Consider the following 56,330-nt stretch of genomic DNA (forward strand, 5'->3'; position numbering starts at 1 on the left):
CGTGCCGCTGGTCCGGGGCTCCGCGCTGGACGGCGGCCTGCTCAAGCGGGTGCTGGCCGAGCACGCGGTGACGGGTGTGGTGCATCTCGCGGCGCGCAAGCAGGTCGCCGAGTCGGTGGCGCAGCCGATCCGCTACTACCAGGAGAACGTCGGTGGGCTCGCGACGCTGCTGGAGGCGGTCGCGGAAGCCGGTGTGGAACGATTCCTCTTCTCCTCGTCGGCGGCCGTCTACGGCAACCCCGATGTGGGACTGATCACGGAGGAGACGCCCTGCGCCCCCGTCAACCCCTACGGCGAGACCAAGCTCGCCGGGGAGTGGCTGGTGCGGGCCGCCGGACAGGCGCACGGGATCTCCACCGTGTGCCTGCGCTATTTCAACGTCGCCGGGGCCGCGGCGCCGGAGCTCGCGGACACCGGAGTCTTCAACATCGTGCCCATGGTCTTCGACCGCCTCACCCGCGACGAGGCCCCGCGGATCTTCGGCGACGACTACCCGACGCCGGACGGCACCTGCGTCCGTGACTACATCCATGTGTCCGACCTTGCCGAGGCGCATCTCGCGGCGGCCCGGCGGCTGTCCGAGGGCGACCTGAGCGGTGACCTGACGGTCAACATCGGTCGCGGTGAGGGCGTGTCCGTGCGCGAGATGGTCACGGTGATCGGCGAGGTGACCGGAGACCGACGGCCCGCGATCGTGGAGCCCCGGCGCCCCGGGGACGCGCCCGTGTCGGTGGCCTCGGCCGCCCGGGCCGCCGAGACGCTCGGCTGGAGCGCACGGCGAGGGGTACGCGAGATGATCGAGTCCGCCTGGCACGGCTGGCTGCTGCACCGCACCTGAGCATGCCCTGACCTGCGCTTCGTTTCCGCAGGTCAGGAGACATGACAACGGTGTTCAGTGCCGCGTTGCCGGATACCCCCCGCCCGTAGTTCACTGTGATCCCGGACGGGCTGTTCGGCTGTTCCGGGCCAACGCGTAGGAGGCGGCTTCGATGGGGGCAGGGCACGATCACGGGCACGCGCACGCGCACGCCGGCGGTACGGCGACCGCGGCGTACGTCGGCACGCTGCGGGTGGCGTTGTCGATCACGCTCACCGTCATGGTGGTCGAGATCGTCGGCGGCGTCGTCGCGGACTCCCTGGCCCTGGTAGCGGACGCGGCGCACATGGCGACGGACGCGCTGGGCCTCGGCATGGCCCTCCTCGCGATCCACTTCGCGAACCGCCCGCCGACCGGCAACCGCACCTTCGGGTACGCCCGCGCGGAGATCCTCGCCGCCCTCGCGAACTGTCTGCTGCTGCTCGGCGTCGGCGGCTACGTCCTGTACGAGGCGATCCAGCGGTTCGTCACACCGGCCGACACCGAGGGCGGGCTGACCATCGTCTTCGGCGCGATCGGTCTGGTCGCGAACATGATCTCGCTGACCCTGCTGATGCGCGGCCAGAAGGAGAGCCTCAACGTGCGCGGGGCGTTCCTGGAGGTCGCGGCGGACGCGCTGGGCTCGTTCGCGGTGATCGTCTCGGCAGCGGTGATCCTGACCACGGGCTGGCAGGCCGCCGACCCGATCGCCTCGCTCGTCATCGGCGTGATGATCGTGCCGCGCACCTTCAAGCTGCTGCGCGAGACGCTGGACGTCCTGCTGGAGTCGGCGCCCAAGGACGTCGACATGACGGAGGTGCGGAACCACATTCTGGCCCTGGACGGCGTGGAGGACGTCCACGACCTGCACGCCTGGACGATCACCTCGGGCATGCCGGTGCTGTCCGCGCACGTGGTGGTGAGTTCCGAGGTGCTGAGCGCGATCGGCCACGAGAAGATGCTGCACGAACTCCAGAACTGCCTCGGCGACCACTTCGACGTGGAGCACTGCACCTTCCAGCTGGAGCCGGGCGGGCACGCGGAGCACGAGGCGCACCTGTGCCACTGATCTTCTGCTCCACTGACACACGTGTACGGTGCATGAAACGCCCGTTCTGACGGAATGCAGCGATCCGGCGCACCTTTGCGTCCTCCACCCCACAGGCCCGCTCCGAGCGGTTCCCCGCCCGCCGCGCCGGGCACGATCAACTGCCGGGAGTGCCGGACCGGTGCGGCACACTTGGGGCGCGAAGACCGATGTGAAGGATGGGTATGCCGACCACACCTGCCACCACGACGCACACTCCGTCGAACGGCGCCGCGAACGCGATCCTGCTGGAACTGGTCGACGAGCACGGTGTGACGATCGGCACCGCGGAGAAGCTCGCCGCCCACCAGCCGCCGGGACAGCTGCACCGTGCCTTCTCGGTGTTCCTCTTCGACGAGCGGGGCCGGCTGCTCCTCCAGCAGCGGGCGCTGGGCAAGTACCACTCCCCCGGTGTGTGGTCCAACACCTGCTGCGGCCATCCCTACCCGGGCGAGGCGCCCTTCGCTGCGGCCGCCCGGCGGACGTACGAGGAGCTGGGCGTCTCCCCGTCGCTGCTCGCCGAGGCGGGCACGGTTCGCTACAACCACCCGGACCCGGACTCGGGCCTGGTCGAGCAGGAGTACAACCACCTGTTCGTCGGCATGGTGCAGTCCCCGCTCGGCCCGGACCCGGAGGAGGTCGGCGCGACCGCCTTCGTGACCCCGGCCGAGCTGGCGGAGCGGCACGCGAAGGACACCTTCTCCGCATGGTTCATGACGGTGCTGGACGCGGCCCGTCCCGCGGTCAGGGAGCTGACGGGCCCGTCCGCCGGCTGGTGAGGGGCTTCTCGGGCCGTCAGGACGCGCGCACGGCCTTGAGGGGCAGGGCGGCCCAGATCACCTTGCCGCCGCTGGAGGTGTGCTCGACGTCGCAGACCCCGCCCGCCTCCCGGGTGATCTCGCGGACCAGGAGCAGTCCCCGGCCGCCCTCGCCGCTGTGGTCGGTCTCCAGGGCGGTCGGCCGGTAGGGGTGGTTGTCCTCCACGGACACCCGCACCCACTCCGCGCCCACGGCCACCTCCACGGCGAGCATCGGCGAGAGCAGGGCGGCGTGCCGTACGGCGTTCGTCACCAGCTCGGACACGATCAGCAGGAGGCCCTGGACGAGATCGTCCGAGACGGGCACTCCCTGGCGGTACAGCAGGTCCCGTACCGCGTGCCGCGCCTGCGGGACCGACGCGTCGACAGCGGGGGCGGTGAACCGCCACACACCCTCGTACGGCAGGGGGTCCGGTGTGCCGGGGTCGAGGGGGTCCATGTCGAGGGGGTCTGGTCCGAGAGGGTCTGGTCCGAGAGGATCCTCTCCGCTGTCCGCCGGGCGAGGGCCGGACCCGCGCCCATGGTCGTCCATTCTTCGGTCGCCACCCTTGCGCTCGATTGTCACCACATGTCGAGTGTTGGCAGCGCGTCGGTCCACTCCGGATACCTGAACAGAAGTCAGCGCATATCGAATGCCCCTGACCGATTCCGTGCGGAATCATTCGGATGGTGTTGATCTGGTGGCGGGCTCCTGCTGTTCGGTGACCGTACCGGGGATCTTGCGCACAGTACGGTCGAGGCGTACGGCTAGCATCCGACGCATGGAGCTCTCGGAGCCGCTGCTGCTGCACACCGTCGTCGACTCGGTCGCCACCGTCGTCATCCACCATCCGGCCAAGCGCAACGCCATGACGGCCGCGATGTGGCAGGCGCTGCCGCCGCTGCTGGACACGCTGGCCGCCGATCCGGACGTACGGGCGCTCGTGCTGACCGGGGAGGGCGGGACGTTCTGCGCGGGCGCCGACATCTCCACGCTGCGCCGGTCGCCCGAGGAGGCCCAGGGGCTCGCGGTGCGGGCCGAGGAGGCCCTCGCCGCGTTTCCGAAGCCGACGCTGGCGGCGATCCGGGGGCACTGTGTGGGGGGCGGGTCGCAGCTCGCGGCGGCGTGTGATCTCCGGTTCGCCGAGGAGGGCGCGCTGTTCGGGGTGACACCGGCGAAGCTCGGGATCGTGTATCCGGCCTCCTCCACCCGGCGGTTGGTGTCGCTGGTCGGGCCGGCCGCCGCCAAGTACCTGCTGTTCTCAGGCGAGTTGATCGACGCACAGCGGGCACTGCGCACGGGTCTGATCGACGAGGTGCTGCCGGAGGGCGAACTCGACAAGCGGGTCGGGGAGTTCACCCGGATCCTGACGTCCCGCTCGCAGCTCACGCAGGCCGCGGCGAAGGAGTTCGCGAACGGCCGCACGGACCGGCACGCTTACTGGACCGGGCAGGCGCGCGGCAGCGGCGACACCGCGGAGGGGGTCGCCGCGTTCCTGGAGCGCAGGACACCGCGCTTCACCTGGACTACGTCAGGATGAAGCGGCTGCCGGAGCGGAGCCTGTCGACGAGCTGCGCGGGCGCCTTCTCGGGCGAGCCGGCGTCGTAGGGCGGTCGCGGGTCGTACTCGATCCCCAGCTGCACGGCCTGGGCGTGTTCGTCGCCCGCGATCCTGCCGAGCAGGGCCAGCCCCATGTCGATCCCGGAGGAGACGCCCGCGGCGGTGACGTACTTGCCGTCGAACACGACCCGCTGCCCCGTGGGCGCTACGCCGAACCGCTCCAGGAAGTCCAGAGCCAGCCAGTGGGAGGTCGCCCGGCGGCCTTCGAGGAGCCCGGCGGCGGCCAGCAGCAGGGAACCGGTGCACACGGATGTCGTCCAGGTGCTGGTGGCGTCGGCCGAGCGCAGCCAGTCGAGCAGCACCGGGTTCTCCATCTGCGGGGTCTGCCCGGGACCGCCCGGCACGATCACGATGTCGGGGTGCGGCACCTCGGCGAACGTCCTGTCGGCGGTGAGGGCGAGCATCCCGGTGTCGGTGCGCACCGGGCCTGTCCGCTCGGCGACGAACACGGTCTCCGCGTCGGGGAGGCGGCCGAGGGTCTCGTACGGTCCTACGGCGTCCAGGGCGGTGAAGCGGTCGTAGAGGACGATGGCGATCTGCACAGGGAGTCCCTTCAGTGTGCCGGGGTGGGGTGGAAGCGGCGGCGGTACTCGGAGGGGGCCGTGCCGAGGGCCCTGACGAAGGCGCGGCGCATTCCCTCGGGGGTGCCGTAGCCGCTGGCGCGGGAGATCTCCTCGATGCCGTCGGAGGTGTCCTCCAGGAGACGGCGGGCGTGCTCCAGCCGGACCCGGTCCACGTACCGGCCCGGTGTCATGCCGGTCTCGGCCTGGAAGGCACGGGCGAAGTGGCGGGGCGAGAGGCGGGCCCGGGAGGCGAGGCTGTCGACGCTCAGGTCGTCGGCGGGGTGCTCCGTGATCCACAGCTGGACCTCGCGCAGCGGCTCTCGCCGGGCGGTCTGGGCGGCGAGCTGGGCGCTGAACTGGGCCTGGTTGCCGGGGCGACGCAGGAAGACGACCAGGTGGCGGGCGATGGCGAGGGCCGTGTCCCGGCCCAGGTCCTCCTCGACCAGGGTGAGCGCGAGGTCGATGCCCGAGGTGACGCCGGCGGAGGTCGACACCGGTCCGTCGCGCACATAGATCGGATCGGGGTCCACCTCGACGGCCGGGTGGTCGCGGGCGAGCTTGTCGCAGTACGCCCAGTGCGTGGTGACCCGGCGGCCGTCCAGGAGCCCTGCCTCGGCGAGCCGGATGGCGCCGGTGCACACCGAGACCAGGCGGTCGGCCCGGGGTCCGTGCTCGCGCAGCCAGTCGGTGAGGCGGGCATCGGGGCGGCGGGTGCCCTGGCCACCGGGCACCAGGAGGGTGTGCGGGGCGTCGGCCCGCGCGAGGGCTTCGTCCGGTACGACGGTCAGGCCGCTGGAGGTGCGTACGGCAGCGCCGTCCAGCGAGGCCGTGCGGATGCGGTAGGTGCCCGGAGTGTGTTGTTCGGCCCCGGCGAAGACCTCCAGCGGTCCGGTGACGTCGAGGCTCTGCACGCCGTCGAAGAGGACGAAGAGAACGGTTCGCTGCGCCATGTCCTCGATTCTTGGGCCGGGGCGCGATGGCGGCAATGACGAGTTCCCCACCTTTCCTGCCATGGGTAACCTCCCCGTCGAGGGGATACCAAGCGGTCGGTAACCTGCTGGCCATGACTACTGCCGCCCTGGAACCGCGCGTCGGCCGCCGCTGTCACAACCCCCTCAACTCCCTGCACGCCGCGCACTACTTCTCCCCCGACCTGGGCAGGGAGCTGGCCGCGATCGGCGTCACGCACCCGCGGGCCGTCAACTTCGCGGTGCGGGCCGCCGCACTGGGCCCGGTCGGCCCGGGGGCGGTGACGGCCGCGTTCTACAACTACAAGCACGAGCTGGTGGCCGAGCACGTGCCCGCCGTGTGGCGGACCGCCACGCCCGAGCAGGTTCTGGCGGCACGCGTGCGTGCCGTCGACGCGACCCTGCGCCGCCTGCTCGGCGACGAGGCCGTGACGTCGGACGGGATGGCCGAGGCCGCGCGGCTCGCGCTGCGGGCCGCGGAGGGCTGTTCGCGTGCCGCCCGCCCGCTGTACTCCGCGCACGCCGACCTGCCGGTGCCCGAGGAGCCCCACCTGGCGTTCTGGCACGCCGCGACGCTGCTGCGCGAGCACCGGGGCGACGGTCATCTCGCCGCCCTGATGTCCGCGGAGCTGGACGGTCTGGAGGCTCTGGTGACCCACACCGCGACGGGCCGGGGCATGACACCGTCCTGGGTGTTCACCACGCGCGGATGGTCGCGGGAGGAGTGGGACGCCGCCGTCGGACGGCTGCGCGGGCGCGGACTGCTGGACGCCGACGGTGAGCTGACCGAGCGGGGTACCGCCCTGCGGGAGGAGATCGAGGCGCAGACGGACCGGCTGGACCGGGCCCCGTACGAGCACCTCGGCTCCGAGGGCGTACGACGGCTGACGGAGCTCGCGGTGGGGTTCGCGCGGGCGGCCGCGGCCGCGGGGGCCTATCCCGCGGACCTGATCGGCAAGCGCTGATCTTTCCGGGCCGCGAAGATTGCCCGGCCGTCTCGGAGGTACCCGTTCCTCTCCCGGTCGACCTGGCCGGGAGAGGAAAGGGGATTCACATGTTCCGCGCGATCGCAGACGTCCTGCGCCAGATCGGTGGCGCCATCGCCACCGTGGTGACCCTGCCCTTCCGGGCCGTTGCCCGGCTCTTCGGCGGTGCGTCCAGCTCCACCAGGAGCCGCAGGGCCTGATGAGAACGGCCGGATGACCGCGCCCTGATCCCCGACTGTCGGTGCCGCCTGCCACAATTGCCGCGCAACCTCAGTGAGAAGGCGGTACGGGATCGTGACGACACCCGGGTCCAGCGGGTCCAGCAGCGCAGGGTCGATCGAAGGCAGGATCGCCGAGGAACTCGGCGTACGGGAGCGGCAGGTGAAGGCTGCCGTGGAGCTGCTCGACGGCGGTTCCACGGTTCCCTTCATCGCCCGCTACCGCAAGGAAGCGACCGAGATGCTCGACGACGCGCAGCTGCGCACGCTCGAGGAGCGGTTGCGGTATCTGCGGGAGCTGGAGGAGCGGCGGGCGGCGATCCTCGACTCGGTGCGTGAGCAGGGCAAACTCACCGAGGAGCTCGAGGCGCGGATCCGGGGCGCGGAGACCAAGGCGCGCCTGGAGGACATCTACCTGCCGTTCAAGCCGAAGCGCCGCACCAAGGCACAGATCGCTCGCGAGGCCGGTCTCGAGCCGCTCGCCGAGGGCCTGCTCGGGGACCCGGGTGTCGCTCCGCTCGCCGCGGCCGCCGCGTTCGTCGACGCCGACAAGGGCGTACCCGACGCACAGGCCGCGCTGGACGGCGCCCGGTCGATCCTCACCGAGCGTTTCTCGGAGGACGCGGACCTGATCGGCGAGCTCCGCGAGCGCATGTGGGCGCGCGGACGGCTGGCCGCCAAGGTGCGGGAGGGCAAGGAGGAGACGGGCGCCAAGTTCGCCGACTACTTCGACTTCGCCGAGCCCTTCACGAACCTGCCCTCGCACCGGATCCTGGCGATGCTGCGCGGCGAGAAGGAGGAGGTCCTCGACCTCGTCCTGGAACCCGAGGAGGCCACGGAGGGACCCTCGTCCTACGAGGGGATGGTGGCCCACAGGTTCGGGATCGCCGACCGCGGCCGCCCGGGCGACAAGTGGCTGACGGACACCGTCCGCTGGGCCTGGCGGACCCGCATCCTCGTGCACCTCGGCATCGACCTCAGGCTGCGGCTGCGGACGGCCGCCGAGGACGAGGCGGTCAATGTGTTCGCGGCCAACCTCCGCGACCTGCTGCTCGCCGCCCCGGCCGGCACGCGCGCGACGCTGGGCCTGGACCCCGGGTTCCGCACGGGTGTGAAGGTCGCCGTGATCGACGCGACCGGCAAGGTCGTCGCCACCGACGTCATCCACCCGCACGTCCCGGCCAACCGGTGGGACGAGGCGATCGCCAAGCTGGCCCGCCTCGCCAAGGAGCACGCGGTCGAGCTGATCGCGATCGGCAACGGCACGGCGTCCCGGGAGACCGACAAACTCGCCGGTGAACTGATCACCAAACACCCGGAGCTGAAGCTCACCAAGGTGATGGTGTCCGAGGCGGGCGCCTCCGTGTACTCGGCCTCCGCGTTCGCCTCGCAGGAGCTGCCGGACATGGACGTGTCGCTGCGCGGCGCCGTCTCCATCGCGCGCCGCCTCCAGGACCCGCTGGCCGAGCTGGTGAAGATCGACCCGAAGTCGATCGGCGTCGGCCAGTACCAGCACGACCTGTCCGAGGTGAAGCTGTCGCGCTCCCTGGACGCGGTCGTGGAGGACTGTGTGAACGGCGTGGGGGTCGACGTCAACACCGCGTCCGCTCCGCTGCTCGCCCGGGTCTCCGGAATCACCTCCGGGCTGGCGGAGAACATCGTGTCGCACCGCGACGCGAACGGCCCGTTCAAGTCCCGCACCGAGCTGAAGAAGGTGGCCCGGCTGGGCCCCAAGGCGTACGAGCAGTGCGCGGGCTTCCTGCGGATCCGTGGCGGCGACGACCCGCTGGACTCCTCCAGCGTCCACCCGGAGGCGTATCCGGTGGTGCGGCGGATGGTGAAGACCGCGGGGCAGGAGGTCGCCTCCCTCATCGGCAACACCGGGGTGCTGCGGTCGCTGAGGCCGCAGGACTTCGTGGACGAGACCTTCGGTCTGCCCACGGTCACCGACATCCTCAAGGAGCTGGAGAAGCCGGGGCGCGACCCTCGGCCCGCCTTCAAGACGGCGACCTTCAAGGAGGGCGTCGAGAAGATCTCCGACCTGTCCTCCGGGATGGTGCTGGAGGGGGTCGTGACCAACGTGGCGGCGTTCGGGGCGTTCATCGACATCGGCGTCCACCAGGACGGTCTGGCGCATGTCTCCGCGCTGTCGAAGACGTTCGTCAAGGATCCGCGGGATGTGGTCAAGCCCGGCGACATCGTCAAGGTGAAGGTGCTGGACGTCGACATTCCGCGCAAGCGGATCTCGCTGACGCTGCGGCTGGATGACGAGGCGGAGACCTCCGGTGGGGAGCGGCGACAGCAGCGGGGTGGGCGGCCTCCTCAGCAGCGGCAGCGGCAGCAACCGCGTCAGCAGCAGGCGCCTGCTCCGGGCAACAGTGCGATGGCCGATGCTCTGCGGAAGGCCGGGCTGCTCGACTCCAAGAAGAAGGGGCGCTAGCGGCCGTAGGGGCTGCGGGGCTGTTGTGGCTGGTCGCGCCCACGCGGCGGAGCCGCACATCGATACAGCCCCGCGCCCCTTCAGGGCGCTTCAGTCACCTTGCCCGATGAGAGCTCCAGTCGGCGGTTCACCCTCACCGCGTCCAGCATTCTGCGGTCGTGGGTGACCAGGAGCAGGGTGCCCTCGTAGGCGTCCAGCGCTGATTCCAGCTGCTCGATCGCCGGGAGGTCCAGGTGGTTCGTCGGTTCGTCCAGGACCAGGAGGTTGACGCCCCTGCCCTGGAGCAGCGCCAGGGCCGCCCTCGTCCGCTCCCCCGGTGACAGCGTCGCCGCCGAGCGGGTGACGTGGTCGGCCTTCAGGCCGAACTTGGCCAGGAGGGTGCGGACCTCCGCCGGTTCCGTGTCGGGGACCGCCGCGCAGAAGGCGTCCAGCAGGGCCTCCTGGCCGTGGAACAGCTCGCGGGCCTGGTCGACCTCGCCGATCAGGACACCGGAGCCCAGGGAGGACTGGCCGGAGGTCAGCGGCACCCGGCCCAGGAGGGCGCCGAGCAGGGTGGACTTGCCTGCGCCGTTCGCGCCCGTGACCGCGACCCGGTCCGCCCAGTCGATCTGGAGGGAGACCGGGCCCAGGACGAAGTCACCCTGGCGGACCTCGGCGTCCCGCAGTGTCGCGACGACCGCACCCGAGCGGGGGGCCGAGGCGATCTCCATACGCAGTTCCCACTCCTTGCGCGGCTCGTCGACGACGTCGAGGCGTTCGATCATGCGCTGGGTCTGGCGGGCCTTGGCGGCCTGCTTCTCGCTGGCCTCGCTGCGGAACTTGCGGCCGATCTTGTCGTTGTCGTTGCTCGCCTTGCGGCGGGCGTTCTTCACGCCCTTGTCCATCCACGAGCGCTGCATCTGCGCCCGGTCCTGGAGCGCGGACCGCTTGTCGGCGTACTCCTCGTAGTCGTCCCGGGCGTGCCGGCGGGCGACCTCGCGCTCCTCCAGGTATGCCTCGTAGCCGCCGCCGTAGAGGGTGATCTGCTGCTGGGCAAGGTCGAGTTCGAGGACCTTGGTGACGGTGCGGGTGAGGAACTCGCGGTCGTGGCTGACCACCACCGTGCCGGCGCGCAGGCCCTTCACGAACCGCTCCAGGCGCTCCAGGCCGTCCAGGTCGAGGTCGTTGGTCGGCTCGTCGAGGAGGAAGACGTCGTAGCGGGAGAGCAGGAGGGAGGCGAGGCCGGCGCGGGCCGCCTGGCCGCCGGACAGGGAGGTCATCGGCTGGTCCAGGTCGACCGCCAGGCCCAGTGAGTCGGCGACCTCCTCGGCCCGTTCGTCGAGGTCGGCGCCGCCGAGGTCCAGCCAGCGCTCCAGGCTGGTGGCGTACGCGTCGTCGGCGCCGGGGGCCTCGTCGACCAGGGCCTGGGTCGCCTCGTCCATCACCCGCTGGGCCTCGGCCACTCCGGTACGGCGGGCGAGGAACTCCCGTACGGTCTCGCCCGGGCGCCGCTCGGGTTCCTGCGGGAGGTGCCCCACGGACGCCGTCGGCGGGGAGAGCCTGAGCTCCCCCTCCTCCGGCGTGACCAGGCCCGCGAGCATCCTGAGCAGCGTGGACTTGCCCGCGCCGTTGGCCCCGACCAGGCCGATCACATCTCCGGGCGCGACGACGAGGTCGAGCCCGCTGAACAGGGAACGGTCGCCGTGGCCGGCGGCGAGGTTCTTGGCGACGAGGGTGGCAGTCATCAGACCGTCGATCCTAATGGCCGTGGCAGGTGTCCGGCGCTCCGTTCTCTCAGCGGGCCATCGCCTCCACCAGGACACTTCCCGAGGTTCGCGCCACCACGAACGATTCGCCCCGCACTGCCTTGGCGTCCAGGGCGATGCGGTGCAGGCCCGCTTCCAGGACGCCGTCGAAGACCTCCTGGGTGCGGGTGCGGTACAGCCGGTCGAGGCGGTAGGCCGTCAGGCGCACCCGGCACGGCGAGGTGACCTCGACGCCCGCCTCTCCGTCGGCGGCCACCAGACGGGTCAGACGGCGCCGCTCGACCGGGCTGCGGTCCAGGGCGTGCTCTATCTGGGCCACGAGCAGCGGGATGATCGGGGCGAGACCGTCGACGTAGGCCACGTCGACGCCCGCGCGGGCGAAGGAGCGGCGTACGGCGGCACGTTCCTCCTCGGTGACCGCGCGGCCGAAGGCGACGGCGCCGTAGCCGCGCAGTTCGTCGGCGTGCACGTCGCCCACCTCGCGGGTGATGTCGGCCCCGATGCCGATGGCGCGCAGGGCGGCGGCGAGTTTGGCGAGGACGGCGACGCGGGCGCCGATGAGCAGGACGCGGCGGCGGGGGCCCTCCGAGCCGCCGGTGCCCCGGAGCAGGGAGTCCAGCGCCGTGCGGTACTCGGCACCCTGAAAGCGGAACGGCCCTATGCCGTGGTAGCCGTTGAGCTGGAGGTTTACGGCCTCCTCGGTCTGCCAGGCGAAGTCGCGCCAGATGAAGTCGTCGCCGTCCCGCTCGATGACGGCGGTGACGGCGCCGCAGCCGAGGTCCTCGCACTCGGGGCAGCCGTAGATGACGTGACGGCCGTTCGGAAGCGGGGCGTCCGTCTCGCCCAGGAGGCTGCGGACCTGGGCGGTGAAGATCGCGGGTGGGACGTCGGAGGCGAGAGGGGAGACGGCGTCGAGGTCGGAGAGCTGGAAGAGGAGCGGGCGGCCGTCGACGATGAAGTCCACGAAGTCCCGGTGTATCTGGAAGTCACCGTTGGCGAGGACTCCACCGGCACGCATCGCCGGTGCCAGGCCGAAGGTCGCGTAGGCGGCAGACATGGTGTGAGTATTCCCGCCTTTTGGGCGGTCTGAGCACGGTGTGGGACATTCCGCTTGCGTCGGGCGGCGCGCTCGCTCGACAAGTACCTCGGAGGGCACGAGGAGTTGGCGGTGCGGCCCGACGTCAGCGGCGTACGCATGGTCGAAGGAGGACCGGTCGGAGAGGGGGTGACCTCCTCCTTCCGGCTCGCGCCGTGCTCAGCTGTGGTCGTGGCCCAGCGGGTCGCCCTCCGTCTCGGTGCCGGGGCCCGGGCCGATCTGGATCCCGAAGTCGCCGTCGTACTTCCGGTGGCCTTCGATCACGGCGAGTTCGACGGCCTCGGAGCCCATCTCGCCCCGCACGATCAGCGGGTCCCGGCGCAGGTCGCGCATGAGGGCCACGCACATGCCGATCATCACGAGCACGAAGGGTGCGGCGGCCAGGATCGTGAGGTTCTGCAGGCCGGTGAGCGCGTCGCCCTGGCCGCTGCCGACGAGCAGCATGATGGCGGCGACCGCTCCGGTGACGACACCCCAGAACACGACGACGAAACGGCCGGGTTCGAGGGCGCCCCGCTGGGAGAGCGTGCCCATCACGATGGACGCGGCGTCCGCACCCGAGACGAAGAAGATGCCGACCAGGATCATCACGAGCAGGCTGGTCACGGTGGCGGCGGGGAACTCCTGGAGGACACCGAAGAGTTGGCCCTCGGGAGTGTTCTCGCCGGCCAGCGCGCCGCCCTCCTTCAGCTTCATGGCCGTACCGCCGAAGATCGCGAACCAGACGAGGCTGACCGAGCTGGGCACGAGGATGACGCCGCCGACGAACTGGCGGATGGTGCGGCCGCGGCTGATGCGGGCGATGAACATGCCGACGAAGGGCGTCCAGGAGATCCACCAGGCCCAGTAGAAGACGGTCCAGCTGCCGAGCCAGTCCGCGACGCCCTTGCCGCCGCTCGCCTCGGTCCGGCCGGCGAGTTGGGGCAGGTCGCCGAGGTAGGAGAAGACCGAGGTGGGCAGCAGGTCGAGCACGATGATCGTGGGACCCGCGACGAAGACGAAGACCGCGAGGATCAGGGCGAGCACCATGTTGGTGTTGGACAGCCACTGGATGCCCCGCTCGATGCCGGAGACGGCCGAGAGCACGAAGGCCAGGGTCAGCACGGCGATGATACTGACGAGCAGACCGGTGCTGACGTCGTCCATCCAGTTCAGCTCCTGGAAACCCGAGCCGATCTGGAGGGCGCCGAGGCCCAGGGAGGCCGCGGAGCCGAAGACGGTGGCGATGATCGCGAGGATGTCGATCACCCGGCCGACGGCGCCGTTGGCGTGCTTCTCCCCGATGAGCGGGGTGAACACGGCGCTGATGGTCTGGCGCCGGCGCTTGCGGAAGGTGCTGTAGGCGATGCCGAGCCCGACCACCGCGTAGATCGCCCAGGGATGCAACGTCCAGTGGAAGAGGGTCGTGGCCATCGCCGTCTCCATGCGTTCACCGGAGTTGGCGGGATTCGTGCCCGGAGGCGGGGTCGTGTAGTGCGAGAGGGGCTCGCTGACGCCGTAGAACATCAGGCCGATGCCCATGCCGGCGCTGAACATCATCGCGACCCAGGACACCGTCTTGAACTCGGGTTCCTCGCCCTCGGCACCCAGGTGGATGCGGCCGTAGCGGCTCATCGCGAGCCAGAGGGCGAACACCACGAAGCACGAGGCGGCCAGCATGAAGGCCCAGCCGCCGTTGTGGATCAGCCCGCCCAGCATGGTGGTGGAGACGTCTTCCAGGGAGTCCGTCGCCGCCCAGCCCCAGATCACGAAGGCCAGGGTGATGACGGCGGTGACACCGAACACCACCCGGTCGGTCTCGTGGCCGAGAATGCCCGCGGGGCCTTCCCGGCTGCCTCTCTTCTTCAGGTCTTCAGTCATCTGCGGCACCTTCCCCTGGAGCGGTGGGTACTCCGGTTTTCACACAGTTCCCCAGGACCTACCACAGGTGCCGCAGATCTCAACCGATTCAGCAGCCGGTGTCGGGTTCCCCGAGCGGTTCCGCACACAGGGGCCGGCGCAGCGGGCCGCCCTCCGGGACGCGGTGCGCGGCCCGCGGTGCCTGAACGCCGTCGAGAGCCGCCGCCCGATGCGGTACGGCCGTCCCGGCGCCCTTCGTCGCCTGCGCGAAGGCGGACGCGCCGCCGACCAGCGGGAGGCGGGCCGAGGTGCGGGCCAGGTCGATCGTCAGGGTGGGCTTGGTGGACGGCGGGTCGATGAGGTCCTTGTCGGTGCCCGCGACGATCAGGGCGAGGCGGTGGCCCGCCGGGACGACGTGGTCCGTGGCGCCGAGATCGAGGGTGATGGTGTAGGCCTTGCCCGGGGTGAGCGGGACGCCCTTGCGGTCCGAGGCGTAGTTCCCGAGGTCCGCCCAACCGCGGCTGATCACCGTGTAGTCGACCGCGGTCGTCTTCGCCCGGGTCGCCTTGAAGCAGGCGCTGTCACCGGTGGCGTTGGCGCCCCAGCAGGTGCGGTCGGCGAGAGTCGTGATGCCTTCACCGGAGGCCGCGTAGTCGCGGATGGTGTCGGGACCGAGGTCCACGAGCACGGCGGAGAGGTGGGCCGTGGAGGTGGTCGGGCTCGCCGTCACGGTGACCTTGGAGGAGCCGGACACGCGGAGGTCCTTGGTGAGGGTGCCGGTGGTGAAGCCCGCCTTGTCGGGGGTGGATGTGTCGATCCGGGCAGCCCAGTCGGTCTCGCTGAGCGCCGGGTCGTCGGTGAAGGTCTCGGTGCCCTTGGCCTTGGTGAGGCCGAGGGTGCCCACTCCCGGCTGGGAACCCTTCGCCGGGCGCAGAGTGGCCGCCGAAGTGCCCCGCGGGGGCCAGGACTTCGAGGTGACCCACTGGTCGGGGTGGCGTTCGATGTCGGCCATGGGCTCACGGTCGATGCCGTTGTCGTAGCCGAGGAGTTCATGGTCGAACCAGCGGTGCAGGGTGTCGACCCACTCCGCGCGCCGGAAGTCGAAGGGGTCGACGTGGCCGGTCTGGGAGAGCCAGATCTTGCGCTCGACGCCGTTCTTCGCGAGGGCGTCCCACCACGGACCGACGTGCTGGAGACGGACGTTGAGGTCCTGCATGCCGTGCACGAGGAACACGCTGGCCTTGACCTTCTTCGCGTCCTTCACGTAGTCGCGCTCGGTCCACAGCGAGGTCCGGTCGCCGGTGCGGGGCGCCTGGTCGACGAGCTTCTGCTGGACGGCCGCGCACTTGGCGCGGGCGTCGGGGCTGTCCACGTAGTCGGAGAGCCAGTCGGGGCCGGAGCCGTAGAGCGGGGCACCCTTGGAGAAGTAGTAGTCGTACCAGGTGGAGATGGCGCTGATCGGGACGATGGTCTTCAGGCCCTTGACGCCGGTGGCGGCGACGCCGTTGGCGATGGTGCCGTCCCAGCTCTTGCCGATCATGCCGGTTCTGCCGTTGGTCCAGGTGGCCCGGGTCTTCTCGGTTCCCGTGCGGCTCGTATAGGCCGTTGCCCGGCCGTTCAGCCAGTCGACCACCGCTTTCGCGGACTGGATGTCGGAGCGGCCGCCGACGTCCACACAACCGTCGGAGCGGTTGGTGCCGGCGAGGTCGACGCCGACGAAGGCGTAGCCGCGGGGCACGAAGTAGTTGTCGTAGAACAGCGGCATCTGGACGACATCGCCCTGGGCGTCGTACGTCTTCAGCTGGCTCTCGTTGCCGCGTCCGCAGCAGGAGTAGTAGGGGCTGGCGTCCATGATGACCGGGACCTTGCGGTTCCTCTGGGCCGGTTCACGGGGCCGGACGATGTCGACGGCGACGCGGTCGGTCTTTCCGTCACCGTCGCCGTCGAGCCGGGTGTCCACCCAGACGGCCTCGCGAACGGCGTTCTGGTACGAGTAGATCGGTTGGCTCTCCCGCGGGCTCGGGTGGGTCCGGGCCTGCGCGGTCGCGGGCGCGAGGAAGGTCGCCAGCAGGGCGGCGGTGGCCGCGGCGGCGGTCGCGAGCGGTCTCCAGGTCGTGAAGCGCGTGCGTATCGACATGCGCGGACGGTACTGCGGTCAACTCCCGTGCAAAAGAGGGCCCCTTGAGTCCATGACGGCCGAATGGCGATCGTGTGACAGGGGTGACCGTGGACACATCCGGCTCACAGGTGGTGAATAGGCTGCGAACAGACTTCGTCCCCCCACGACTTGGAGCTTTCGTGCACCGCAGACTCATCGCACCGGGCGCTTTCGCGGCGGCCTCCCTGATGCTGGCGATCCCGGCGTCGGCGGCGAGCTTCTCCCCCGGCGCTCCGGGCATCGGCGACCCCTACTACCCGGACTACGGCAACGGCGGATACGACGTCACCCACTACGACCTGCGGCTGAAGTACCAGCCGGCCACGGACGAACTGGAGGGCACGGCCACCCTCCTGGCGCGCACCACGCAGGATCTGTCGCGCTTCGATCTGGACTTTCTGCTCGATGTGAGCGAGGTGCGGGTCAACGGCGCCAAGGCGTCCTTCGCGACCTCCGGCGAGCACGAACTGGAGATCACACCGAAGTCACCGCTGGCGAAGGGCACTTCCGTCACGGTGGTGGTCCGTTACAGCGGGGTGCCCTCGTCGAAGCAGGCGTACGGCTTCACGAGCTGGCACCGCACTCCGGACGGCGGGGTCGGGGCGAACGAGCCCGAAGCGGCCTGGTGGTGGTTCCCGAGCAACGACCACCCGCTCGACAAGGCCACCTACGACGTGTCGGTCCTCGTGCCGGACGGCAGTCAGGCCATCTCCAACGGCACGCTCCAGTCGACGAGTTCACGCCTCGGCTGGACCCGCTGGAACTGGCGCTCCGACAAGCCGCAGGCCACCTATCTGGCGACCCTGGCCGTCGGTCGCTTCGACATCACGACCGGGACGACCGACAGCGGGATTCCGGTCGTCAACGCCTACAGCAAGGACCTCGGTGCCAACTACGGCGCCGCGCGGGCCAGCGTCGAGCGGACCGGGGAGATCGCCGACTGGCTGAGTTCCTACTTCGGGCCGTATCCCTACGACGCGCTCGGCGGCTATGTGCCGAACACGAACACCGGGTACGCGCTGGAGACTCAGACGCGGCCCTTCTACAGCCCGCGCCAGTTCGCCAACGGCTCCAACACCTCGGTGGTGGTGCACGAGTTGGCCCACCAGTGGTACGGCGACCTGGTGTCCGTGCACGGGTGGAAGGACATCTGGATCAACGAGGGCTTCGCGCGGTACGCGCAGTGGCTGTGGTCCGAGCACGAGGACGAGGGAACCGCGCAGGAACTCGCCGACTACGTGTACGCCTCGCACCCGGCGGACGACGCGTTCTGGACGGTGAAGCCGGGTGACCCCGGGCCGCAGAACCAGTTCGACATCGCCGTGTACGACCGGGGCGCGCTGGCCCTGCAGGCGTTGCGGAACGAGATCGGCGACGAGGCGTTCTTCGCGGTGCTGAAGGGCTGGCCGCAGAAGCACGCCTACGGCAACGCTTCCGTCGCCGACTTCCAGAAGTACGCCGAGGAGGTGTCGGGGCAGCCGCTGGCCGCGCTGTTCGACACGTGGCTGTTCCAGCCGTCGAAGCCGGGGGCGCCTGCGGCGCGGGGGGCGTCGATCGCGAAGGCGTCCGTCGCGCCGGTGCGGCCGAAGTCGTGGAAGAAGATCGCGGCGACGAACGACGTGCACGCCGGGTAGGGCTTGAGGGCGGTCCTGTCCTCGGACCCGGTCTCGGTACAGGTGCGGAGGCCCGAGTTGATCATGCAGCTGCCTCTCCAACGCTCTGTGGAGCGGGCCGGGTTCGACTCGCCGTAGCCCCCTGGCGCGTCGGCGGCTTCAGGCCGTCTGCGGCTGGTCGCGCAGTTCCCCGCGCCCCTTCGGGCGCTTCCCCCGCCGCAGGTCGACATGTCCTCCTCCGGCTCCTCCGGCGCCGCGAGGACGAAGCGTCAGTCCGTGAGGTCGGTCAGCTCGCGGTCTGTCGTGCGTTCGACCCTGCGGCGGATGCCGAACCAGCCGCCCACCAGGAGTGCCGCGATCACCGGGATGAGCAGCAGCGTCCTGCGGCCGACCTCGGGGTCGTTCCACATCATGCCCAGGCAGGCCAGGAGGAAGGCGATCGTGGTGATCTCGGTGACCGGGCTGAACGGGAGCCGGAAGGAGGGGCGGGCGACCAGGCCCGAGCGTGCCCGGCGGACGAAGACCAGGTGGCAGACCATGATGATCACCCAGGTGCTGATGACGCCGAGGGAGGCGACGTTCAGCACGATCTCGAAGGCCTGGCTCGGCATGAGGTAGTTCAGGCCGACGCCGAGCACGCAGACCGCGCAGGTGAGAAGGATGCCGCCGTAGGGGACCTGGCTGCGGTTCATCCGGGCCGTGAACTTCGGGGCCGAGCCCGCCGTCGCCATCGAGCGCAGGATGCGGCCCGTGGAATACAGACCCGAGTTCAGCGAGGACATCGCCGCCGTCAGGACGACCAGGTTCATCACGTCACCGGCCGCCGGGATCCCGATCTTAGACAGGACCGTGACGAAGGGGCTCTCGTCGGCCGAGTAGACCGAGCCCGGCAGGAGGAGGGCCAGGAGGACGACCGAGCCGACGTAGAACAGGCCCACCCGCCACATGATCGAGTTCACCGCGCGCGGGACGACCTTCTCCGGCTCCGCCGTCTCCCCGGCCGCGACACCGACCAGCTCCAGCGCGGCGTACGCGAAGATCACGCCCTGCATGACGAGGACGACGGGCATCAGGCCGTGCGGGAAGACGCCGCCGTTGTCCGAGATCACCGACACACCGGGCGTCCGACCGCCCACGTCGTGCTGGGTGGCCAGCAGGAAGATGCCGATCAGCATGAAGCCGACGAGCGTGGCGACCTTGATGATCGCGAACCAGAACTCCATCTCGCCGAAGATCTTCACCGAGATCAGGTTGACGGCGAGGACCACGGCGAGCGCGATCAGGGCCAGCGTCCACTGCGGGATGTCGGTGAACAGGCTCCAGTAGTGCGTGTAGAGCGCGATCGCGGTGATGTCGGCGATGCCGGTCGTCGACCAGTTCAGGAAATACATCCAGCCGGCGACGTACGCGCCCTTCTCGCCGAGGAACTCGCGCGCGTACGACACGAAGGAGCCCGAGGAGGGGCGGTACAGGACCAGCTCGCCCAGCGCACGGACGACGAAGAACGCGAAGACGCCGCAGACCAGGTAGGCCGCCGCCAGCGCCGGGCCCGCGGTGTGGAGGCGTCCTCCGGCGCCCAGGAAGAGGCCGGTGCCGATCGCGCCGCCGATGGCGATCATGTTGACGTGGCGGGCCTTGAGGTCCTTGCTGTAGCCGGCGTCGCCCGCGTCGGCGGGCACCTGGGCCACGTCGGTGCGGGAGGCGGCCTGTGCCGAGTGCACGGCGTCCTTGCTCACGGTGGATCCACTCTCTGGTGCGCCCCGGCGGGTCCCGCTCGGGTTTCCGGACGTGCGTCGGCCCGTACCTCCTGGTGACAGGCACAGGCCGACGGGTCGTCTGCCCTTGAAACGACCCCTCACGCGGTGGCGGTCGTCACAGCGGAGGGCGGTTCACATGATCGGAAAGGGTCCGCCGATCGGGTGTCACAGCAGTGGTGAGACAGCGATACTGCTGCACATGACGACCGACCCCTCCCCCGATGCCGAGGCACCGACCCTCACCGTCGACGAGCTGGCCGCGCGGGCGGGGGTCACGGTCCGCACGGTCCGTTTCTACGGCACGCGAGGGCTGCTGCCGCCGCCGGTGATCGGTCCGCGCCGGGTCGGTCAGTACGGCCGCGAGCACCTCGCGCGTCTCGCGCTGATCGAGGAGCTCCAGCACCAGGGGATGACGCTGGCCGCGATCGAGCGGTACGTACAGCAGCTGCCGGCCGATCTGAGCGCCCGCGACCTCGCGATCCACCGGGCGGTCGTGGCCTCCTGGGCGCCGGACGTCGTGGAGCGGGTGACGCCCGAGGAACTGGGGCGGCGGGCGGGGCGGCCGCTGAGCGACGACGACCTGGAGCGGCTCGCCGCGATGGACGTCGTACGGCGGGACGGCGACGGCTACCGCGTCGACCTGGGCCTGCTCAGGCTCGGCGTCGGCCTCCTCGACGTCCCGCTGTCGCAGGAGGCGATCCTCGCCTCGCGGAAGGTGCTCATCGAGCACTCCCGGGCCGCCGCGCACGAGTTGTCGCAGCTGTTCCGGGGCGAGGTGGCCCAACGCGACGCGCAGGACGTGAAGTCGCTGTCCGCGCACATGGAACCCCTCGTCGTGCAGGCTCTGTTGACGACCTTTCAGCGGTCCCTGAAGGAGGAGCTGCGAGGGTGGGCGTCAGACGTGGGCCAAGACTCCTGACGCGTGGAGGACGGCGTACGGCGCCCGCTACACCCGGACGGGTACGTCGACCAGCAGCGGTCCGGTGAGGTCGCTCGCCCCGGCCACCAGGTCCCTCACGTGGTCGGCGCTGTCCGCACGGATCGCGTCGACGCCGAAGAAGCGAGCGGCCTGCGTGAAGTCGAGCGGGCCCAGTTCGGTGCCGGGGCAGATGCCTTGCGCGCCCATCGCCTCGTACGTGTCCTGGACGGTGCGGTAGGCACCGTTGTTCATCACCACGAACAGGACGGGGGTGTTCTGGCGGGCCGCACTCCACAGCCCCTGGAGGCCGAACAGGGTGGAGCCGTCGCCCAGGACGGCGACGACGGGGCGGTCCGGTTCGGCGAGGGACCGGCCCACGGCGGCGCCGATGCCCCAGCCGAGGCCGCCGCCCACCGTGTGGGTGTAGCTGCCGGGGCTTTCCAGTCGTACGTGGCGGCGGAGCAGCAGGCCGACGGTGATGGCCTCCTCCACGACGACGGCGTTCGGCGGGAGCCCGCTCGCCACGGCGTGGGCGGCGGCCGGAGGAGCCAGCGGCGCCGGGGAGTAGGCGGCGCGGGCGGCGGAGTCGGCCCGCTCCCGTTCGGCGGCGTGCTGTTCGGCCGCCCGGAGGATGCGGGCCTTCGCGGTGTGTTCGGGTACGCGGTCGCGGAGCAGGTCCGCGAGGCGGTGCAGGGAGGGGGCGAGGGCGCCGACGAGGCCGGTGTCGGCGGGGAAGTTGCGGCCGATCTCGTCGGGGTCGGAGTCGAGTTGGAGGACGGTGAGGCCGGGGGGCAGGGCGGGGCCCGGGGTGTAGTGGTGGGGGGTGAAGGCGTGGGCGCCGACGATCAGGACGGTGTCGTGGGGGGCGAGGGCCGCGCGGACCGCGTCGTGGCGGGGTGGCAGCATGCCCGCGTACAGGGGGTGTGTGGTCGGGAAGTCGAGGGCGTCGGCCATCGGCTGGTGGTGGACCGTGGCTCCGCAGGCCTCGGCTGTGCGGACGAGTGCGCCCAGGGCGTCCTCGCGGGCCACTGCGTCGCCGGCGACGATCGCCGGGCGGGTGGCCGATGCCAGGAGTGCGGCGGCTCGGTCGATGCCGGGGGCCGGGCCGAGCGGGGGTGTGGGGGTGCGGGGTGGGATCTCCAGTTCCGTGTCCTCCTGGAGGAGGTCCGTGGGGAGGGAGAGGAACACCGGTCCCGCGGGCGGGCGTCGGGCGAGGGCGAAGGCTCGGCGGAGGGCCAGGGGGAGGTCCCTGGCGTGCTGGATGTCGTACGTCGCCTTCACGGCGGGGGTCGCGATGCCGATCAGGTCGCCGGAGAGCATGGGGTCCTGCTGGAGGTGGCGGCGGTCCTGCTGACCCGCTGTGACGACCAAGGGGGTGCGGGAGCGGCGGGCGTTGAGGAGTCCGATGAGGCCGTTGGCGAGGCCGGCCGCGATGTGGAGGCTGACGAAGGCGGGGCGGCGGGTGGCCCTCGCGTAGCCGTCGGCCATGGCCACGACCGAGCCCTCGTGGACGCCGAGGACGTACTCGGGGGCGTCTTCCGAGGCTGCGAGGGCGGCCAGGAAGGGGAGCTCTGTGGTGCCCGGGTTGCCGAAGACGCGGTCCACCCCCTCGTCTCGGAGGATGTCCAGGACGGCGAGGGCGGGGCGGTGACCCATGGGGGCTCCTCCGGAGGGCGGGGACCGTTGTGGGGTACGCGCATCAGCGTCGGGGAGTGGTGGGGTGGGGGCAAGAGGGCGCGTCGCTCGGTGGTGCGGCTCGGCCGCGAAGGGCTTCGCCCCCGTCGGCCCTACCTGTCCCGGCCGGAACGGGCTTCGCCCCCATCGGCCTTACGCGTCCCGGCCGGACGCGGTTCCGCCGCCGCCCCTACCTGTCCCGGCCGGAACAGGTTCCGGCCCCGCCGCCCCCACCCATCCCAGCCGGAACAGGTTCCGCCCCCGCCGCCCGCACCCGTCCCGGCCCCAGGGGCTGCCGCCGCTTCGGCCACCCCGCCCCCAGGGGCTGCCGCCCCTTCGACCACCCCGCCCCTGGTGCTGTGCTCCAGGCCCCGGCTCCGCCCCGGACGCCGTCCGCCCGAAGGGGCGTCGTCCTCGAACGCCGGGCGAGCCGCAGCCAGCCGCCCGGCGTTCACCTCGGCCGCCTCACTCGTCCCCGAACCGCTCCCCCTTCTCCGCCTTCTCCACCAGCAGTGCCGCGGGCGTGAAGCGGTCCCCGTAGCGGGCGGCGAGTTCGCGGGCGCGGGCGACGAAGCCCGGCAGGCCGCCCTCGTAGCCGTTGATGTACTGGAGGACGCCGCCCGTCCAGCCGGGGAAGCCGATGCCGAAGATGGAGCCGATGTTGGCGTCGGCCACCGAGGTCAGGACGCCCTCCTCCAGGAGCCTGACCGTGTCCAGAGCCTCGGAGAAGAGCATGCGTTCCTGCATGTCCCTGAAGGGGATCTCCGAACCCGCGCGCGTGAAGTGTTCCCGCAGGCCCGGCCAGAGGGCCGTGCGCCTGCCGTCGTCGCCGTAGTCGTAGAAGCCGCCGCCCCCGCTGCGGCCGGTGCGGCCGAACTCGTCGACCATGCGGTCGATGACCGCCTCGGCGGGGTGGGGGGTCCAGGTGCCGCCCGACTCCTCCACTGCCTGCTTCGTCTCCTTGCGGATCTTGCGCGGGAGCGTCAGCGTCAGTTCGTCCATCAGGGAGAGGACCTTCGCCGGGTAGCCCGCCTGTGCCGCGGCCTGTTCGATCGACGCGGGCTCGATGCCCTCGCCGACCATCGCCACGCCCTCGTTGAGGAAGTGGCCGATCACCCGGGAGGTGAAGAAGCCGCGGGAGTCGTTGACGACGATCGGCGTCTTCTTGATCTGGCGGACCAGGTCGAAGGCGCGGGCCAGCGCCTCCTCGCCCGTCCTCTCCCCCTTGATGATCTCGACCAGCGGCATCTTGTCGACCGGGGAGAAGAAGTGCAGGCCGATGAAGTCGCTCTGGCGCTCCACGCCCTCGGCCAGCGCGGTGATCGGCAGGGTCGAGGTGTTGGAGCAGAGCAGCGCGTCCGGCTCGACGATGTGCTGGATCTCCTGGAAGACCTTGTGCTTGAGCGCCGTGTCCTCGAAGACCGCCTCGATGACCGCGTCGCAGCCGGCCAGGTCCTGCGGGTCCGCCGTAGGTGTGATGCGGGCCAGGAGCGCGTCCGCCTTCTCCTGTGTCGTACGGCCCCTGGAGACCGCCTTCGCGCAGAGCTTCTCCGAGTAGGTCTTGCCCTTGGCCGCCGCCTGCGGGGACACGTCCTTCAGCACCACGTCGATGCCCGCGCGGGCGCACGAGTACGCGATGCCCGCGCCCATCATCCCGGCGCCGAGCACGGCCACCTTGCGGACCTGCCGGGGGGCCACGCCCTTGGGGCGGTTCGCGCCGGAGTTCACCGCCTGGAGGTCGAAGAAGAACGCCTGGATCATGTTCTTCGAGGTCTGGCCGGCGGCCAGCTCGACGAAGTAGCGCGCCTCGATGACCTGCGCGGTCTCGAAGTCGACCTGGGCGCCTTCCACCGCGGCCGCGAGGATGTTGCGGGGGGCCGGGTAGGGCGCGCCGTTGGTCTGCTTGCGCAGACTCGCCGGGAAGGCGGGCAGGTTCGCCGCGAACTTCGGGTTGGCGGGCGTGCCGCCGGGGATGCGGTAGCCCGGCTTGTCCCAGGGCTGCTGGGACTCGGGGTTGGCCTCGATGAACGCGCGGGCCTTGGCGAGGAGTTCGTCCTGGGTGGTGGCCACGTCGTCGACCAGGCCGTTCTGGAGGGCGCGCTGCGGGGCGTACTGGGTGCCCTGGAGCAGGACCTTCAGGAGGGCGTCGGCGATACCGAGCATACGGACCGTACGGACGACTCCGCCGCCTCCGGGGAGCAGGCCGAGGGTGACCTCGGGACAGCCGATCTTGGAGCCGGGCGCGTCGAGGGCGATGCGGTGGTGGCAGGCCAGGGCGATCTCGTAACCGCCGCCCAGGGCCGCTCCGTTGATCGCGGCGACGACCGGCTTGCCGAGGGTCTCGATGCGGCGCAGGTTGCGCTTGATGGCGAGACCGCCGTCGAAGAGGTCCTGCGCGGTCTCCGGGGTGACCCGGATCAGGTCGCGCAGGTCGCCGCCGGCGAAGAAGGTCTTCTTGGCGGAGGTGATGATGACACCGCGGATGGTGTCCTTCTCGGCCTCGAGGCGGTCGGTGATCACCGCGAGGGAGTCGCGGAACGCCTGGTTCATGGTGTTCGCGGACTGGTCGGGGTCGTCGAGGACGAGGGTGACGACGCCGGTGCGGTCCTGTTCCCAGCGGATGGTCGTGGACTGAGTGCTCATGTGGAAGTGCTCCGTGTGATCCGTCGTGTCCGTGGGAGGGGGTCAGATGCGCTCGACGACGGTGGCGATGCCCATGCCGCCGCCGACACAGAGCGTCGCGAGTCCGTACCGCTTGTCCTGGCGTTCCAGTTCGTCGATCAGGCTGCCCAGGATCATGGCGCCGGTCGCGCCGAGCGGGTGGCCGAGCGCGATCGCGCCGCCGTTGACGTTGACCTTGTCCAGCGAGAGGCCCATGTCCCTGACGAAGCGCAGGACGACCGCCGCGAAGGCCTCGTTGATCTCGACCAGGTCGATGTCGTCGATGGTCAGCCCGGCCCTGGCGAGCGCCTTACGGGTGGCGGGCGCGGGGCCGGTGAGCATGATGGTGGGCTCGGAGCCGGAGACGGCCGCGGAGACGATCCGCGCGCGCGGGGTGAGGCCGTAGCGCTCCCCCACCTCCTTGGAGCCGATCGCGACCAGCGAGGCGCCGTCCACGATGCCGGAGGAGTTGCCCGCGTGGTGGACGTGGTCGATCTTCTCGACCCAGTGGTATTTCTGCAGGGCCACGGCGTCGAAGCCGCCCAGGTCGCCGATGTCCGCGAAGGACGGCTTGAGCTTGCCGAGGGACTCGGCGGTGGTGCCGGGTCGCAGGTGCTCGTCGTGGTCGAGGACGGTCAGGCCCGCGCGGTCCTTCACGGGGACGACGGAGCGGTCGAAGCGGCCCTCCTTCCAGGCCGTCGCGGCGCGCTCCTGGCTCAGCGCGGCGTACTCGTCGACGTCACGCCGTGAGAATCCCTCGATGGTGGCGATCAGGTCGGCGCCGATGCCCTGGGGGACGAAGTTGACGGCGAGGTTGGTCATCGGGTCGTTGAACCAGGCGCCGCCGTCGGAGGCCATCGGCACCCGGGACATCGACTCGACACCGCCCGCGAGGACAAGGTCCTCCCAGCCCGAACGCACCTTGGCGGCGGCCATGTTGACGGCCTCCAGGCCCGAGGCACAGAAGCGGTTCTCCTGCACGCCCGCGACCGTGTCCGGCAGGCCCGCGGCGATCGCGGCGATCCGGGCGATGTCGGAGCCCTGGTCGCCGACCGGGCCGACGACACCGAGCACGATGTCGTCGACCGCCGCAGGGTCCAGGTCCGGGAAACGGGCGCGGATCTCGTGGATGAGTCCGACGACCAGGTCGATGGGCTTGGTGCCGTGCAGGGCGCCGTTCGCCTTGCCGCGGCCGCGCGGGGTGCGGATCGCGTCGTACACGTACGCTTCGGTGCTCACGGGGAAGCCTTTCGATGAGGGTCAGCTCAGCAGGGAACGGCCGATGATCTCTTTCATGATCTCGGTCGTGCCGCCGTAGATGGTCTGGATCCGGCCGTCGGTGAAGGCCCGCGCGACCGGGTACTCGCTCATGTAGCCGTAGCCGCCGTGCAGTTGCAGGCAGCGGTCCGCGACCCGCTTCTGGAGCTCGGTCGCCCACCACTTGGCCATGGAGGCGTGGACGGCGTCCAGTCCCCCGTCGCAGTGGTCCTCGACGCAGCGGTCGACGAACGTGCGGGTCACCGCGCACTCCGTGGCCATCTCGGCTATCTCGAACCGGACGTGCTGCTTGGTGGCGAGCGGCCGGCCGAAGGCCTCGCGCCCCTTGACGTACTCGGTGGTGATCTCCAGGAGGTGCTCGGCGGCGGCGATCGCGGAGACGGCGATGCTCAGGCGTTCCTGGGCGAGGTTGGTCATCAGGTGCCCGAAGGCCCCGTTGTGCTCTCCCAGGAGGTTCTCCTTGGGCACGCGCACGTCGTGGAAGAACAGTTCGGCCGTGTCCTGGGCCTTCTGGCCGATCTTGTCGAGGTTGCGGCCGCGTTCGAAGCCGGCCATGCCCCGCTCGACGACCAGCAGCGACAGTCCGCGGGCCCCGCCCTCGGGGGTGGTCCTCGCGACGACGATCACCAGGTCGGCGATGATCCCGTTGGAGATGAAGGTCTTGGAGCCGTTCAGCAGCCAGTGGTCGCCGCGGTCCTCCGCGTGGGTGCGGATGCCCTGGAGGTCGGAGCCCGCGCCGGGCTCGGTCATGGCGATGGCGGTGATCAGCGAGCCGTCGCAGAAGCCGGGCAGCCAGCGGCGCCTCTGCTCCTCGGTGGCGAGGCCGGTGAGGTACGGGCCGATGACGTCGTTGTGCAGGCCCAGGGCGAGTCCGGGGGCGCCCGCGCGCGTGAACTCCTCGGCGAGGACGGTGGCGTAGCGGAAGTCGCTCGTGCCGCCGCCCCCGAACTCCTCGGGCACCGCGAGTCCGAGCAGGCCCTGCTTTCCGGCCGCCCGCCAGGCCTCGCGGGAGACGATGCCGTCCTGCTCCCACTGGGCGTAGTGCGGCAGGACCTCCCTGGCCAGGAAGGCGCGCACGGTCTCGCGGAACGCGTCGTGCTCGGGGGCGAAGAGCTGCCGCTTCATTCGGGGCCTTTCCTGCGGGGCCCTGCATGCGGGCCTGTCAGAAGATCCGGTACGTCCCAGTCGCGTGCCACGTCCGCGGTGTCGGCGCCGTCCCGGGCGGGCCCGGTGCGGACGGCCGTGGGGGTCGCGGAGAAGCGGGGCGCGGGCGCGGGCTGGGTGATGCCGCCGTGGTCGGTGAAGGTGCCGCGGGCGGCGAGGTGCGGGTGGTGCGGGGCCTCACGCAGCGACAGGACGGGCGCCACGCACGCGTCGGTGCCCTCGAAGACGGCCGCCCACTCGTCTCTCGTACGGCTGCGGAAGCGGGCCGCGACCGCCTCGCGCAGCTCGCCCCAGCGGGTCCAGTCCTTGCGGGCGTCCGCGAAGTCCGGGACGCCGAGCAGGTCGAGGAAGAGGTCGTAGAACTGGGGCTCCAGCGCGCCGACCGCCATGTACCTGCCGTCGGCGGTCTCGTAGGTGCCGTAGTACGGGCAGCCGCCGTCGAGGAGGTTGGCGCCGCGCCGGTCCTGCCAGCCGCCGGCCGCGGTCATGGCGTGGATCATCGCGGAGAGGTGGGAGGTGCCGTCGACGATGGCGGCGTCGACGACCTGGCCGGTGCCGGTCGCGCGCGCGTGGTGCAGGGCGGCTAGGACACCGACGACGAGGTAGAGGGAGCCGCCCGCGTAGTCGCCGAGGAGGTTGGCGGGGACGGCCGGAGGACGGCCCGGTTCGCCGATCAGGCCGAGGGTGCCGGTGAGGGCGATGTAGGCGACGTCGTGCCCGGCGCGCTGGGCCAGCGGTCCCTGCTGGCCCCAGCCGGTCATCCGGCCGTAGACGAGGGCGGGGTTGCGCGCGTGGCAGTCCTCGGGGCCGATGCCGAGGCGCTCCGCGACCCCGGGGCGGTTGCCCTCGATCAGGATGTCGGCGCGGGCGGCGAGGTCGAGCACGCGCGTGGGGCCGTCGGGGGCCTTGAGGTCGACGACCACCGAGCGCTTGTTGCGGTTGGTGATGTCGAAGTCGGGGTCGATCGAGAGGGCGGCGCCGCCGGGGCGGCAGACGCGGACGACGTCGGCTCCCAGGTCGGCGAGGAGCATGCCGGCGAACGGGCCCGGCCCGATACCGGCGAGTTCCACCACGCGCACGCCGGTGAGCGGGCCGTGCCCGGGCGTCGTTGCCGTCGTCATCCAGCCCCCATAGGCGTGACACAACTGATGTAACACCAGTGATGCTAAGAACGCGTTCCAGTGGACACAAGACCTGAGCGAGCAAGCGCTTAGCCAATTATCGATGTCTTCAGGGCATTCCCGGGCACGGTCACCGCCCCACCTCCGGCCTCGTCGTCGGGCTCCGCCCTCCTCACGCTAGCCTCGGCCACCGACAACGGCGCGTGCGGCGATCCAGGAGTGTCATGAGCAGGATGAAACAGACGGACCGTCCCTACGACATCGTGCTCTTCGGAGCGACCAGCTTCGCGGGCGCACTCACCGCGCGGTATCTCGCCGCGCACGGCCCGGACGGGCTGCGCTGGGCGATCGCCGGTCGCAGCGAGGACAAGCTCCGGGCACTGCGCGAGAAGCTGCCGCAGGGCACGGACGTCGGGGTGCTCACGGCCGACGTCTCGGATCCGGAGGCGCTGCGCGCCCTCGCCGGGCACGCGCGCGTGGTGGCCACCACGGTCGGCCCCTATCTGACGTACGGCGAGTCGCTCGTGGCCGCCTGCGCGGACGCCGGGACGGACTATCTCGACCTCTCGGGCGAGCCGGAGTTCGTGGACCTGATGTACGTCCGGCACGACGCCCGCGCGCGTGAGACGGGCGCACGGCTGGTGCACGCCTGCGGGTTCGACTCGGTCCCGCACGACCTGGGGGCGTATTTCACGGTCCGGCAGCTGCCGGAGGGCGTGCCGCTCACCGTCGACGGGTTCGTGACCGCGGACGCCATGTTCTCCGGCGGGACGTTCGCCTCGGCCCTCAACCAGTTCGCGCGCGGCCGGCAGATGATCGCCGCCGCCCGGGACCGCGGCCGGCACGAGCCGCGTCTGGTGGGCCGGCGGGCCTCCGCACCGACCGGCACCCCGCGGTACGCGCCGGAGGTCGGCGCCTGGGCCCTGCCGTTGCCGACCATCGACGCGCAGATCGTCCGGCGCTCGGCGAGGGCCCTGGAGCGTTACGGGCCCGACTTCCGCTACCGGCACTACGCGGCCGTACGGCGACTGCCGGTCGCCGTCGGCGGGGTCGCGGCCGTGGGCGCGCTGTTCGCGGCGGCCCAGCTGCCGCCCGCACGGCGCTGGCTGTCCGGCCGGGTCAGGCCGGGTGACGGACCGAGCCCCGAGAAGCGGGCCAAGAGCTGGTTCACGGTGCGGTTCGTCGGCCAGGGCGGCGGCCGACGGGTGTTCACCGAGGTCGCGGGCGGCGACCCCGGATACGACGAGACGGCGAAGATGTTCGCCGAGTCGGCGCTGTCCCTGGCCTTCGACGACCTCCCGGAGACGTCCGGTCAGGTCACGACGGCGGTGGCGATGGGGGACGCGCTGATCGAGCGGCTGCGACGCGCCGGGATCACCTTCCGCGTGGCGTCGATCCGGTGAGCCCGCGTCAGAAGGACCAGCCCGCCACCGTGTAGATCATCCCCGCGATCCAGCCGAGCCCGGCGAGCACGCCGAGGACCAGCGCGGCGGTCACGGCGCGCTCGACGGGCCGGTTCGGGTCGGCGAGGGGCTTGGGGGAACGGTGGGTCATGCGGTGCGTCGTCATGCGGGACAGCCTGCCGAGCGCCCCCGGGCACGCACATCCGTACAGATACTCAGACGACGTACTCAGTACGCCTCTCAGGCCCCGGGCCGGGTGGTCGCCTCCCGCAGCGCCCGTCGGCACAGCGCGTCCGCCCTGCGCGTCGTCTCCGGCAGGCGGTACGCCGGCGTGAGCGCGAGGGTGTGGGCGCAGGCGTTGTCCAGGCTCACGCGGTGGCCCACCGAGGCGAAGACCGGCTTCACCGCCTCGCGGGTGCGCAGGGCCCGGCCGACCTCCTCCCCTTCCGCCAGTAGCGGCGTCCACGCACCGCGCCGGGCGCCGGGATCGTCGTAGGTGAAGGTGAACGGGTTCTTGGCGACCCCGAGGACGGGCAGGCCGGTGAGCACGCCGAGGTGGCTCGCGAGGCCGAAGCGGCGGGGGTGGGCGAGGCCGTAGCCGTCGCAGACGACCAGGCCGGGCGGACACGGCAGGGCGTCGAGAGCGGCGAGGACCGTGGGGATCTCCCGGAAGGCGAGCAGGCCGGGGACGTACGGGAAGGAGATCCGGCCCACCGCGGTCGCCTCGGCCACGACCCGCAGAGTCGCCGCGTCCAGCACAACCGCCGCCGCCGCGACGACGTCCCGTTCGTCGTCGTAGGCCACGTCGACCCCGGTGACATGGCCGGTGCCGGGCGGTGGGCCCGGTTCGTCGAGGACCGTCCGCGTCCTCAACTCGTCCTGGACCGCGCGGGCCTGCTCCTCTGTCGCGGGCCAGCCCGCGGGAATGTCCACTGTCGTCATGGTGGGCACGAGCGTACGGCGGGGCGGCGTAGGCTCGCGATCATGTTCGTACTGGAGCTGACCTACACCGCCCCGCTCGCTGCCGTGGACGCCGTGCTGCCGGCGCATGTCGCCTGGCTGGACGGGCAGTACGAGCGGGGCGTGTTCCTGGCGTCCGGGCCCAAGAACCCCCGCGACGGCGGGGTGATCATCGCCGTCGCGGAGGATCGTGCGCGGATCGAGGAGATCACGGCGGGCGACCCGTTCGTCGCGGCCGGGGTGTGCGTGTACCGCGTCACCGAGTTCGCCGCGACGAAGACCGCTCCGGCGCTGGAGCCGTACCGGGAGACGCTCGGCTGACCGGTCAGCTCTTGTTGCCGAGGGCGCGCTGGAGCTGGCTCTTGTTCATGTCCGAACGGCCCTTGACACCCTTGCGCTTGGCCTCCTCGTAGAGCTGGTCGTAGGTCGGCCCCTGGGAGCCCTTGCCGGACCGCTGCCCGCCCCGCTTGCCCGAGGACATGTCCTCGGTCGAGGTACGGCTGGCGGTCCTGGACTCGCCGGAACGGGCGCGTTCCTTGTTGACCGTCCGCGCCGCGATCTCCTCGGCCCGTCCGGTGCTCTCGCCCCGGTCCTCGGCGCTCTGCTTGATGTGCTCGTACTGGCGTTCGCGCTTAGAACTCGAACCGGCTGGCATATGGGATCACTCCTTTCGCCGTCGGCGACCGGGTACCCACATTCCGCCACTCAGCCCTCCAGACGAGCCACCCGTCCCTTCTCCCCGGCCGCCCAGCAGCCGCCGTCGACCGTGCAGTCCACGGTGTCGTACGAGCCGGTGTCCACGGTGCGCCAGGTCCGGCCGCCGTCCCTGGTGAGGTCCGTTCCGGTCGGGCCGACCGCGAGGGCCCCTGCGCGGCTGTGCGGAAGCCAGGCCACACCGGAGCGGTAGGCGGTCACCGGGGTTGCGGCGGGCCGCCAGCCCGCGCCCCCGTCGCCGGTACGGGCGGCGGCCCGCGGCGAGTTCTGGTCGGGGCGGTAGTCGCCGCCCACCGCGAGTCCCTGCGCGCGGTCGCGGAAGGCGAGCGCGAAGACGCCCTTGGCCGGGTCGCCCGCCGGGATCGGCGTGTCGGAGGCCGTCCAGGTCAGCCCACGGTCGGCGGAGTGCAGGACACGCGCGCGTGCGGCGCCGCCGGTGGCCAGCCAGACATCGCGCGGGCCGGAGCTGACCAGACACTGCCCGCTCGCCGCGAAGCCCGCCTCGCCGTCGAGCGCGGCCGGCATGCCCTTGTCCGGCAGCACCTTCCAGGAGCGGCCGCCGTCGGCGGTCGACAGGATGCGGAACCTCCCGTCCACCGGATCGCTCATGGCGAGCCCGTGCCGGCGGTCGAAGAAGGTGAGGCAGTCGTAGAAGGCCTTGGCGTCGGTGTTGCGGAAGGACTCGGTCCATGTCGCGCCGCCGTCCTCGGTGCGGTAGACGCGGGACGCCTCCCCCTCCCCGATGGCCAGAACCACCGCCCGGCGCGCGTCGAAGGCCTCGATGTCCCGGAACTGCAGCTCGGCGGCACCGGGCGGTGAGACGTTTCGCCACCTCTTCCCGCCGTCCGTGGTGCGCAGCACGGTGCCCTGGGTGCCGGCCACCCAGGCGGTGTCCCGGCTGACCGCCGACAGCCCGCGGAACCGCACCTCGGGGGTGCCGCTGTCCTTGAGCTCCCAGTGCGGCGTGCGGCCGTCCGTGTCATGCGCCTCGGCCGGTACGACGGTGAGGGCGGCCAGCGCCGCCGCACAGGCCGCGGCCGCGCCGATGGTCCGCATCGTCGGACCCGTCCGTCTCTTGCCTCGCGTGTTCCCCAAGCGCCTCATGGCGGGCGAAGCTAGCCCACGCTCCCGGTGCCGTCCAGATGCCCTCGGCCGTCACACGGACCGAGGCGCGGGGTGTCACAAGTGGCTCGCGGGGCACGGGAGAAGGACTGGGTCACACCGGCACATGAAGACGGTGACAGAGGTCACTCGGTTTTCGTGTACACGGATTGGCTCATTCCGACGTCTCTTCCAGTGCCCGTCCCACTCCGGAGCCCACCAGCCGTCAAGGGAGCAAGGCGTTGTCCACCGTCATCGAGCAGCCCGTCGAGGCCCGTCTCGTCGCCGCGGCACCGCGGATGCCGAGCATTCCCGCCACACTGCGCTACGACCGCTGCGATCCGTTCGCCGTCCGCATGACCTTCCCCGCCCCGGCCACCCTGGAGGGCGTCGAGGTCTGCTGGACCTTCAGCCGCGAACTGCTCGCCACCGGTCTGCACGAGCCCGAGGGCCACGGCGACGTCCGGGTGCGGCCGTACGGCTACGACCGCACCGTTCTCGAGTTCCACGCCCCCGAGGGCACCGCCGTCGTGCATGTGCGCACGGGCGAGCTGCGCCGCTTCCTTCAGGCGACGAACGACCTTGTGCCGACCGGCCTGGAACACCTCCAGCTCGACCTCGACCACGACCTGGCCGAGCTGATCCGCGACACCTACTGACGCCGGCCGCCCGGGACGGCGTCGAACTCGCCGTGGTCCGGCCCGCCGGCCGGTGCGATCACACGTCCCCGCGTCCAGCAGCTCCCGCGCGGCGCGGCGCACCAGTGCGTGCCCGGCCCGGACGATGCCCGAACCGACACTGAAGCGCTCCTCCGCTCTCGGCTCGCCCGAGCGGGACGGGCCCATGGCCGGCAGGAGTCCGACGTCGGCGTTCAGGCGCGCGCCGCGACCGAGGCCGCAGCCCCGCGCACCCCGTGGACGAGTTCCCGCAGCATCGGCGCCACCTGCCCGCCGCGCTCGATCAGCTCCTCGACGCGCGCGTCGTGATGTTCCCCGCGGGGCAGCAGGGTGCGCAGCTCGGCCGCCCCGGCCAGCGCGACGAGGGCCGCGTCCCGCTCGGAGACGTCCACAGGCGTGACCGGTCCCCGCAGTACCTGCCCGGCCTCCTCCTGGAGCGCCTTCACCGCGGCCGGGCGGGCCAGATCGTGCTCCACCGTCGGGAACACACCGAGCACCCGCCTCTTCCGGGCGCGCAGATGTCCGCCCGCGGTGAGCTGTTCCCGTACGGCGTCCAGGGTGATCCGCGTGTGGGGCGTCACCCAGCTCCGCCACCGGTGCGGCCGGGATTCGCGGACCAGTTCGAGCAGCCCGTCCAGGACGGGATCCCCGGTCTCGGCGTCCATGTCGACCGGTGTGGCGATGCCGTCCACGTCGAGGAGCAGACCGCGCCGGGCCAGTTCGGTGAGTGCGCCGGCCCGGACCAGCTGCGGAACCTGGGCGGCACCGGTGGTCTCGGACTTCGAGGTGTCCCAGGCCAGCAGGTAGAGATGGGCCGGCAGGGAGAGCGGGCCGTCGGGCACGGGGCCTCCTAAGGCGCGTTAACTCGTTGACAGCCCCAGGGCCGCCTCGTACGGTGTAGAACGCTTCTGTTGCCGTCGATCGGAGAAGGACGTTGCTCGTCTGAGGTCCTGAGACACCGTGTCACACACCTGAGGTGTGTGCGCCGCGTGCGACCTCGGCATACGAGCCGTTCCGACGAGCAGGACCCTGTCCGTGCCCTCCGGTTTCCTGTCGTCTCCCGTGGTCGCGGGTGTCTCGATACGCGTTTGCCCCTTCTCGCTTCGAGCAACCGCGGAGACCGTATGTCCACTTCCGTCACCTGCACCTCACTCACCTTCTCCTGGCCCGACGGCACCCCCGTCCTCGAGGGCCTCGACATCGCCTTCGGCCCCGGCCGGACCGGTCTCGTCGGCATCAACGGGTCGGGAAAGTCAACCCTGTTGAAGCTGATCGCCGGTGAACTCACCCCGGCCGACGGCGCCGTGCGCGTCGCGGGCGAAGTGGGGTACCTCCCGCAGAACGTCACGCTCGACACCGGCCTGAAGGTCGACGAGGCACTCGGCATCGCCGCGCAGCGCGCCGCCCTGCACGCCATCGAGACGGGCGACGTGACCGAGGAGCACTTCGAGACGGTCGGCGACGACTGGGACGTGGAGGAGCGGGCCCTGGCCACCCTCGGCGAACTCGGGCTCGGGCACATCGAGTTGGACCGCGGGATCGGTGAGGTCTCGGGCGGCGAGTCGGTGCTGCTGCGCCTCGCCGCGCTGCTGCTGCGCCGCCCGGACGTCCTGCTCCTGGACGAGCCCACCAACAACCTCGACCTGTACGCCCGCCGGCGCCTGTACACGGCCGTCGCCTCCTGGCCGGGGGTCATGGTCGTGGTCAGCCACGACCGCGAACTCCTCGACCTGGTCGACCAGATCGCCGATCTGCGCTCGGGGGAGGTCACCTGGTACGGCGGCAACTTCTCCGCCTACGAGGAGTCCCTCGCCGTCGAGCAGGAGGCCGCGGAGCGGATGGTGCGGGTCGCCGAGTCCGACTTCCGCAGGCAGAAGCGTGAACTGGTCGACGCACAGGTCAAGTTGGCGCACCGCAGGCGCTACGCCCAGAAGATGTACGACACCAAGCGCGAACCCCGGGCCGTCATGAAGCTGAAGAGCCGCGCGGCCCAGGTCTCCGCGGGCAAGCACCGCATCATGCACGAGGAGAAGCTCGCGGAGGCCAGGGACCGGCTCGACGAGGCGGTGGAGGCCGTACGGGACGACGACGAGATCCGCGTCGACCTGCCGTACACGGCGGTACCGCCGGGCCGTACCGTGCTGACCCTCATGGACCTGGAACTCGCCCACGGAGCACGGGTGAAGGGCGGCCTCGACCTGCGGGGTCCCGAGCGGGTCGCGCTGATCGGGCGCAACGGCGCGGGCAAGACGACGCTGCTGCGCACGATCGCCGGGGAGCTGGAGCCGGTGTCGGGCGAGGCGACGGTCCATGTGCCGCTCCGCTTCCTGCCGCAGCGCCTGGACGTCCTCGACGGCGAACTGTCGGTCGCCGAGAACGTGGCCCGGTTCGCGCCGGGCGTCACCAACAACCGGGTGCGGGCCCGTCTCGCCCGCTTCCTGTTCCGGGGCGCCCGGGCCGACCAGCAGGCGTCGACGCTGTCCGGCGGCGAACGCTTCCGGGCGGCGCTGGCCGCGCTGATGCTGGCGGAGCCGGCACCCCAGCTGCTCATGCTCGACGAGCCGACCAACAACCTCGACATCGCGAGCGTGCGACAGCTGACCTCGGCCCTGGAGTCGTACGAGGGCGCGCTGGTCGTGGCCAGTCACGACCTGCCGTTCCTGGAGTCGATCGGCATCACGCGCTGGCTGATGCTGGACGGGGAGCTGCGCGAGGTCACTCCGGAGTCCCCGGAGTTCCCCGCGTAGCGTCCTGCGACGGCCGCCAGATCGGTTCCCGCCCGGAGCAGCGCCACGCTCCGGGCGGCGAGCCGCTCGAGCCGCCCCCGCAGGACGCGCCGGGCGTCCTCCAGCCCGTCGAGGCCGTCCAGGTCGGCCGTGCGGCGCTCCCGGAACTCCTCGGGCAGCGGCACGAGCCCGCGGCGGCCGACGTGCTGCTGCCGCACCCGGTCTACGGCGCCCTCGGCTGGATCTGCGTCGTGAACCCCGGGGGGCGGACCACCGGGACGGTCGTACGGCTGCCGCGCGAGGCTCATGAGGCGGCACGCGCGCGTGCCGCGCGACGGCTCTCGTGAGCGACGGACGTCTCAGGAGGGCCACAGCCCGACCGCGGGGGTTTTGTCGACACGGACCGGCGCTGCATGATGGCTGATCGGCCCCCGTCACGGGTGCCGCCCCTGTCCCGCCGATACGGAGTTCCCTCGTGCCCAGCAAGAAGGCCCTCGTCCGCCGCCCCGGTCCGCGCCTCGCCGAAGGTCTGGTGACGCACGTCGAGCGGGAGAAGGTCGACGTCGACCTCGCGCTCGAACAGTGGGAGGCGTATGTCGAGGCCCTGCGCGCGCACGGCTGGGAGACCGTCGAGGTGGACCCGGAGGACGACTGCCCGGACTCGGTGTTCGTCGAGGACACCGTGGTCATGTACAAGAACGTCGCCCTGATCGCGCGCTCCGGAGCCGAGTCCCGGCGCGAGGAGACCATCGGCGTCGAGGAGGCCGTGGCGCGCCTGGGCTGCTCGGTGAACTGGATCTGGGAGCCAGGCACCCTGGACGGCGGCGACGTGCTGAAGATCGACGACACGATCTACGTCGGCCGGGGCGGGCGTACCAACGCGGCCGGTGTCCAGCAGCTGCGGGCCGCCTTCGAACCGCTCGGGGCCCGGGTCGTCGCCGTACCGGTGAGCAAGGTGCTGCACCTGAAGTCGGCGGTGACCGCGCTGCCCGACGGGACCGTCATCGGACACATCCCCAAGGTGGACCGGCCCGCGCTCTTCCCGCGCTTCCTGTCCGTGCCGGAGGAGGCCGGCGCCCACGTCGTCCTGCTCGGCGGCCCCAAGCTGCTCATGGCCGCGAGCGCGCCGAAGACCGCGGAACTGCTCACCGACCTCGGATTCGAACCGGTCGTGGTGGACATCAGCGAGTTCGAGAAGCTCGAAGGCTGTGTGACGTGCCTCTCAGTGCGACTGCGGGACCTGTACGCCTGATGACTGAACGCATCAGGTCAACGGCCTCGGACCAGCGGTTCCCGGGCTCCTTTGTCCTGCCCGGGGAACACTGCTGATCAGGGATCTTTACGGGGCTCTTAACCTACGGTCTCGTAACCTACGGTTTCGTAGCCTACGATTCCGTAGGTTACCGGCGCCGCTCGCCGCACCCTTACCTGTTTGTCGCGTCCCCCTGGAGTACCTGTGACGATCACTTCCCCTCACCTCGGCAGCCCGTCCTCCGCGTGGACCGACGCGCGACTGCTGTACGCGCTGGAGGAAGTGGTCGAGACCGAACTCAACCGGCACCTGAAGGTCACCAAGGACTGGATGCCGCACGAGTACGTCCCCTGGAGCGACGGCCGTAACTTCCCCGGCTTCTTCGAGGACGGCGAGGCCTGGGACAAGGAGCAGTCCAAGGTCACCGAGATCGGCCGGATCGCCCTGGTCGTGAACCTCCTCACCGAGGACAACCTCCCCAGCTACCACCACGAGATCGCCTCGCTCTTCGGCCGTGACGGCGCCTGGGGCACCTGGGTGCACCGCTGGACCGCCGAGGAGGGCCGGCACGGCATCGTGATGCGGGACTACCTCCTCGCCTCGCGCGCGGTGGACCCGGACAAGCTGGAGCAGTTCCGCATGGCCCACATGAGCGAGGGCTTCGAGTCGGACAACCGCCACTCGATGCTGCACTCGGTGGCCTACGTCTCCTTCCAGGAGCTCGCGACCCGCGTCTCGCACCGCAACACCGGCCACCAGTCCGGGGACCCGGTCTGCGACCGCATGCTGGCGCGCATCGCCACCGACGAGAACCTGCACATGGTCTTCTACCGGAACCTGCTGAAGGCGGCCTTCGAGCTCGCGCCCGACCTGACGATGATGGCCGTGCGCGACGTCATCGTGAACTTCCGGATGCCCGGCCACGGCATGCCCGGCTTCGAGCGGGCCGCCGCACAGATGGCGATCGGCGAGATCTACAACATGCGCATCCACCACGACGACGTGCTCCAGCCCGTCCTGCGCTTCCTGAAGGTCATGGAGATCGACGGCCTCGGCCCCGAGGGCCAGAAGGCCCAGGACGAGCTCGGTCTGTACATGGGCGGCCTGGACGCGGAGGCCCTGAAGTTCGACGAGAAGCTGGCGGCGCGCAAGGCGCGGATGGCGGCTCGCGCGGCAGGGGCCTGACGCCGGTCCGGTCGGCCCGCCGAACATCCGGTGCGGCCGTCGGCTTCCTGCTGGGTCCGATTGCCGCCGCCGCCCTGAAGCACGGTTCGGCCGACCGAGGAGGCGGCGGGCGGTACTGCGGGGCGTGCCGTACCGCCCCCGCCCGTGAACCAAGTACCGCCCCCCGCCCGTGGACCAAGTCCTCCGCCGGCACGCGGACGAGCCCAGGTGCCGCGATGCGTCGTGGCGCCGGGGCTCGTCGGGGCGTTGCGGGCCGCCACCGCCATGCGGACGCCTCCGTTGCAGGGCCGGCCAGAAGCGCGGCGTCCATACCGTCTGCCGGTCGCGACGTCCCGGCACCAGGTGAGAAGGCTGGATCCGTACCCGCGTGAATGGCGCCGGAGCTGATCTTGACGGCCGTCACGATCGCCTGACCCTGTGAGCCGACAAGGGGCCCGCGTCTTGCCTGCGTCGTGTGCTCGGCGCACGCTGGTCGTATGGGTGCTCACGACGGTGGCCCTACGCTCATCGCTTCCGTGCAGCGTGCCTTCCGCCTGCTGGAGGCAGTGAGCTCGCACGAGAACGGCGCGCCGGCGAAGAAGCTGGCACGTGAGACGGGCCTGCCCCTGGCCACCGCCTATCACCTGCTGCGGACGCTGGTCCACGACGGATACATACGCAAGCTGGACGACGGCGGGTTCGTCCTGGGCGACAAGCTGCAGACACTGCACAGCACGGGCCGGGGGCAGGTGTCGCTCAGCCGCGTCCGCCCCACGCTCGCCGCTCTGCGGGACGAACTCGCGACGGCCGCCTACCTCACCTTTTACGAGGAGGGCGAGATTCGAGTCGCCGAGATCGTCGACGGCCCCCAGACGCCCCGTGTCGACCTCTGGGTGGGATTCGAGGACGCGGGGCACGCCACCGCGTTGGGCAAGTCCGTGCTGCGAGAGCTGGATGACGCCTCCCGCAAGGACTACCTCTCCCGGCACTCCCTCGCCGACCTCACACCACGGACCATCACCAGCCCTACGGAACTGCTCCGGCGACTCGACTCCTCACCCGTGGCCCCGGGCGTCACGGACCTGGAGGAGTACGCCCTCGGTACGGTCTGTGTCGCCGTGCCCGTCTACAACGGGGACACCCTCGGCTCGCTCGGCGTCTCACTGCGGGCGGACCGGCTCTCACGACTCGACGAGGTCCTGGCGCGGCTGATCCCGGCCGCGAGTCGCGTGACCAGGGGCCTCTCGCTCACTATCTGAAATCCCCCTCCTTGTGGCACCCGAGCCTTACCTCTTTCCTGGATGAAAGAGACATTTCAGCAGCCCCCGCTCAAGGTGAGGACTACGGACGAAGCATGAGTCAGGCTCGAGACCACGGTGGCGACCCATGGCTGATCCGGCCGTTCAGGAACCGAGTGCGCGGTCCCGGGTCGGCGGCCCGGAAACGCGCCGTCGCGCATGTGGCCGCCGCTACGCCCGCACTGCCCGTGCTGATCGTCTCCGTCATCGTGCTCGTCGACGTCGCGTGCGGAGCAGGGACGATCTGGCTGCCGCTGCTCGCGGCCGGGCCCGCGCTGGCCGCCACCACCGGCGGGCCGCGCGGAGTCCTCTGCGCCGGCCTTCTCGCCGGAGTAGTGGGGGCGACGCTCGGAACCCGGGACGGCGTTCCGGGACATGAGCTGGCGGCCGTACTGTCCGCCCTTGCGGCCGTCACGCTGGCGAGTGGCCTCGCCAGCGCGTTGCGCGGGCGTCGCGAACGGGTGCTCGCGGCCGTCCGGTCGGTCGCGGAGGCCGCCCAGCATGCGCTCCTCAAGCCCGTACCGGCGACTGTCGGTCCGTTCCAGGTGGCCGTCCGCTACAGCGCCGCGGCAGCCGAGGCCCGTATCGGCGGGGATCTCTACGCGCTGCTGCCCACCCCGTACGGGGTCAGGCTGATCGTCGGCGATGTGCGCGGCAAGGGGCTGCCGGCCGTGGGGACCGCCGCACTCGTACTCGGTGTCTTCCGTGAGGCCGCCTACGACGAGCCCGATCTCCTCGCCGTCGTCGACAGGATCGAGCGGAGCCTGGCGCGCAACCTTGGTGTCGACGACTTCGTCACCGCCGTGGTCGCCGGGTACCCGCAGGCAGGCCATCTGGAGATGGTCAACTGTGGTCACGCACCTCCGCTGCTGGTGCGCGAATCCGGCACCGTCGTGGCGGTGGAGCCCGCCCATCCGGCCCCGCCCCTCGGGCTGCGCGCCCTCACGGACGAGACCCCCAGCCTCCAGGTGCTGGCTTTCGCCGACGGGGATCAACTGCTGCTCTACACCGACGGGGTCACCGAGGCCCGCGACCACGGCCGTGAGTTCTACCCGCTCGCCGACGGGCTGGCCCGCCACTTGTCCGACGAGCCGGCCGGCACCCTCACCGCGATCCATGACGAACTGCTGGCGCATGTGGGTGGCCGACTGCACGACGACGCGGCGCTCCTCCTGCTCCGCAAACCGGCCGCCCGCGCAAGCGAAGCCGCCGTTCCCGAGGCTTTCTCGGACGCCGGTCGCGGCTCGCGGTGCCTCTCGTCCTGATCCCGGGTCCCAGGCATCCCGTCGTCACCTTCTTGGGAGAAACTTCGGGATCCGGCGATTCATCCGCTCACGCAGACGGCTCCGGACGAGCGGCCCAAGGCCGGGCAGGGCGCCTCCCTGAGGGGAGAATCCCCTGGTCAACGGCGTAGATGGCTTGCACTGACCGAGCCGTCCGTCAGGCGGCGCCGTACCCGCGGCGAAGCCGCAACCAGTCGAGCAGCGGGTCGAGTTCGGCGACCGGCCGCGGCACGGCGTCCGGCACGCCCCCAAACCCGCGCCGCCCCGTCCACGACGTCCGGCGGTGTACGGAACCGGTGTACGTCGCCCTGGCAAGGCGGTGCGCCCTGCCTCCGCGTTTACGCCCGGGTGCGCTCCGGGATCCCCACGGCGCTCCCGGCCCGTCGGCTCATCGGTTCTCCACCCGTCTGATCGCCAGCCGTTCCTTCTCGGAGAGGCCGCCCCAGACGCCGAAGCGTTCGTCGTTGGCCAGGGCGTACTCGAGGCAGGCCGGGCGCATCTCGCACATGGCGCAGATGCGCTTCGCCTCTCGTACCGAGCTGCCCGGCTCGGGAAAGAAGAAGTCCGCCCCGGTCTGCGCGCACAACGCCTGCGCCTGCCAGGCGGGGCCGGTCGGGGTCATGGTGTCGATGTGCATGGCCGAGATCGTGCCGGGCAGCGAAAAACGTTCGATCAACGCGGGATCAACGGTGCCGTTCATGGCCTCCGGCCGCCTTGATGGTCCCCTGCCCGGCGCCAGGGCGCACGGCGGCGCGCGGAAGCCGTTTCGCCGACGTCACCGACCTGTGGTGGCGTCCGGCAGCGATTGTCGGTGGAGGGTGCAAGACTCGGCAGTGCAGGCAACGGGACCCCTCAGAGGAGGGCACAGATGCTCACGACCCGTTATGTCACCGGCGCTCCGAACTGGCTCGACCTCGGCACCCCCGACATCGAAGGCGCCACCACCTTCTACGGCGGCCTGTTCGGCTGGGAGTTCCAGCCGGGCCCGCCCGAAGCCGGCGGTTACGGCTTCTTCCAGCTCGCCGGCAGGACCGCCGCGGGCGGCATGCAGACCACACCGGAGCAGGGCCCGCCGTCCTGGACCGTGTATTTCCAGACCCCGGACGCGGACGCCACCGCGAAGGCGGCCGAGCAGGCGCACGGCGCGGTGCTCATGCAGCCCATGGACGTGATGGGCCAGGGCCGCATGGCGATCCTCGCCGACAAGGCGGGCGTGCCCTTCGGCATCTGGCAGCCCGGGCGGAACAAGGGGCTCGACGTCACCCAGGAGCCGGGCTCGCTGTGCTGGGTCGAGCTGTACACGGCGGACCTGCCGATGGCCGCCTACTTCTACCGCGCGGCGCTCGGCCTGGAGACCTATGGCGTCGAGTTCCCCGGCGGCACGTACACGACCCTGCTGCCGGACGGGCAGAGCGAGGACGGCATGTTCGGCGGCATCGTCCCGCTCGCCGACGATCCGCTGGAGGCGCAGGCCGGGGCGTACTGGATGCCCTACTTCGAGGTCACGGACACGGACGAGACGGTGGCGAAGGCACAGGAGCTGGGCGGCAGCGTCCGCCTGCCCGGCACCGACGTGCCCGGGGTCGGCCGGATCGCCAAGCTGGCCGACCCGTACGGCGCCCGCTTCGCGGTGATCAAGAGCGCGCCGCAGCAGACGTGAGCGGGGCGGGGGGTCACGCCGAGGCGCGGCGGATCAGCGTCGTCGGCAGGACGACACCGGCCGGTGTGGCTCCCCCGCTGCTGCGGTCGAGGTCCCGCAGCAGCAGGCGGGCCATCAGCCGGCCCATCTCCTCGATGTCCTGACGGACCGTCGTCAGCGGCGGATCGGTCTGCTCGGCGACCGGCAGCATGTCGTCGAAGCCGATCACCGCCACGTCCCCGGGCACCCGGCGCCCGCCCTCGCGCAGCACGCGCAGGGCGCCGGACGCGGTGAGGTCGTTGGCGGCGAACACCGCGTCCACGTCCGGGCACCGGCCGAGGAGTTCCCGCATCGCCCGCTCCCCGCCGGCCGGGGTGAAGTCGCCCCGCACGACAAGCTTCGGGTCGGCGTCGCCCATGACGTCCCGGTAGCCGTCGAGCCGGTCCGCCGCGGAGGTCTGGTCGAGGGGACCGGTGATGTGGGCGACACGGGTGCGCCCGAGCCCTACGAGATGCCGTACGGCCTCGCGGGCACCGCCCCGGTTGTCGCTGTCGACGTACACGACGTCCGTCGTCCCGTCGCTCCAGCCGGGCCGTCCGCCGAACACCGTGGGGACACCGGCCCGTTGGATCAGTTCCGGCAGCGGGTCGTCGAGGTGCAGCGAGAAGACGAGCGCGCCGTCGACGTGGCCTCCGGCGAGGTAGCGTCCCACGCGGGCGTGGTCGTCCCGGCCCTCGGTGAGCAGCAGGACCAGCTGGTTGTCGTGAGCGGTCAACTCCTTGCTGATCCCCCGGAGTTGCAGAGCGAAGAAAGGGTCGGCGAAGACCCTGGTCTCCGGCTCGGCCACCACCACGGCGACGGCGTAGTGGCGCCGGGTGACGAGACTGCGGGCAGCCTGGTTGGGCACGTAACCGAGCTCCTCGACGGCCCTGCGCACCCGCTCGACGAGCGGCTCCCTGACGCCGTCCCCGCCGTTCACCACCCGGGACACGGTGGCCCGCGACACCCCGGCCCGGGCCGCCACGGCCTCCAGCGTGGGGCGCGGCGCTGTGTCGGTCACTTCTGGACTCCTCGTCGGCGGGTGCCGATCAGGATAGCCCCGGACGAGGACCCGGTGAGAGCGCTCTCGCGGCACCGGACGGTGGACACCTACGACCGGGGACATCCGGTGAACGGCCTCACGTCAGCAGGTCCACCCGGCGCCCGATCCCCTCCCGCTCGGCCCGCTGGTACGCCGTCCAGGCGACCGCCAGGTCCTGCCAGGGCAGCCCCACGGGTGCGTAGACCGTGCGGTCCGTGTCGCTCGCGCGGCCGGGGTGGTCGCCCCGCACCACCTCGCCCAGGGTCGCCGCCGCGGTCCCGCCGTCCGCCAGCACACCCATGCTCACGGCCAGGGGGCGGTCGTCCACCACGACCACGGACGCGTCCAACAGATCGGCCGCCAGCTCCGCCTTGCCCGGCTCGTCCACGCCCAGGCTCGTGAAGTGCTGCCCCGGCCGCGTGTCCGCCAGGCTCAGCAGCGGCTCCCGCGACCAGGTCGCCGACAGGACGAGGTCGGAGGCCACGGCGACCTCCGCGGCGGAGGACAGCACCCGGCCGCCGTGCCGCGCGGCGAACTCCGCGGCGCGGTCGGCGGAGGTGTCGTGGACGACGAGGGCACCGCGAGGTCGTAGCACCCCAAGGCCGCGCACCATCAACTCGGCCTGCGCTCCCGCGCCGATCACGCCGACCACCTCCCCCGCCCCGGCCAGCAGGTGCGTGCCCAGCGCGGCCGCCAGCCCCGTCCGCCACGCCGTGACCGTCGCCGAGTCCATGAGGGCCAGCAGCTCGCCGTCGGTGCCGCTGTGCAGGCAGATCACCCCGCGCAGGGCGGGCCGGGCGGCCGGGAACTTGGCGTTGACCTTCACCGTGTACGCCGGGACACCGGGAAGCAGACCAGGGATCAGCGCGGTGGCCGTGCCGGGGAACGGGAGGTCCGTGCGCACCCGTTGCCCCGCGATCGGCACATCGGCCGCGTTCCAAAAGCCGTCCCGCAGGGCGTCGATGCAGACCTCGGGCTCCAGCACCGCTTCCAGATCGCCGCGTGTGAGAAGAAGAGTCACCCGCCCATGATCCGTCAGTGGTGGTGCCCGGCCCGCTGCTCGGTGTGCTCGTGCGGTTCGTACCCCGGGATCGTCCCGTCCGTCTTCTTCACCAGGAACAGGCCCACCATCCCCATGTCGGAGTGGCTCTGCACATGGCAGTGGTACATCCACGCGCCCGCCCCGACCCCCTCCCCCGCGATCACCTGGAAGCCGAAGGAGTCGGCCGGGCCCACGATCTTGTTGTCGATGACCTGGCTCGGGTCGTCGGGCCCGGTGAGCATGCCGGTGCGGTTGTCGGCCCAGCGGTGACCGTGCAGATGGAAGGTGTGGTAGTACTCGCCGTGCGTGATCATCACGAACTCGACCCGCTCACCCACCGTGGCCTCGAAGTCGGGCCCCGAGTGCGCCGGCTTGTTGTTGATGAGCATGTCGTTGAAGACGATCGTGTGGGTCGCGTCCGGGAGGATGTCGCCCTTGCGACGGACGATCACCGGACCGTAGAGACCCTTGCGGATACCGCCCGTGCCGTGTTCCGTGCCCACCACGTGATCGTGGTAATGCCAGTAGCCCGCACTGCCCGCCCGCCAGGTGCCGTCGCTGCGGCGGCCCGGCGCGTGGGTGCGCCAGGTGTAGGTGCGGGTACCGCCCGGCTCGACGTCGCTGTTGTTCAGCTTCGTGCCGTCGCTGGAGATCTCGTAGTCCAGACCGTGAACGTGCAGGCTCGCCCTGACGTCCATGGTGTTCTCGAACTCGATGTGCAGGGTGTCGCCCTCGTTGAGCTCGATGAGCGGACCGGGGATCGTCGCCTTGCCCTTCTCCAGGCCGTAGCCCATCTGCCCGTCGGGGAGTTTCTCGGCGTACAGCTTGATGTGCTTGACCTCGCCGCCGCCCGGAGCGGCCTGCGCCGGACCCGAGGCACCTCTGGCCTCGGGCGCGAGAGACAACGATGTCGCGACCGCCGCGCCACCGAGCAGCACCCGCCGGTTGAAGCCACGTCTGTCCAGTGCGCTCATGCGGAACTCCCCACCGCGATACGGGTTTTGCGGAGACGTACCTGTGATGAACCTGTGAGACGGTACCGGCCCTGGAGCCGTTTATCCACACTCAGGACAAAGTTCGTGCGATCCCGGTCATAGGTATTGGCGAGTGAGGCAAAGGGGTCTAGCTTCCATGGCGCTGTTGCTGTGACCGAGGAGGTGCCCATGCACTTACGAGGGTTGAGCGCGAGAAGCGGAGGAAGCGCGCGGAGACGCGTCTGGACGGCCACCGTGACCGCGGGGGTCGTGGCCGCCGGGCTGATGTCCGGACCGGCGGCGGGGGCGATCCCGGCGCCCGATCCGTCCACGACAACGATGTCCGTCAAGTCGCCACCGGGCGGCGGGGATGTACGGGTGCTGGTCTTCTACGGATCCGCGGCCGCCGGGGACGAGTCCCCGGTCGTCAACGCCGGGATCGCCGCCATCGAGAGGATCGGGCTGTCCGGTCCGGCGAACCAGCGGTTCGAGACCGAGGCCACCGACGACGCCAGGGTCTTCACCGATGAGAAGGCACTGGGGAGTTACAACGCGATCGTCTTCCTGACCGGGGGCGGCGATGTCCTCGACGCCGACCAGGAGGCCGGCCTGGAGGCCTACATGGAGGCGGGCGGCGGATTCGTCGGCATCCATGACGCGGCCCGCGCCGAGCCGTACTCCGACTGGTTCACCGGGCTCGTCGGCGCCCGTCCGGCCGCCTCCAGCCCAACGGCCGTCCAGCGGGCCACCGTTGAGGTCGGCGACCGGCAGCATCCGGCGACCAAGCATCTGCCGGTGCAGTGGAAGCGCCCCGACCAGTGGTTCAACTGGACGAAGAACCCGTCCGGTGACGTGCACACCGTGGCCCGGGTGCGCGAATCGACCTACCAGCCGGGAGCGAGCGCCAACGGCTGGGACCACCCGGTGAGCTGGTGCCGGGACTACGACGGCGGCCGGTCCTTCTACACCGGCATGGGCGGCACGGTGTCCTCGTACGACGAGACGGACTTCCGGACCCATCTGCGCGGTGCGCTGCTCTGGACCTCACGGCTCGTGCAGGCCGACTGCAAGGCGACGATCAACGGCAACTACAAGGCGGAGCGCCTCACCCAGCCCAACCAGCCGGGGCAGAACGACCAGATCGGCGAACCGCACGGCCTGGTCACAGCTCCCGACGGGCGGGTCCTGTACATCGGGCGGGGCGGCGCCGACTCCTCCCAGCCGGTGATCACCGACTGGAACAACCCCGACATCGGCAAGGGCAGAGGCGAGATCCACGTCTACGACCCGCGGACCAAGAAGGTCACCCTCGCGGGCGCGTTGACCGTGTTCGGCAACAAGGGCGGCGGCGACGAGCTGGTCAAGGTCGAGGAGGGCCTGCTCGGGATCGAGCTCGACCCGCGCTTCGAGGAGAACGGCTGGGTGTATCTGCACTACACCCCGCACGCGCAGCTCAACCGCGACACGCAGATGGCCCAGCGGCGCGTCTCCCGCTTCACCCTCGACCTCGCCACCAACAAGATGGACCTGAACAGCGAGAAGGTCCTGCTCAAGTGGCCCGTCCAGGTGCACAGTTGCTGCCACGCCGGCGGTGGGATGTCCTGGGACTCCAAGGGCAACCTGTACATCGCGACCGGTGACAACAACTCCAGTGGTTTCAGCGGCGGTTACTCGGGCAACAACCCGCAGCCGAACTACAAGGGCGTCTCCTTCGCGGACGCGCGCCGCACCGCGGGCAACACCAACAACCTCAACGGCAAGATCCTGCGCATCCACCCGGAGGCCGACGGGACGTACACGCTGCCCGAGGGGAACCTCTTCACCGGCAAGGAGACCGTCGAGGGCGGTGGCAAGACCCGCGGCGAGATCTATGTGATGGGGGTCAGGAACCCGGCCCGGATCTTCGTGGACAAGAAGACCGACGTCCTGTACGCCGGATGGGTCGGCCCGGACGCGAGCGCACCCTCGACGACCTGGGGCCCGGCCAAGTACGACACCTTCGCCGTCATCACCAAGGCGAGCAACCGCGGGTGGCCGTACTGCATGGGCAACAAGCAGCCCTACCGGGACCGCAACCTGCCGAACCCCGACCAGCCGCTGGGCTGGTACGACTGCGACCACCCGAAGAACGAGTCGCCCAACAACGACGGTCTGGTCAACCTCCCGCCGGTCACCGGCAACAACATCTGGTACTCGCCGCAGGGCGGTGCCCCGGACTACCCGCGCGACGCGAACGGCATCCCGTCCTACAAGCAGGAGGAGGCCAAGTACCTGCTGCCGTGGCTCAAGGGTGGCGGCCAGGCCGCGATGAACGGGCCGGTCTACCGCTACGACACCGCCGCGGCCGACAGCACCGTCAAGTGGCCCTCCTACTGGGACGGCAAGTGGTTCGTCGGCGACTTCTACGACGCCGACCAGCCGCGCAACGCGGTCATCACCGACCCGAGGAACCACGGCGAGGGCGGGCTGCCCGTGCACTCCGAGTCGCTCAAGAAGATCGTGCCGATCGGCAACGACGGCATCAAGAACCTCATGGACTGGAAGTTCGGTCCGGACGGCGCGCTGTACGTCCTCGACTACGGGCGCGGGTTCTTCACCTCGGACGCCAAGTCGGCACTGTGGCGGGTCACTTACACGGGCGGCGGACCGACACCGGCCGCCGGACAGCTGGCGAGAGGAGGGCAGTGATGGACCCCCGTAGAGCTCTGACCGTCCTGTTGGCCGCCCTGCTGATGGTGCTCGGCCTCCAGTCGACGTCCCAGGCACGGCCCGACACGAGCGCCCCGGCGGCGGCCCAGACACTCACCTGGACCGCCGGCGACGACATCACCAAGTACAGCTCGGTCCCTGCGACCGCCGTCGCGGGCACGGCCACGATCGTCTTCGAGAACAGCACGGCCACCGGCAACACCACCGGCATGCCGCACACGTTGACCTTCGTGACCAGCGACCCCGAGTTCAACGACGACGTCGAACTCAACATCCTCGCCAACCCCAACGACGACATGGGCGGCCGCCACACCGCCGAGGTCACGCTCACGCCGGGCCGCTACTTCTACCACTGCACGATCCCCGGCCACGGCCAGATGCAGGGCATCCTCGTGGTGACCGAGGGCAGCGGCGAGGACACCACCGCGCCCTCGGCGGCGGCCCAGGTGACCGGTACGCAGAACGCGCAGGGCCAGTACGTCGGTTCGGCGAGCGTGGCGGTCACGGCGACCGACGAGAGCGGCGGTTCCGGTGTCGACCGGATCGAGTACGCGATCGGGGACACGGGCGCCTGGCAGCCGTACACCGCCCCGGTCGTCGTCGACCAGGCCGGCGACCACAAGGTCCGCTACCGGGCCGTCGACAAGGCGGGCAACGTCTCCGCCGAGAAGAGCGTCGCCTTCACGGTCGTCCCGCCGCCCTCCGACGACACCGCCCCGCCGGACACCTCGGCGACGGTGAGCGGCGAGCAGAACCCGGACGGCACGTACATCGACATGGCCACGGTGACCCTGTCGGCCTCCGACACCGGATCCGGGGTCAACACCATCGAGTACGCGGTGAACGGCGGGAGTTGGCAGGCATACACCATGCCCGTGATGGTGCACCAGGTCGGTTCCCACACCGTGAAGTACCGGGCGACCGACAAGGCGGGCAACGTCTCCGCCGAGAAGAGTGTCCGGTTCACGGTCGTCGCGGCGGCCCCGCAGGACACCACCCCGCCGGTGACCGGTGTGACCGTGGACGGCACGCGGAACTCCGACGGGGCTTACGTGGGCAGTGCCAAGGTGACCGTGGGCGCCACGGACGAGGGCGGTTCGGGTGTCGCCGGGATCGAGTACTCGATCGACGCCGGACCCTACCTCGCGTACACCGCTCCCGTGGTCGTCGACCGGGCGGGCACGCACACCCTGGCGTACCGGGCGACGGACAAGGCCGGCAACACCTCGGCCGCGCGCACGGTGACCGTCACGGTGGTCTCCAGTCAGGTCCCGGCGCCCAACTGCGCCGAGTTCGACGAGCGGTTGACGGTGATCGTCGGCACGGTCGACTCCGGGGTGCCGAACCGGATCACCAACAGCCGGTGCCGCATCAACGAGTTGATCGAGGACGAGAAGGAGTGGACGTCCCACGCGCTGTTCCTCAAGCACGTGAAGACCGTCCTGGACAGGCTCTTCCGGGAAGGGGTCGTCGACGAGCGCGAGTACGACGCGATCGACGCGGCGGCCCGTGAGTCCGGGATCGGCAGGCCCGGGCAGACCGAGGGCTACCGCACGATCCTCGGCGGCAGCGCGGCCTCCTTCGCCAAGTGGCAGCAGGTGGGCGGCGGTTCGTTCGCACCGAACGGCGACGGGTCGATCACGTCCGGCACCACGAAGGACGGCCTCGGCATGCTCTGGTTCCCGGAGCGCAAGTACGGCGACTTCTCGCTCAAGCTCCAGTGGCGGGACGACGCCCCGGGCACCGGGAACGCCAACTCCGGTGTGTTCGTGCGGTTCCCGTGGGTCCACGACCACCCGGAGGAGTCCCGCCCCGAGTGGGTCGCCATCAAGTACGGCCACGAGGTGCAGGTGCTCGACCGGCCCGACGGCGACATGTACAAGACCGGGTCGATCTACGGCTTCGACCGGGTGGGGCTCGCCGGTGCCGGCGTCACCCAGAAGGGCACATGGAACGACTACGAGATCCGGGTGGTCGACCAGCACTACTCGGTCTACCGCAACGGCGTGCTGATCAACGAGTTCGACAACGTCGGCGGCCAGGACTTCTACCCGGCCCGCTCGGACGACCCGGGCACGGACGGACGGCGGTTCTCCTCCGGCTACATCGGACTCCAGGTGCACAGCACGACGGACGTGGTGTCGTACCGGGACATCAGGATCAAGGAGCTGTAGGACCGGGCTTCTTGGCGCGGCTCGGCTGTACCCGCTTGGGCTCCCCCGGCATCTTCGGATACTCGGGCGGGTACGGCAGATCGCCCAGGCCGTGGTCGTGCTCGTCTCGCCGGGCCAGCTCCAGCAGGGGCTCCAGCGAGAAGGCGTGATCGTCCATGTCCGCGTGCACGTCGCCGAGTTCGGCGAAGCGCGCGGGCATGGTCGCGATGTCGAAGTCCTGGGGGTGCGCCTCGCCGACCTCCTCCCAGCGCAGGGGTGCGGAGACGGGGGCGTGCGGGCGGGGCCGTACCGAGTAGGCGGAGGCGATCGTGCGGTCGCGGGCCGTCTGGTTGTAGTCGATGAAGATGCGCTCCCCCCGCTCCTCCTTCCACCACTTGATGGTCACGTGCTCCGGCATCCTGCGTTCCATCTCGCGTCCGACCGCGATCGCGGCCCGCCGCACCTGGGTGAAGGTCCAGCGCGGTTCGATGGGCACGAACACGTGCAGACCGCGCCCGCCGGAGGTCTTGGGCCAGCCCCGCAGACCGCCGAACTCCTCCAGCACCGACCGCAGTTCATGAGCCGCTCGTACGGCGTCGTCGTAGTCCGTGCCGGGCTGCGGGTCCAGGTCGATGCGCAGTTCGTCGGGGCTGTCGACGTCGTCGCGGCGGACCGGCCAGGGGTGGAAGGTGAGGGTGCCGTACTGGGCGGCCCACAGGACGGCGGCCTCCTCGGTGGGGCACATCTCGTCGGCGCTGCGGCCGCTGGGGAAGGTGATGTGGGCGGTCGGGATCCAGTCGGGCATGTTCTTGGGCGCCCGCTTCTGGAAGAAGTTCTCGCCGGTCACGCCGTCCGGGTAGCGCTCCAGGGTGGTGGGGCGGTCGCGCAGGGCGCGCAGGATGCCGGGGGCGACGGCCTGGTAGTAGCGGGCGAGGTCGAGCTTGGTGAAGCCGCGCTCCGGGAAGAAGATCTTGTCCGGGCTGGACAGCCGTACGGTCCGGCCGCCCGCCTCCAGTTCCACCGCGTCACCCATGCGAGCCACGGTAAGCGAGCCCGGCATATCAGGCATTTCGGGGCGTGCGCGTGCAGAATCGGACCATGGATCTGCCGGTGATGCCCCCTGTGAAGCCCATGCTCGCCAAGTCGGTGGCGAAGATCCCGCCGGACATGCACTACGAGGCGAAGTGGGACGGCTTCCGGGCCATCGTGTTCCGGGACGGGGCGGAGGTCGAGCTGGGCAGCCGTACCGGCAAGACGCTCACCAGGTACTTCCCCGAGCTGGTGGAGGCGCTGCGGGAGCGGCTGCCGGAGCGGTGTGTGATGGACGGGGAGATCGTGATCGCGCGGGAGGGGCACCTCGACTTCGACGCGCTGAGCGAGCGGATCCATCCGGCGCAGTCGCGGGTACGGACGCTCGCGGAGCGCACGCCGGCCTCCTTCGTGGCCTTCGACCTGCTGGCCCTCCAGGACGAGTCACTGCTGAACGTCCCGCTGACCGAGCGCCGGAAGCTGCTCACAACGGCCCTGTCCGGGGTCACGGCCCCGGTGCACCTCGCACCGGCGACCACGGACATCGACGTGGCCCGGCAGTGGTTCGAGGAGTACGAGGGCGCGGGCCTGGACGGGGTCATCGCCAAGCCGCTCACCGGGCGCTATCTCCAGGACGAGCGCGCCATGTTCAAGATCAAACACGAGCGCACGGCGGACGTGGTGGTCGCGGGCTACCGGCTGCACAAGAGCGGCCCGGTCGTCGGCTCCCTGCTGCTCGGCCTCCACGACGACCGGGGCACGCTCCAGCACGTCGGCGTGTCCGCGGCCTTCCCCATGAAGCGGCGTGCCGAGCTGATCGACGAACTGGAGCCGCTGCGGATGGAGGACGCGTCCGGGCACCCGTGGGCCGCCTGGGCCGAGGAGGCCGCCCACGAGAGCGCCCGGCTGCCCGGGGCGCCGAGCCGCTGGTCGGGCAAGAAGGACCTGTCCTGGGTGCCGCTGAGGCCGGAGCGGGTGGCGGAGGTGGCGTACGACCACATGGAGAACGGCGTACGGTTCCGCCACACCGCCCGCTTCCGCCGCTGGCGGCCCGACCGGACCCCGGAGAGCTGCACCTACGCGCAGCTGGAGGAGCCGGTGCGCTACGACCTCGACGAGATCCTGGGCTGAGTCGCGAGGTCAGGTGACTGAGCCGCGAGGTCAGGGCCGCATCAGCACCTTGACCGCGCCCTCCTGCTTCTTCTGGAACATCTCGTACGCGTGCGGGGCGTCCGACAGCGGCACGTGATGGGTCGCGAAGTCGTCGACGCCGAGCGGGTCCTCGTCCGTGAGGTAGGGGATGATCTCGTCGGCCCAGCGCCGCACGTTGGCCTGGCCCATCCGGATCTGGATCTGCTTGTCGAACATGGTGAGCATGGGCAGCGGGTCGGCCATACCGCCGTAGACACCGGTGAGGGAGAGCGTGCCGCCGCGGCGCACCAGCTCGATGGCGGTGTGCAGGGCGGCGAGCCGGTCGACGCTGAAGCGCTCGGCGAACGGTCCGCTGAGCTTCCTGGGCAGCAGGGCCGAGGCGTTCTGCGCGAGGCGGGCGACCGCGCTGCCGTGGGCCTCGGTGCCGACGGCGTCGATCACGGCGTCCGGGCCGCGTCCGTCGGTCTCGTCCCGGATCGCCTGGACCAGCTCCTTCTCGCTGTCGAAGCTCCTGAGGTCGTACGTCTCCACGCCGCGCGTGCGGGCCCGGCGCAGCCGTTCGGACACCAGGTCCACGCCGAAGACGCGCCCGGCGCCGAGCACCTGGGCGACCCGGCAGGCCATGTCGCCGATGGGCCCGAGTCCGAGCACGGCGACGCTGCCGCCTTCGGGGACGTCCGCGTAGGCGACGGCCTGCCAGGCGGTGGGCAGCACGTCGGAGAGGTAGACGAAGCGGTCGTCCGGTGGGCCCTCGGGGACCTTGATGGGCCCGAACTGGGCCTGCGGGACGCGCAGGTACTCGGCCTGGGCGCCCGGTACGGCGCCGTACAGACGGGTGTAGCCGAACAGGGCGGCGCCCATGCCCTCGCTGGTGACCTGAGTGGTCTCGCACTGGGTCGGCAGCCCGGTCATGCACATCCAGCAGCTGCCGCAGGCGATCTGGAAGGGCACGACGACCCGGTCGCCCACCGCGAGGTCCGGCACTCCGGCGCCGACCTCCTCGACGATGCCCATGGGTTCGTGGCCGAGGATGTCGCCCGGCGTCATGAACGGAGTCAGTACCTCGTAGAGATGCAGGTCGGAGCCGCACAATCCGGTCGAGGTGATCCGGATGACGGCATCGGTCGGTTCCTTGATCTTCGGATCGGGAACCTCCTCCACCCGTACGTCCCTCTTGCCCTGCCAGGTCACAGCCTTCATCGCCCGGCGCTCCCTCCGTCACGTCGCGTGTCGGTCCTGGGGTAGGCGCCCCGGGTACCCGGGGCGGCCCCTGCCGAACCGTGATCCAGGGCCGATCGGAGTAGTCGACGCGACCAATCAGAAACAGACGGGTATGGCCACCAATGAACTTATAAGCGCACAATCAAAGACACGAGACGGGCGGGCACGGTGGGCATGGTGGGTACGGAGCAAGGGGCGCGCACACGGCGCGTCCGTACGGCGGCGGCACTGCTGACCGCCGCGGGCCTCTTCGCCGCGGGCTGCACGGGACATGGCACGCCCCGGGTCCCGGCCGACGACGGACGCGGACAGTTCCGCACGGCCCAGCCGAGCGCCTCGGCACCGAGCGGGGAGGCCGACCGTCCCTCTTTGCTCGCCGTGAAGATCGACAACGTGGGGGCGGCGCGCCCGCAGACCGGCATCGACTCCGCCGACGTCGTCTACGCCGAGCAGGTGGAGGGCGGGCTCAGCCGCCTGATGGCGGTGTACGCGACGAAGCTGCCGAAGGCGGTCGGCCCGGTGCGCAGCGCCCGCGAGTCGGACCTGGAGCTGCTGCGTCAGTTCGACGACCCGACGCTCGCCTTCTCCGGCGCCCAGGGCAAGCTGATGCCGCTGATCAACCAGGCGCCGCTGGACGCCCGGACCCCCGAGAAGGCGTCCGGCGCCTACTTCCGCGGCGCCGGCAAGATCACCCCGCACAACCTCTACCTGCGCCCCGAGCGCCTGCTGCCCGTCACACCGGGCGCGACCGCGCTGACGACCGGATTCCGCTACGGCCCCGCTCCGGCCGGCGGCACCGCGCACACCTCGGAGACGGTCCGCTACCCGGCCGCCCGCTTCACCTTCACCTGGTCGCGGGCCCGACAGCGCTGGCTGGTCTCGATGGACGGCGCACCGGACGCGACGGCCGACGGAAAGCGGCTGGCCCCGGCCACCGTCGTCGTGCAGTACGTGAAGATCCGCAAGTCCGCCTTCCACGACTTCCTCGGCAACAACACGCCGTACACGGTGACGGTGGGCTCGGGGAAGGCGAAGGTGCTGCGCGACGGCCGCGCCTACGACGTGAACTGGAAGCGGGCGAAGGCCACGGACGGCACGGAGTTCACCACCGGGGACGGGACGCCCGTGAACTTCGCGAAGGGCCAGGTGTGGGTCGTGTTCGCGAAGGCTTGATCAGGGCTGGGTGACGAGGGGTTCCGCGGGATTGCGCAGGCCCTCCGCCGCGTCCGCGACCCGGCGGATGAGCTCGAAGAACCGGCCCTGTTCGTCGTCGGAGAGCGGGGCCAGGAAGACCTGGTTCATCCGGGCGGTGCGCACGGTCAGCTTGCGGTGGGTGCGCACCCCGTCGTCGGTCAGACGCAACAGGAAGCGGCGGCCGTCCTGGGGGTCGCGGACCTTGTCGAGCAGTCCGCGCCGACCGAGCCGGCTGATGACCTCGGCGATGGTGGACCGGTCCAGCCCCACCCGCTCCCCCACCGTGCGCTGGTCGAGTCCCGGTTCGGCGACCAGCGCGTTCAGGACCGCGAACTGGGGCGAGGTGATCTCCTCGGAGACCATCGTGTTCCACAGCAGGTAGTGCGCCTGCTGGAGTCGCCGGGCGAGGTGCCCGGGGTGGGTGGTGAGGTCCACCGCGGCCATGTGCGCTCCCGAGTCAGATCGGTCTACGGGTCTTGGTCGGTGTTGGGTCGGCGTGTCGTCAGGTGCGTTTTGGTTGGTGCACTGAAGAGTAGTGAGCCTTGACGTCAGGCTGCCACAGTGGCAGCTTAAGAGAAACCTCGCTGAAATACTCAGTGCACTGAGCACTTGGAGAGATGGGGCTACGCGGATGGACAAGGTGGTCGCCACAGCCGCCGAGGCGGTGGCCGATGTACCGGAGGGCGCGTCGCTCGCGGTGGGCGGTTTCGGCCTGAGCGGTGTGCCGAACGTGCTCATCCAGGCCCTGTACCAGCAGGGGACCGGCTCCCTGTCGGTGGTCTCCAACAACTGCGGGGCGATGGAGTCCGGCCTCGCGGTCCTGCTCGCCGCCGGCCGAATCGCCCGGGTGACCGGCTCCTACATAGGCGCCAACAAGGAGTTCGCCCGCCAGTACCTGGCCGGTGAGCTGGAGGTCGAGATGATCCCGCAGGGCACGCTCGCCGAGCGGCTGCGGGCGGGCGGCGCCGGGATCCCCGCGTTCTTCACGCCGGCCGGC

Annotated in this window: 48 protein-coding genes and 1 pseudogene (2 of these 49 running past the window's edge); 24 read left to right on the forward strand and 25 right to left on the reverse strand. The window is 71.0% G+C overall.

Annotation, left to right across the window (positions count from 1 at the left end):
* The 3 genes from galE to idi all read left to right on the forward strand — a co-directional run.
* Window positions 1-838, forward strand: the 3' portion of a protein-coding gene (gene galE, locus ABZT93_RS09485; protein ID WP_356101265.1) for a UDP-glucose 4-epimerase GalE. Its footprint begins 131 nt before the window's first position; only the last 838 of its 969 coding nucleotides appear in the window; its start codon lies off the left edge, out of view; its stop codon occupies window positions 836-838.
* Between the two features lie 151 nt (window positions 839-989).
* Window positions 990-1,925, forward strand: coding sequence for a cation diffusion facilitator family transporter (locus ABZT93_RS09490; RefSeq protein ID WP_356101268.1), 936 nt, complete (start codon window positions 990-992; stop codon window positions 1,923-1,925).
* Between the two features lie 203 nt (window positions 1,926-2,128).
* Window positions 2,129-2,722, forward strand: coding sequence for an isopentenyl-diphosphate Delta-isomerase (gene idi / locus ABZT93_RS09495; protein ID WP_356101269.1), 594 nt, complete (start codon window positions 2,129-2,131; stop codon window positions 2,720-2,722).
* Between the two features lie 16 nt (window positions 2,723-2,738).
* On the opposite strand, the gene ABZT93_RS09500 is transcribed toward idi, so the two are convergent.
* A complete protein-coding gene (locus ABZT93_RS09500; RefSeq protein ID WP_356101482.1) occupies window positions 2,739-3,293 on the reverse strand; it encodes an ATP-binding protein in 555 nt (184 codons plus the stop codon).
* A gap of 229 nt (window positions 3,294-3,522) precedes the next feature.
* On the opposite strand from ABZT93_RS09500, the gene ABZT93_RS09505 reads away from it, so the two are divergent.
* Window positions 3,523-4,281 carry an enoyl-CoA hydratase/isomerase family protein gene (locus tag ABZT93_RS09505; protein WP_356101272.1) on the forward strand — a complete coding sequence of 253 codons (759 nt, stop codon included), beginning with the start codon at window positions 3,523-3,525 and terminating at the stop codon, window positions 4,279-4,281.
* Here the strand turns inward: ABZT93_RS09505 and ABZT93_RS09510 are convergent.
* Window positions 4,268-4,903 carry a DJ-1/PfpI family protein gene (locus tag ABZT93_RS09510; RefSeq protein ID WP_356101275.1) on the reverse strand — a complete coding sequence of 212 codons (636 nt, stop codon included), beginning with the start codon at window positions 4,901-4,903 and terminating at the stop codon, window positions 4,268-4,270. The two genes, ABZT93_RS09505 and ABZT93_RS09510, sit on opposite strands and share 14 nt — an antisense overlap.
* 11 nt (window positions 4,904-4,914) lie before the next feature.
* Window positions 4,915-5,874: a GlxA family transcriptional regulator gene (locus ABZT93_RS09515; RefSeq protein WP_356101279.1), complete on the reverse strand. Its 960-nt coding sequence runs from the start codon at window positions 5,872-5,874 to the stop codon at window positions 4,915-4,917.
* A 113-nt stretch (window positions 5,875-5,987) separates the two neighbouring features.
* On the opposite strand from ABZT93_RS09515, the gene ABZT93_RS09520 reads away from it, so the two are divergent.
* The 3 genes from ABZT93_RS09520 to ABZT93_RS09530 all read left to right on the forward strand — a co-directional run bounded on the left by ABZT93_RS09520 (window position 5,988) and on the right by ABZT93_RS09530 (window position 9,536).
* The gene (locus tag ABZT93_RS09520; RefSeq protein WP_356101282.1) at window positions 5,988-6,857 is read left to right on the forward strand and encodes a hypothetical protein; all 870 of its coding nucleotides are present in this window, start codon (window positions 5,988-5,990) and stop codon (window positions 6,855-6,857) included.
* An 89-nt stretch (window positions 6,858-6,946) separates the two neighbouring features.
* A complete protein-coding gene (locus ABZT93_RS09525; protein ID WP_256122763.1) occupies window positions 6,947-7,078 on the forward strand; it encodes an LPFR motif small protein in 132 nt (43 codons plus the stop codon).
* 94 nt (window positions 7,079-7,172) lie between these two features.
* Entirely contained in the window at window positions 7,173-9,536 is a 2,364-nt protein-coding gene (locus tag ABZT93_RS09530; protein ID WP_356101285.1) for a Tex family protein, read from the forward strand.
* Window positions 9,537-9,616: 80 nt separating this feature from the next.
* On the opposite strand, the gene abc-f is transcribed toward ABZT93_RS09530, so the two are convergent.
* The 4 genes from abc-f to ABZT93_RS09550 form a co-directional block, all read right to left on the reverse strand.
* The gene (gene abc-f / locus ABZT93_RS09535) at window positions 9,617-11,260 is read right to left on the reverse strand and encodes a ribosomal protection-like ABC-F family protein (RefSeq protein WP_356101288.1); all 1,644 of its coding nucleotides are present in this window, start codon (window positions 11,258-11,260) and stop codon (window positions 9,617-9,619) included.
* A gap of 49 nt (window positions 11,261-11,309) precedes the next feature.
* Window positions 11,310-12,338 carry an oxidoreductase gene (locus tag ABZT93_RS09540; RefSeq protein ID WP_356101291.1) on the reverse strand — a complete coding sequence of 343 codons (1,029 nt, stop codon included), beginning with the start codon at window positions 12,336-12,338 and terminating at the stop codon, window positions 11,310-11,312.
* Between the two features lie 198 nt (window positions 12,339-12,536).
* Window positions 12,537-14,237 (reverse strand): BCCT family transporter, encoded by a 1,701-nt coding sequence (locus ABZT93_RS09545; protein ID WP_356101293.1) that lies wholly within the window; start codon window positions 14,235-14,237, stop codon window positions 12,537-12,539.
* Between the two features lie 88 nt (window positions 14,238-14,325).
* Entirely contained in the window at window positions 14,326-16,353 is a 2,028-nt protein-coding gene (locus ABZT93_RS09550; RefSeq protein WP_356101295.1) for a Xaa-Pro dipeptidyl-peptidase, read from the reverse strand.
* A gap of 161 nt (window positions 16,354-16,514) precedes the next feature.
* On the opposite strand from ABZT93_RS09550, the gene ABZT93_RS09555 reads away from it, so the two are divergent.
* Window positions 16,515-18,008 (forward strand): M1 family metallopeptidase, encoded by a 1,494-nt coding sequence (locus ABZT93_RS09555; protein WP_356101297.1) that lies wholly within the window; start codon window positions 16,515-16,517, stop codon window positions 18,006-18,008.
* Window positions 18,009-18,256: 248 nt separating this feature from the next.
* On the opposite strand, the gene ABZT93_RS09560 is transcribed toward ABZT93_RS09555, so the two are convergent.
* Window positions 18,257-19,723 (reverse strand): amino acid permease, encoded by a 1,467-nt coding sequence (locus ABZT93_RS09560; RefSeq protein ID WP_356101299.1) that lies wholly within the window; start codon window positions 19,721-19,723, stop codon window positions 18,257-18,259.
* Window positions 19,724-19,943: 220 nt separating this feature from the next.
* Here ABZT93_RS09560 and ABZT93_RS09565 point away from each other — a divergent pair, with 220 nt between their 5' ends.
* Window positions 19,944-20,663, forward strand: a complete 720-nt coding sequence (locus ABZT93_RS09565; RefSeq protein WP_356101302.1) for a MerR family transcriptional regulator — start codon at window positions 19,944-19,946, stop codon at window positions 20,661-20,663.
* 27 nt (window positions 20,664-20,690) lie between these two features.
* On the opposite strand, the gene ABZT93_RS09570 is transcribed toward ABZT93_RS09565, so the two are convergent.
* The 5 genes from ABZT93_RS09570 to ABZT93_RS09590 all read right to left on the reverse strand — a co-directional run bounded on the left by ABZT93_RS09570 (window position 20,691) and on the right by ABZT93_RS09590 (window position 28,561).
* Window positions 20,691-22,319, reverse strand: coding sequence for a thiamine pyrophosphate-binding protein (locus ABZT93_RS09570; RefSeq protein ID WP_356101306.1), 1,629 nt, complete (start codon window positions 22,317-22,319; stop codon window positions 20,691-20,693).
* Between the two features lie 483 nt (window positions 22,320-22,802).
* Window positions 22,803-24,980, reverse strand: coding sequence for a 3-hydroxyacyl-CoA dehydrogenase NAD-binding domain-containing protein (locus tag ABZT93_RS09575; protein ID WP_356101309.1), 2,178 nt, complete (start codon window positions 24,978-24,980; stop codon window positions 22,803-22,805).
* A 42-nt stretch (window positions 24,981-25,022) separates the two neighbouring features.
* Complete coding sequence (locus tag ABZT93_RS09580) at window positions 25,023-26,237, reverse strand: acetyl-CoA C-acetyltransferase (protein WP_356101311.1); 1,215 nt, start codon at window positions 26,235-26,237, stop codon at window positions 25,023-25,025.
* Window positions 26,238-26,258: 21 nt separating this feature from the next.
* Complete coding sequence (locus ABZT93_RS09585) at window positions 26,259-27,401, reverse strand: acyl-CoA dehydrogenase family protein (protein ID WP_356101313.1); 1,143 nt, start codon at window positions 27,399-27,401, stop codon at window positions 26,259-26,261.
* Window positions 27,398-28,561 carry a CaiB/BaiF CoA-transferase family protein gene (locus tag ABZT93_RS09590; RefSeq protein WP_356101316.1) on the reverse strand — a complete coding sequence of 388 codons (1,164 nt, stop codon included), beginning with the start codon at window positions 28,559-28,561 and terminating at the stop codon, window positions 27,398-27,400. The genes ABZT93_RS09585 and ABZT93_RS09590 overlap by 4 nt, the downstream gene beginning before the upstream one ends.
* A 224-nt stretch (window positions 28,562-28,785) precedes the next feature.
* Between ABZT93_RS09590 and ABZT93_RS09595 the strand changes: the two genes are divergently transcribed.
* Window positions 28,786-29,964: a saccharopine dehydrogenase NADP-binding domain-containing protein gene (locus tag ABZT93_RS09595; RefSeq protein WP_356101319.1), complete on the forward strand. Its 1,179-nt coding sequence runs from the start codon at window positions 28,786-28,788 to the stop codon at window positions 29,962-29,964.
* A 7-nt stretch (window positions 29,965-29,971) separates the two neighbouring features.
* On the opposite strand, the gene ABZT93_RS09600 is transcribed toward ABZT93_RS09595, so the two are convergent.
* Both ABZT93_RS09600 and ABZT93_RS09605 read right to left on the reverse strand, forming a co-directional pair.
* Entirely contained in the window at window positions 29,972-30,130 is a 159-nt protein-coding gene (locus ABZT93_RS09600; protein WP_086723806.1) for a hypothetical protein, read from the reverse strand.
* Between the two features lie 74 nt (window positions 30,131-30,204).
* On the reverse strand, window positions 30,205-30,906 hold the full coding sequence (locus ABZT93_RS09605) for an endonuclease V (RefSeq protein WP_356101322.1): 702 nt from the start codon (window positions 30,904-30,906) through the stop codon (window positions 30,205-30,207).
* Between the two features lie 42 nt (window positions 30,907-30,948).
* On the opposite strand from ABZT93_RS09605, the gene ABZT93_RS09610 reads away from it, so the two are divergent.
* The gene (locus ABZT93_RS09610) at window positions 30,949-31,245 is read left to right on the forward strand and encodes a YciI family protein (protein WP_356101324.1); all 297 of its coding nucleotides are present in this window, start codon (window positions 30,949-30,951) and stop codon (window positions 31,243-31,245) included.
* Between the two features lie 4 nt (window positions 31,246-31,249).
* Here the strand turns inward: ABZT93_RS09610 and ABZT93_RS09615 are convergent, their stop codons facing one another.
* Together ABZT93_RS09615 and ABZT93_RS09620 are read right to left on the reverse strand one after the other, a co-directional pair.
* On the reverse strand, window positions 31,250-31,579 hold the full coding sequence (locus ABZT93_RS09615; protein WP_356101326.1) for a plasmid stabilization protein: 330 nt from the start codon (window positions 31,577-31,579) through the stop codon (window positions 31,250-31,252).
* Window positions 31,580-31,629: 50 nt separating this feature from the next.
* A complete protein-coding gene (locus ABZT93_RS09620) occupies window positions 31,630-32,694 on the reverse strand; it encodes an oxidoreductase (RefSeq protein ID WP_356101329.1) in 1,065 nt (354 codons plus the stop codon).
* Between the two features lie 287 nt (window positions 32,695-32,981).
* On the opposite strand from ABZT93_RS09620, the gene ABZT93_RS09625 reads away from it, so the two are divergent.
* Complete coding sequence (locus tag ABZT93_RS09625) at window positions 32,982-33,398, forward strand: SsgA family sporulation/cell division regulator (protein ID WP_356101332.1); 417 nt, start codon at window positions 32,982-32,984, stop codon at window positions 33,396-33,398.
* Between the two features lie 212 nt (window positions 33,399-33,610).
* Here the strand turns inward: ABZT93_RS09625 and ABZT93_RS09630 are convergent, their stop codons facing one another.
* Window positions 33,611-34,258, reverse strand: coding sequence for a GPP34 family phosphoprotein (locus tag ABZT93_RS09630; protein ID WP_356101334.1), 648 nt, complete (start codon window positions 34,256-34,258; stop codon window positions 33,611-33,613).
* Between the two features lie 282 nt (window positions 34,259-34,540).
* Between ABZT93_RS09630 and ABZT93_RS09635 the strand changes: the two genes are divergently transcribed.
* The 6 genes and pseudogenes from ABZT93_RS09635 to ABZT93_RS09660 all read left to right on the forward strand — a co-directional run bounded on the left by ABZT93_RS09635 (window position 34,541) and on the right by ABZT93_RS09660 (window position 41,121).
* Window positions 34,541-36,163, forward strand: coding sequence for an ABC-F family ATP-binding cassette domain-containing protein (locus ABZT93_RS09635; protein WP_356101337.1), 1,623 nt, complete (start codon window positions 34,541-34,543; stop codon window positions 36,161-36,163).
* 164 nt (window positions 36,164-36,327) lie between these two features.
* A pseudogene (locus ABZT93_RS09640) lies at window positions 36,328-36,489 on the forward strand (DUF6194 family protein); the annotation flags it as partial.
* Between the two features lie 128 nt (window positions 36,490-36,617).
* Entirely contained in the window at window positions 36,618-37,394 is a 777-nt protein-coding gene (ddaH, locus tag ABZT93_RS09645) for a dimethylargininase (protein ID WP_329269711.1), read from the forward strand.
* 204 nt (window positions 37,395-37,598) lie between these two features.
* Window positions 37,599-38,579 (forward strand): acyl-ACP desaturase, encoded by a 981-nt coding sequence (locus tag ABZT93_RS09650; RefSeq protein ID WP_356101341.1) that lies wholly within the window; start codon window positions 37,599-37,601, stop codon window positions 38,577-38,579.
* Window positions 38,580-39,055: 476 nt separating this feature from the next.
* Complete coding sequence (locus ABZT93_RS09655) at window positions 39,056-39,817, forward strand: IclR family transcriptional regulator C-terminal domain-containing protein (protein WP_356101343.1); 762 nt, start codon at window positions 39,056-39,058, stop codon at window positions 39,815-39,817.
* 95 nt (window positions 39,818-39,912) lie between these two features.
* Window positions 39,913-41,121: a PP2C family protein-serine/threonine phosphatase gene (locus ABZT93_RS09660; RefSeq protein WP_356101346.1), complete on the forward strand. Its 1,209-nt coding sequence runs from the start codon at window positions 39,913-39,915 to the stop codon at window positions 41,119-41,121.
* A 406-nt stretch (window positions 41,122-41,527) separates the two neighbouring features.
* On the opposite strand, the gene ABZT93_RS09665 is transcribed toward ABZT93_RS09660, so the two are convergent.
* Window positions 41,528-41,776: a WhiB family transcriptional regulator gene (locus ABZT93_RS09665; protein ID WP_356101485.1), complete on the reverse strand. Its 249-nt coding sequence runs from the start codon at window positions 41,774-41,776 to the stop codon at window positions 41,528-41,530.
* A gap of 231 nt (window positions 41,777-42,007) precedes the next feature.
* Here ABZT93_RS09665 and ABZT93_RS09670 point away from each other — a divergent pair, with 231 nt between their 5' ends.
* Window positions 42,008-42,799 (forward strand): VOC family protein, encoded by a 792-nt coding sequence (locus ABZT93_RS09670; protein ID WP_356101349.1) that lies wholly within the window; start codon window positions 42,008-42,010, stop codon window positions 42,797-42,799.
* A gap of 13 nt (window positions 42,800-42,812) precedes the next feature.
* Here ABZT93_RS09670 and ABZT93_RS09675 read toward each other — a convergent pair whose 3' ends face one another.
* The 3 genes from ABZT93_RS09675 to ABZT93_RS09685 all read right to left on the reverse strand — a co-directional run bounded on the left by ABZT93_RS09675 (window position 42,813) and on the right by ABZT93_RS09685 (window position 45,875).
* The gene (locus tag ABZT93_RS09675) at window positions 42,813-43,838 is read right to left on the reverse strand and encodes a LacI family DNA-binding transcriptional regulator (RefSeq protein WP_356101352.1); all 1,026 of its coding nucleotides are present in this window, start codon (window positions 43,836-43,838) and stop codon (window positions 42,813-42,815) included.
* A 118-nt stretch (window positions 43,839-43,956) separates the two neighbouring features.
* A complete protein-coding gene (locus ABZT93_RS09680) occupies window positions 43,957-44,880 on the reverse strand; it encodes an ornithine cyclodeaminase family protein (RefSeq protein WP_356101355.1) in 924 nt (307 codons plus the stop codon).
* A gap of 14 nt (window positions 44,881-44,894) precedes the next feature.
* Window positions 44,895-45,875, reverse strand: a complete 981-nt coding sequence (locus ABZT93_RS09685; protein WP_356101358.1) for a multicopper oxidase domain-containing protein — start codon at window positions 45,873-45,875, stop codon at window positions 44,895-44,897.
* 189 nt (window positions 45,876-46,064) lie between these two features.
* On the opposite strand from ABZT93_RS09685, the gene ABZT93_RS09690 reads away from it, so the two are divergent.
* Together ABZT93_RS09690 and ABZT93_RS09695 are read left to right on the forward strand one after the other, a co-directional pair.
* Entirely contained in the window at window positions 46,065-48,563 is a 2,499-nt protein-coding gene (locus ABZT93_RS09690; RefSeq protein WP_356101361.1) for a ThuA domain-containing protein, read from the forward strand.
* Entirely contained in the window at window positions 48,563-50,758 is a 2,196-nt protein-coding gene (locus ABZT93_RS09695; RefSeq protein ID WP_356101364.1) for a family 16 glycoside hydrolase, read from the forward strand. Before ABZT93_RS09690 ends, ABZT93_RS09695 begins: the two co-directional genes overlap by 1 nt.
* Here ABZT93_RS09695 and ligD read toward each other — a convergent pair.
* The gene (gene ligD / locus ABZT93_RS09700; protein WP_356101367.1) at window positions 50,745-51,770 is read right to left on the reverse strand and encodes a non-homologous end-joining DNA ligase; all 1,026 of its coding nucleotides are present in this window, start codon (window positions 51,768-51,770) and stop codon (window positions 50,745-50,747) included. The two genes, ABZT93_RS09695 and ligD, sit on opposite strands and share 14 nt — an antisense overlap.
* Window positions 51,771-51,835: 65 nt before the next feature.
* Between ligD and ABZT93_RS09705 the strand changes: the two genes are divergently transcribed.
* On the forward strand, window positions 51,836-52,897 hold the full coding sequence (locus ABZT93_RS09705; protein WP_356101370.1) for an ATP-dependent DNA ligase: 1,062 nt from the start codon (window positions 51,836-51,838) through the stop codon (window positions 52,895-52,897).
* Window positions 52,898-52,927: 30 nt separating this feature from the next.
* On the opposite strand, the gene ABZT93_RS09710 is transcribed toward ABZT93_RS09705, so the two are convergent.
* A complete protein-coding gene (locus ABZT93_RS09710) occupies window positions 52,928-54,118 on the reverse strand; it encodes a zinc-dependent alcohol dehydrogenase (RefSeq protein WP_356101373.1) in 1,191 nt (396 codons plus the stop codon).
* A gap of 195 nt (window positions 54,119-54,313) precedes the next feature.
* Between ABZT93_RS09710 and ABZT93_RS09715 the strand changes: the two genes are divergently transcribed.
* Window positions 54,314-55,312 (forward strand): DUF3048 domain-containing protein, encoded by a 999-nt coding sequence (locus tag ABZT93_RS09715; RefSeq protein WP_356101376.1) that lies wholly within the window; start codon window positions 54,314-54,316, stop codon window positions 55,310-55,312.
* Here ABZT93_RS09715 and ABZT93_RS09720 read toward each other — a convergent pair whose 3' ends face one another.
* A complete protein-coding gene (locus ABZT93_RS09720) occupies window positions 55,313-55,777 on the reverse strand; it encodes a MarR family transcriptional regulator (protein ID WP_356101379.1) in 465 nt (154 codons plus the stop codon).
* A 187-nt stretch (window positions 55,778-55,964) separates the two neighbouring features.
* Between ABZT93_RS09720 and ABZT93_RS09725 the strand changes: the two genes are divergently transcribed.
* Window positions 55,965-56,330: the 5' portion of a CoA transferase subunit A gene (locus tag ABZT93_RS09725; RefSeq protein WP_356101381.1), read on the forward strand. Its footprint extends 390 nt past the window's final position; 366 of the gene's 756 nt are visible here — the first part of the coding sequence; the start codon lies at window positions 55,965-55,967; the stop codon falls past the right edge of the window.

Origin of the sequence: Streptomyces sp. NPDC005303 (genome assembly GCF_040607335.1) — a bacterium.
Classification (GTDB): Bacteria; Actinomycetota; Actinomycetes; order Streptomycetales; family Streptomycetaceae; genus Streptomyces.

What these genes read in the sequence shown, in the direction of transcription:
- ABZT93_RS09490 (WP_356101268.1), top strand. Translation starts at nt 990, where the DNA reads ATGGGGGCAGGGCACGATCACGGGCACGCGCACGCGCACGCCGGCGGT.
- idi (WP_356101269.1), top strand. Translation starts at nt 2,129, where the DNA reads ATGCCGACCACACCTGCCACCACGACGCACACTCCGTCGAACGGCGCC.
- ABZT93_RS09500 (WP_356101482.1), bottom strand. Translation starts at nt 3,293, where the DNA reads ATGGACGACCATGGGCGCGGGTCCGGCCCTCGCCCGGCGGACAGCGGA.
- ABZT93_RS09505 (WP_356101272.1), top strand. Translation starts at nt 3,523, where the DNA reads ATGGAGCTCTCGGAGCCGCTGCTGCTGCACACCGTCGTCGACTCGGTC.
- ABZT93_RS09515 (WP_356101279.1), bottom strand. Translation starts at nt 5,874, where the DNA reads ATGGCGCAGCGAACCGTTCTCTTCGTCCTCTTCGACGGCGTGCAGAGC.
- ABZT93_RS09520 (WP_356101282.1), top strand. Translation starts at nt 5,988, where the DNA reads ATGACTACTGCCGCCCTGGAACCGCGCGTCGGCCGCCGCTGTCACAAC.
- ABZT93_RS09525 (WP_256122763.1), top strand. Translation starts at nt 6,947, where the DNA reads ATGTTCCGCGCGATCGCAGACGTCCTGCGCCAGATCGGTGGCGCCATC.
- abc-f (WP_356101288.1), bottom strand. Translation starts at nt 11,260, where the DNA reads ATGACTGCCACCCTCGTCGCCAAGAACCTCGCCGCCGGCCACGGCGAC.
- ABZT93_RS09540 (WP_356101291.1), bottom strand. Translation starts at nt 12,338, where the DNA reads ATGTCTGCCGCCTACGCGACCTTCGGCCTGGCACCGGCGATGCGTGCC.
- ABZT93_RS09545 (WP_356101293.1), bottom strand. Translation starts at nt 14,237, where the DNA reads ATGACTGAAGACCTGAAGAAGAGAGGCAGCCGGGAAGGCCCCGCGGGC.
- ABZT93_RS09550 (WP_356101295.1), bottom strand. Translation starts at nt 16,353, where the DNA reads ATGTCGATACGCACGCGCTTCACGACCTGGAGACCGCTCGCGACCGCC.
- ABZT93_RS09565 (WP_356101302.1), top strand. Translation starts at nt 19,944, where the DNA reads ATGACGACCGACCCCTCCCCCGATGCCGAGGCACCGACCCTCACCGTC.
- ABZT93_RS09570 (WP_356101306.1), bottom strand. Translation starts at nt 22,319, where the DNA reads ATGGGTCACCGCCCCGCCCTCGCCGTCCTGGACATCCTCCGAGACGAG.
- ABZT93_RS09575 (WP_356101309.1), bottom strand. Translation starts at nt 24,980, where the DNA reads ATGAGCACTCAGTCCACGACCATCCGCTGGGAACAGGACCGCACCGGC.
- ABZT93_RS09585 (WP_356101313.1), bottom strand. Translation starts at nt 27,401, where the DNA reads ATGAAGCGGCAGCTCTTCGCCCCCGAGCACGACGCGTTCCGCGAGACC.
- ABZT93_RS09590 (WP_356101316.1), bottom strand. Translation starts at nt 28,561, where the DNA reads ATGACGACGGCAACGACGCCCGGGCACGGCCCGCTCACCGGCGTGCGC.
- ABZT93_RS09595 (WP_356101319.1), top strand. Translation starts at nt 28,786, where the DNA reads ATGAGCAGGATGAAACAGACGGACCGTCCCTACGACATCGTGCTCTTC.
- ABZT93_RS09600 (WP_086723806.1), bottom strand. Translation starts at nt 30,130, where the DNA reads ATGACGACGCACCGCATGACCCACCGTTCCCCCAAGCCCCTCGCCGAC.
- ABZT93_RS09605 (WP_356101322.1), bottom strand. Translation starts at nt 30,906, where the DNA reads ATGACGACAGTGGACATTCCCGCGGGCTGGCCCGCGACAGAGGAGCAG.
- ABZT93_RS09610 (WP_356101324.1), top strand. Translation starts at nt 30,949, where the DNA reads ATGTTCGTACTGGAGCTGACCTACACCGCCCCGCTCGCTGCCGTGGAC.
- ABZT93_RS09615 (WP_356101326.1), bottom strand. Translation starts at nt 31,579, where the DNA reads ATGCCAGCCGGTTCGAGTTCTAAGCGCGAACGCCAGTACGAGCACATC.
- ABZT93_RS09620 (WP_356101329.1), bottom strand. Translation starts at nt 32,694, where the DNA reads ATGCGGACCATCGGCGCGGCCGCGGCCTGTGCGGCGGCGCTGGCCGCC.
- ABZT93_RS09635 (WP_356101337.1), top strand. Translation starts at nt 34,541, where the DNA reads ATGTCCACTTCCGTCACCTGCACCTCACTCACCTTCTCCTGGCCCGAC.
- ABZT93_RS09655 (WP_356101343.1), top strand. Translation starts at nt 39,056, where the DNA reads ATGGGTGCTCACGACGGTGGCCCTACGCTCATCGCTTCCGTGCAGCGT.
- ABZT93_RS09660 (WP_356101346.1), top strand. Translation starts at nt 39,913, where the DNA reads ATGAGTCAGGCTCGAGACCACGGTGGCGACCCATGGCTGATCCGGCCG.
- ABZT93_RS09665 (WP_356101485.1), bottom strand. Translation starts at nt 41,776, where the DNA reads ATGCACATCGACACCATGACCCCGACCGGCCCCGCCTGGCAGGCGCAG.
- ABZT93_RS09670 (WP_356101349.1), top strand. Translation starts at nt 42,008, where the DNA reads ATGCTCACGACCCGTTATGTCACCGGCGCTCCGAACTGGCTCGACCTC.
- ABZT93_RS09685 (WP_356101358.1), bottom strand. Translation starts at nt 45,875, where the DNA reads ATGAGCGCACTGGACAGACGTGGCTTCAACCGGCGGGTGCTGCTCGGT.
- ABZT93_RS09690 (WP_356101361.1), top strand. Translation starts at nt 46,065, where the DNA reads ATGCACTTACGAGGGTTGAGCGCGAGAAGCGGAGGAAGCGCGCGGAGA.
- ABZT93_RS09695 (WP_356101364.1), top strand. Translation starts at nt 48,563, where the DNA reads ATGGACCCCCGTAGAGCTCTGACCGTCCTGTTGGCCGCCCTGCTGATG.
- ligD (WP_356101367.1), bottom strand. Translation starts at nt 51,770, where the DNA reads ATGGGTGACGCGGTGGAACTGGAGGCGGGCGGCCGGACCGTACGGCTG.
- ABZT93_RS09705 (WP_356101370.1), top strand. Translation starts at nt 51,836, where the DNA reads ATGGATCTGCCGGTGATGCCCCCTGTGAAGCCCATGCTCGCCAAGTCG.
- ABZT93_RS09710 (WP_356101373.1), bottom strand. Translation starts at nt 54,118, where the DNA reads ATGAAGGCTGTGACCTGGCAGGGCAAGAGGGACGTACGGGTGGAGGAG.
- ABZT93_RS09715 (WP_356101376.1), top strand. Translation starts at nt 54,314, where the DNA reads ATGGTGGGTACGGAGCAAGGGGCGCGCACACGGCGCGTCCGTACGGCG.
- ABZT93_RS09720 (WP_356101379.1), bottom strand. Translation starts at nt 55,777, where the DNA reads ATGGCCGCGGTGGACCTCACCACCCACCCCGGGCACCTCGCCCGGCGA.